Raw genomic sequence first — 57671 nt, forward strand, 5'->3', positions numbered from 1 at the left:
TGCATCAGCAGGGCGAGGCCGTAGACGACGTCGGCGGTGGCCTCATAGAAGGCGGCGAACGAGGCCTGATCACCGTGAGCTGTCGCGGTGAGCAGCTCACCCAGGGTCGGGTCCTCGGAGAGCGTCGGTGCGCCGGTGCCCACCGCGGTCTCCCACCCGGTTCCGGCCCCCGAGTGCTCGCCGGCGGAGGGACCGCCCGGAGCACGATCATCCTCGGCAGGGCGCGCGTCCGTCCCGAGGGGCGTGCGGGACGCCCCCGACGTGTCCTGGTCCTCGGGGCGAGGCTGGTCGCCGTCACGGCGCGGGGAAGCAGTCTCCATGTCTGCCGAGTCTAGCCACCTCGGGACCTGGCGCCGGGGACCGACGCACACATGCCGGAACGCGGCGGAGAAACCCGGCGCCGCCGTGGTCGGAACCGCTGGGCGCCGGTCAGGCGGCCCCGTCGAAGCCGCGCTGGCGCCAGGCCTCGTAGACGGCGATCGAGACCGAGTTGGCCAGGTTCAGGGAGCGCCGCGAGGGTAGCATCGGGATCCGGACCTGCGCGGTGATGCGTGGATCCTCCTTCACCACAGAGTCCAGCCCGGTGGACTCCCGCCCGAAGAGCAGCACGTCCCCGGGGAGGTAGTCGACGGCCGTGTGGGAGGTGTCGCCGTCACCGGTGAAGGCGAAGATCCGCTGCGGGGACAGCGCGGCCCAGGCGTGCTCCAGACTGGGATGGACGGTCATCACCGCCAGGTCGTGGTAGTCGAGTCCGGCGCGCCGCAGCTTGGCGTCGCTGAAGTCGAACCCCAGCGGCTCGGCCAGGTGCAGCTGCATCCCGGTCACCGCCGCCAGGCGGATCAGGTTTCCGGTGTTGCCGGGGATCTCCGGCTGGTCGACGAGCACTCGGATCGGATTCTCCACGGCGACCATCCTAAGCCCCCGCCGGCCCGCGACGCGGACATCGCAGGGCGGGGGCCGTTCCGCAGCTGCCTGGGATCCGGGGGCCGGGTGGAAGGCCCCGGGAAGCTCAGGTCCCCTCCTCGGGGGAGGCCAGCTGGTCCCGCAGGACCGCGAGCAGATGCCGATCCACCACATTGGCCTGGGCGGAGGAGGCCAGCTGCCCCACGATGCGACGGGTCGCTCGGCCGGCCGCCTGCGGGGCGGAACCGCCTGCTCGGGTGGTCTCCACCACCGGGGAGAGCAGGCCGCCGTCGGGGGAGTGGAGGATCACCTGGTGCTCGACGGTCAGCAGCGCCTCGTGGCCCCGTTCGTCCAGCAGCCGCTGCATCAGCGTCTCACGCAGTCGGCGCGCCTGGGCGGCCAGATCGGGCAGGACGAGCTCTCGTCCGGCGGCACGCAGCATCTGCCCGTCCCACGAGGCCGCCGGCGTCGGGACCTCCAGGGAGAACACCACGGTGAGCCTGTCCCCACAGACCAGGACATGCTCGGCCCGCTGACCGGGACTGCGCCGGCGTCGTCCGGTCCGCTCGGCACGTGGACCTCCGGCAGGAGGATCGAGCAGGACGTCGTTGAACAGCCGGGCGGCGGGGAGCTCGGAGAGCACATGGCGACGCAGCACCTCGATGGTGCGCTCGTGACGCCGCTGCACCCGCCCCCGGGAGAACAGCCCCTGGGCACGGAGCTCGCCGTGCACCCGCTGGCTGGTCAGCGAGAGGGAGAGCGGCCGGGGGTCGGAGAGGTCGGGGCGATATTCCGGAGGCAGATGCGCACTGCCCGAGGCGCTGCGCTGGGCGCCGCGTTCGGCGCTGCCGCGGGAGCGGGCGCCGGGGGCGGTCCAGGTCCCGGCCGGTCCGTAGCGCACGGTGTCGACGTCGTCGCCCGAGCCGTCGGTGGGGGTCCGCCCGTGCTGCCGGGCCCGGTCGTAGGCGGCCCGGGCGTCGGTGGAGCGCAGCACCTCCCAGGCGGCCTGGATGCGGTGGAACTCCTCGGCCGAACCGCCACGGTCGGGATGGGAGTCCCGTGCCAGCCGACGGTAGGCCGAGCGGATGGTCTTCAGATCCGCCTCCGGCGGCACGCCGAGGACGCCGTAGAGGTCGGCGCCGGATGCTCCGGAGGAAGAGGAGTGGTTGCTCATCGCCCCCTCACGATAGCGCCTCAGCCGGTGCTGCCGCCCGTCGCCGACCGGTGATCAGCCCAGCGCGGACAGCCTCGGCCACAAGTGGCCCAGCCCCCCCCCGGGCCGAGACCACCACGAAGAATCCGGAGACCTCGTAGGACCCGGAGACCTCATAGGATCAGGAGACCTCATAGAATCAGGAGACGATGACGACGCCCTCCCGGTACTTCGACCACGCCGCCACCTCGCCGGTCCGTGAGACCACGGTGCGCGTGCTCGCCGAGCAGATGCCCCAGCTGGCCAACCCCTCCTCGCTGCACAGCGCCGGACGCCGTGCCCGTCTGGAGGTGGACTCCGCCCGCGCCCGGCTCGCGGCCACGCTCGGGGCCGACCCCAGCGAGGTCATCGTCACCTCCGGCGGGACCGAGGCCGACAACCTCGCCCTGAAGGGCCTGTACTGGAGTCGCCGCGGGCAGGACCGACGGCGGCGTCGAGTGCTGCTGTCCGGCATCGAGCACCCTGCGGTGCTGGACACCGCCGAATGGCTCGAAGCCCATGAGGGCGCGGAGCTGGTGACGCTGCCGGTGGACGGAGCCGGGGTGCTGGACCTGGAGGCGGCCCGTGCGCTGCTGGACGAGCTGACAGTCCAGGAACCTGAGTCAGTGGCGCTGGCGACCCTGATGTGGGCCAACAGTGAGACCGGTGCGGTCCAGCCGGTGGCCGAGCTCGCCCGGGCCTGCGCCGACCACGGGATCCCGCTGCACACCGACGCGGTGCAGGCCTTCGGCGGCGAGCCCGTCGGGGCCGACCGGGTGGACTTCGCCGCTTCGCAGGCGGCGACTTTGGCGGTCAGCGCCCATAAGATCGGCGGTCCGGTGGGGATCGGGGCGCTGCTGGTGCGCCGCGATGTCACCCTGACCCCGGTGCTGCACGGCGGCGGACAGGAACGGGACATCCGCTCCGGCACCCTGGACGCCCCCGGCATCTGCGCCTTCGCCGCCGTCGCCGAGGAGGTCGTCGCGCACCGGGACCAGGAGGCCGCCCGGCTGGCCGCCCTGCGGGACCGGCTGCTCGAGGCGGTGGTCGACGTCGACGGGGTGACCCTGCGCGGGCCCGACCCGCGGACCACCCCTGAGCGGCGGCTGCCGAACAACCTGCACATCACAGTCGACGGTGCCGAAGGGGACTCTCTGCTGTTCATGCTGGACATGGCCGGCTTCGACACCTCCACCGGTTCCGCGTGCACCGCGGGGGTGCCTCGGCCCTCGCATGTGCTGCTCGCCATGGGGCTGGACGAGGACTCCGCCCGGGGAGCCCAGCGCTTCACCCTGGGTCACACCACCACGGAGGAGGACGTCGAGGCGCTCGCCGAGGTGCTGCCGGGCATCATCGCCCGGGCGCGGGCGGCGGGGATGGCCGCGGATCGTCGCTGAGGTCGCGGAGGTCGCTGAGCACATCCCGGGTGATCTCCGCGTGCCCGAGATGCTGGCTGATCTCCTCGAGCACGTGCAGCAGCACGCCGTGGCAGCTGCCCGTCCAGAAGTGCCCCCGCCCTGGGGGCACGGCCGCCGGGGACGCGTACGGAACGGTGGCGGCGACGTCGTCGAGGAACCCGCGGCGGGTCCGGGCTGCGCTCTCGAGCACCTCGGCCACCGGCATCCGGGCGGTGAACTCCGCCTCCCGGTCCCGGGGGACAGTCACGCCCAGATTCACGGTGGACGACCAGCGCCGCAGCATCCCGCAGACGTGGACCAGCAGCTGCACCGGCGAGTTCGTCCCGGTCCCGGCAGGCACGCGGCCGGTCAGATCGGAGTTGGCCGTGGCGTCGTCGAGCGAGCCGACCAGATCCACCAGGCCGTCGAACTTCTCCAGGATGAATGTCACCAGGACATCTGAGTGCTCCTGAGTGTGTGCTGACGCTCCGGCATGGTCGGGTGTCATCGGGGTGCTCGTCCTTCCGGGGGCGGGGCTCAGCTGTGCATCGTCAGCTGTGCATCGTCTCGGTCAGGGCCTCCGCGGCGTCGCGGACTCGGCTGATCAGCCGCATCGCGTCCGCCTCGCCCACCTGGGCCAGCTCGGCACGGGCGCGGCCGACCATCGGGGTCATCCGCATCGTGGCCAGCGCCGATGGCGACATCCCCAGGGCCTGCCACGGGTCGGTGATCCGCCGCAGCAGAGCGCTCACCGGAGGCAGGTCCTGGTGGGTCCGCGGGACGGAGGGCAGCAGCCCGGCCAGGAACCGTGTGCCCTGCTCGGCCAGCTCGGCGGTGCGTTCCCAGTCTCCCGCCGCCAGGTCCGGCAGCGGGAGCCCGAAACCGTCCACCGGGCTGTTCGACGACCCGAGGTGGTCCTCCACCTGGTCCCGCTGGGGCGCCTCTCCGAGGTCCAGGAGGACCTCGTCGGCGCCGCCGGCGCGCAGAGCATCGACCACGGCGTCCACCATCCTGCGCGTCTCGTCCCGGGGCAGAGCACGGATGGTCCGGTAGCCGCTGACCGTCGGCACCGACCCGGACCGCACCCGGGCATGGTCAGGTTCGTGCAGCACCACATGCAGCGCAGCGGGGCTGCAGGACCGGCGCACGTGCTCCAGGTGGTCCTGGATCCCGGCGGCCAGCGACTCGGCCAGGTCTCGCCGCGCCCCGTGGTCCACCAGCACCTTCTCACCACCGGGCAGGGCCAGCTGCGCGGCCAGGCTGACCGGACCCAGCACATGGAGCAGCAGCTCGGCCGGGTGGTCGTCCACGCCGGCCTCGGCCCGGGCGCCGCGCACATCGGCCAGGGTGTCGACGTCGGCGCGGAGCAGCTGCAGGGCCCGTCGGTGATCGGCGCCGGGCCGGTCCACCAGGCGCCACCCATAGGAGGTCAGCTCGGCCGGCAGCTCCGTCAGCAGCGAGATGGCCCGGCCATGCAGCGAGGCGTGATGTCCTCGGCAGGGCAGCTCAGCCAGGGCCGGCAGATGGCCGGTCAGCTCGGTCTCGAGGTGCTCGGCGGAGCGCAGGGCATCAGTGCCGGGCATGACGCCGCCGGCCGCGGCGAGCACCGCATCGGCAGGATCGTGGGAGCTCATCGGTCCTCGAGGGAGTCGGGGGCAGTGGGGGAGTCGGGGGCAGTGGGCGAGGCAGGGGAGGCAGGGGAGGCAGGGGAGGCAGGGGAGTCCCCGGAGATCTCGGATGCGGAGATCGCCTGGTGGTGGCGGATGACCTCGTCGATGATGAAGTTGAGGAACTTCTCGGCGAACTCCGGGTCGAGCTGGGCATCCTCGGCCAGGCGCTTGAGCCGCGCGATCTGGTTGCGTTCACGAGCCGGGTCGGCCGGGGGAAGCTGATGCCGAGCCTTCAGCACGCCCACGCGCTGGGTGGCCTTGAACCGTTCGGCGAGCAGATACACCAGGGTGGCGTCGACGTTGTCGATGCTGGCACGCATCGACAACAGCTCCTCCAGCACCTGCGGGTCCACATGCTGCGCGGCGTCGCCGGCGCGCTGATCGGGGCTCGAGCTCATGCCCTCCAGCTTACGTGGATCCGGTGGCCACGCCTGACCGCATCGGCCCGGTGACACTCCGTGGCGGGAGTCCGGATGCCGTGATTCTCGGCCGCTCGCTGGTGGGGAGGTCAGGAGCTGGTGGCCACAGGCTGGTAGTTCTTCGAGCGGGCGGTGTCGATCGTGGCCTGGCCCAGCACACGGGTTCCCTGATACATCACCGCGGTCTGCCCCGGGGCGACGCCGTGCAGGGGCTCCTCGAGCTCAACCACCAGCCGAGGTCCGCCGGCGTCGGCATCCTCGGCCGCGCCGCCGTCGGGCTGCTCCAGCTGCTCCACCTGCTCGACGCGCGCCCGAGCCGGCACCGGATCGGCGTGGGCCCGGATCTGCAGCTCCACGGGGAACCACTGCCCGGTGTGTGCCTCGGGCACCGGCCGGCCCGCCCAGGAGAGCCGGATGCCGGTGAGCCGGTCGATCTCCAGCAGCTCCTTCGGCCCGGCGACCACGGTGTTCTCCTTGGGGCGGATCTCCAGGACGAACCGCGGCTTGCCGTCGGGTGCCGGGCGGCCCAGCTTCAAGCCGCGGCGCTGCCCGACCGTATAGGCCTGGGATCCCTCATGCTCCCCGATCTGTTCACCGTCCGGGTCGAGGATGGGGCCGTCCTGCAGATCGATCTGCTCGGCCAACCACCCTCGGGTGTCGCCGTCGGGGATGAAACAGATGTCATGGGAGTCGGGCTTCTTCGCCACGGAGATCCCGCGTTCGGTGGCCTCGGCACGCACCAGCTCCTTCGACGGGGTCTCGCCCAGTGGGAACAGGCAGTGCGCCAGCTGCTGCTCGTTCAGCACCCCCAGCACATAGGACTGATCCTTCGTCCAGGTGGCCGCACGGTGCAGCTCCCGGCTTCCGTCGTCGTGCTCGACGAGCTTCGCGTAGTGACCGGTGGCCACCGCGTCGAAGCCCAGCGCGATCGCCTTGTCCAGCAGCGCCTCGAACTTGATCTTCTCGTTGCAGCGCATGCAGGGGTTGGGGGTGCGCCCGGCGGCGTATTCGGCGACGAAGTCATCGACCACGTCGGCCTTGAACCGCTCGGAGAAGTCCCACACGTAGAAGGGGATCCCGAGGGTCTCACAGGCGCGCCACGCATCCGAGGAGTCCTCGATCGTGCAGCACCCGCGGGACCCGGTGCGCAGAGTTCCCGGCATGCGGGACAGCGCCAGGTGCACGCCGACCACCTCGTGGCCGGCGTCCACGGCGCGGGCGGCCGCCACGGCCGAGTCCACGCCTCCGGACATCGCTGCAAGTACCTTCATGACGCCACCAAGGGTCTCACAGCCGCAGGGGAGATGCCCAAGTCCTGGCTGCCGTTGGGGCCAGGGGCACCGAGGGCGTACGGCCCCGTCGGCGACCTCACAGTCGCCCGGTGGCCTTGAGCCGGATGTAGGTGTCGGCCAGCAGCGGCGGCAGCTCGTGGGGCGTCGCATCCACTGCCTCCACCCCCATGGAGAGCAGCTGGGCCTTCTTCGCCTCCCGCTCGATGAGCTCCCGCTCGGCCGCAGCCGCCCGATACACCTCGGTGGCGGTCCCGCGCTCGCCGGTGCGCCGATCCAGGTCCGGGTCCCGCACCGTGGCCAACAGCACCAGGTGCTTCGCGGTCAGCGCGGGCAGCACCGGCAGCAGTCCTTCCTCCAGGGAGCCGGACTCCAACGAGGTCAGCACCACCACCAGGGAGCGTTGGGAGCTGATCGCCTCCACATGGGCGGGGAGTCGGGAGAAGTCGGACTCCACGAGCTCGGGGTCCATCGTGGCCATCGCGTTGACCATCTGGTGCAGGAAGTCTCCCGATGAGGAGGAGCGCGCCCGCGCGACAATGCCGCGGTCGAAACCGATGAAATCGACCCGGTCCCCGGCGCCGGCGGCCAGCACGCCCAGCAGCAGCGCGGCCTCCATGCCGGTGTCCAGCCGCGGTTCGTCGTCGATCCGGGCCGCCGAGGTGCGGGAAGAGTCCAGGCAGAGGATCACCCGCCGGTCGCGCTCGGGCCGCCAGGTGCGCACCACCAGATTGTGGCCGGCACCGGTGCGCCGCCGCGCGGTGGCGCGCCAGTCGATGGACCGGACATCGTCACCGCGGACATAGTCGCGCAGCGAGTCGAATTCGGTCCCCGCGCCGCGGATCTGCACCGCCGTCTGGCCGTCGAGCTCCCGCAGTCGCTGCAGCTTCGACGGCAGGTGCCTCCTGGACCGGAACGGCGGCAGGACCCGCTGCACATGCCGCGTGCGGTGGACCACCTGACGGCCGGCCAGACCCAGGGGACCCAGTGAACGGACCGCCACTGTGGAGCTGACCAGGTCTCCCCGGCGACGAGGACGCAGCGGCACCTGGATCCGCTGCCGTCCGCCCGGGGCGATGCTGAGCCGCTGGATCGGGCGGGAGGATCCGGCCGAGGGCTGCCAGCCGTCCTTGACGGAGCCCCGCAGTCGACGTCGCCCCTGATAGTGCAGCACGGAGACCGCCGACGTCGTCTGCCCCCACCGGACGGCGTCGCCGGGAACCCGCTCCACCTGGACCTGCCGGGGCGAGCCGGCGAGCAGCATGTCCGCAGCCACGAGCCCCACCAGCAGCGCCAGGCAGAACCACAGCGTGGCGGCCACAGGCAGGGCGACGACCGCGACGCTCAGCGCGAGCGCCACGTACAGCAGCCGACGGGTCAGCACCATGGGTGGATCCTCTGGTCAGGGGCGGGGGGATGGGGATGGTCGCCGGAGAGGGAGGGGAGAGGAGGGGACGCGGGAGCACCACCGGCGTGGCGGTCCTGCGGAGCGGGTCAGCGGGGCACCGGCACCGTGGCGAGGATGCCTTGCAGCACGTCGTCCACGCTGACTCCGTCCATGGACGCCTCCGGGCGCAGCGAGACCCGGTGACGCAGGCACGGCAGGGCCAGCGCCTTGACGTCGTCGGGAGTGACGAAGTCACGGCCGGAGAGCCAGGCCCAGGCCTTCGCGGAGTTCATCAGGGCGGTGGCACCGCGCGGGGAGACACCGAGCTGGAAGCTGGGCGCCTGCCGTGTCGCGCGCGCGATGTCGACGATATAGGCGATCACCTCCGGGGCCAGCGCCACCGACCAGACCGCCTGACGGGCCGCCTTGACGTCCGCCTCGGAGGCGACCGGACGCACTCCGGCGGCGGCCAGGTCCGAGGGGTTGAACCCGGCGGCGTGGCGGCGGATGACCTCGATCTCTTCGCCGCGCTGGGGCAGGTCCAGAGTGATCTTCAGCAGGAAGCGGTCCAGCTGCGCCTCGGGCAGCGGGTAGGTGCCCTCATATTCGACCGGATTCTGCGTGGCGGCCACCAGGAACGGGTCCGGCAGCGGGCGGCCGATGCCGTCCACGGAGACCTGCCGCTCCTCCATGGCCTCCAGCAGGGACGCCTGGGTCTTCGGAGGGGTGCGATTGATCTCGTCGGCCAGCATCAGATTGGTGAACACCGGACCCTCACGAAAGGCGAAGTCCCCCGTGGTGGAGTCATAGACCAGGGATCCGGTCACATCGCCGGGCATCAGGTCCGGGGTGAACTGCACCCGGGCGGTGTCCAACGACAACGACGCCGACATCGCCCGGACCAGCAGCGTCTTGGCCACACCCGGCACACCTTCGAGCAGCACATGGCCGCGCACCAACAGTCCGATGAGCACGCCGGTGACCGCCCCGTCCTGACCGACCACCGCCTTGGAGACCTCACGACGAACCTGGTGGAACCGATCGCGGAGCGTGTCCGGGGTGCCGGAGGAGGCGGCGCTCGCCGTTGAGGCGGCCGCCGGTCCCTCCGACGGCCGGGGCTGCGACTGCGGCACGAGGTGCTCCTCCTGATGTATGGGGGTCGTCTGCTGCCCCGGGACCGGCGGAGCCGGCTGATGCTGGGGGGTCCGGTCGGGCTGATGTGGTGTCACAGTGTGTCTTCCCTCGGCGTCGTGTCCTGTGCGGTCGTGTCCTGGCCCATCTCATCCTGGCCCATCTCATCCTGGGCCGTCTCATCCTGGGCCGTCTTGTCCTGGGCGGTCCCGGGGAGCCTGCGGGGGCCGTGCCCCAGCCGGATCCGGACCTCGTCCTCCAGCGCGGCCAGCTCCTGGGCGTACCTCACCATCTCAGAGTTCCCGCTGATCGCGGAGGCGCCGATGATGCGGGCGATCTCAGCCGGGGGCCGAGCCGTCTGCCGGGCGACAGCGGTGATCACAGCCTCCTCCGGGGCCCCTGTGCCCAGCCGCAGCAGCCGGGACAGGCGCAACAGATGCGCCGAGCGCAGAGTCCTGGCCGCCTCCTGGGAGGCGTCAGCCTGCTGGTAGAGCCGTCCGCGCCCTTCAGCGGACTCGGAGGCCGGCACCTCCACCGGCAGCGGCTCCACCACCACCGGACCGTGCCGACGGCCCGCGACCAGGATCAGCAGCAGCGTGCAGACCAGCAGCCACCAGGTCAGCTGCCCCACCCAGTCCGGCATGAAGTCCCAGGGGGAGGCCCACTCCTCGGAGGAGACGGCGTCCAGGCCTGACGGCGTGTGCCAGATGAGGTCCTGCTGCTGGCCGAGCAACCCGAGTGCGAAGGCCGCGTTGCCCTCCGTGGTGATGTGTCGATTGGTGAACGCGTCGGGAACCCCGAACACCAGGCCCCCGCCCGTGGAGGCCAGCGCGTGGGCGGGATCTGATCCTTCGGGGGCATGGACGAAGCAGCCGTCCGTGCCGGTGAAGAGCTCTCCCGGAGCCTGGAGGGACCCGGCCCGCTGGGCGGCGTCCACCGCACAGTCAGGCCCGGCCTCCAGCGCAACAGGCAGCTCCGTGGCGGGGGAGGTGGGGGTCCCGCCGGCGGACTCCAGCTCGTCGAAGGCGCTGAGCCGGGTCGCGACCGTCGGGGCGATCCAGATGACCTCCCGGTCCGAGCGGGCCAGCTCCTCCACCAGCTGCGGGCCGGCCTCCACGCTCTGCTCGAGGACGACGACGGCGGCGTCGGGGAGCTCCTCCAGCTGTTCGCGGGCGATCTCGGCGGTGGGGGCTGGGTGGATCCTCACCCCCTGGTCCTGCAGCACTTCTGCGACGGCGGCGTAGCCATCCAGGTCCGTGTTGTGCAGGCCGTAGCGTTCCTGGTCTTCGACGGTGAGCAGCTGGACCAGGACAGCGACGAGCAGGCCCAGGACGACCATCAGCAGCCAGAACTGCCAGCGGCGCACAGCGGAGCCCGCAGCAGCGGCGAGACTCTGCACCGTCGGTGCTCCGGTGGCTCCGCCGCTGGCCGGGCGGGCACTGTGCGCGGTGGCGCGGGGGGTGGACTGGGCGGTCATCGTGGTGCCACCACCTGGGGGGACAGGGCGGTCTCCCCGCCCTGCGGCTCGGCGGCGGTGAGCACGGAGTCGAGCTCGGCGAGGTCGTCGCAGTCCTGAGCGGTCATGGAGCGCCCGCCGTATCGAGACAGGTTGAACAGGTCTGCGGCGACGCCGATCCGACGCCCGTGGGCGGGGAAGACCCGGGTCAGCTCGGCGGCTGCCTCCGTGGCGGTGCGGCCGGTCATCTCGGTGAGGATGTCCCGTTCCTCGGCCGCCCGGACGACGGCCCGGAAGAGGTCTCGGTAGGCCTCGTCCACGCGACCGGCTCGCCGGTGGCCCTGGGCGCGGCTGCGCAGCTCCTCGCTGCTGAGGCCGGCATCTGTGGCCAGTGGGGCGTCGGCGCTCGCAGTGCGCTGCAGGCGCGGCCGGACGAGGACCACGGCCAGCACGATCGCGGCGAGAATCAGCACCAGGATGATCAAGGGCCCGTACGGGATGTCGATTCCACCGATGCTGCCGATCCGGTCGTCGAGCCAGCGGAGGACATCATCGATCGTCTCGCGCACCGGGCCGGTGAACTCCCGCTGATACCGGGGGTCGGCGAGCTCGCGTTCGAGGAGCTCGCGAGCGTCATCCCGGCTCGGCGAGAGCGGCGTCGTCATCAGCGTCGCAGTCCCCGACGGTGCGGTGAGCGAGGCTGACGGCGTCGACGGGTCGAGGAGCATGGGGCGAGGTCACCTCGGCTGACCGAAGTCGGGTCCCTGGTCCTCAGGTGCCTGTGCGTCCGGCCTGTTCTGCGGGTTCTGACCGGAGGGGTTCTGGCCGGAGGGGTTCTGACCATAGGGGTTCTGACCATAGGGGCTCTGTCCGTAGGGGCTCTGGCCCGGCTGCTGGCCATAGGGGCTCTGTCCGTAGGGGGTCTGGCCCGGCTGCTGGCCATAGGGGCTCTGTCCGTAGGGGGTCTGGCCCGGCTGCTGGCCATAGGGGTTCTGCCCGTAGGGGCTCTGGCCCGGCTGCTGACCGTAGGGGTTCTGACCCGCCTGCTGTCCGTAGGGGGTCTGGCCGTAGGACATCGGGCCGGGGGCCGCCTGCTGGGACCCCCACGGCGGAGCGCTTCCTCCGGGCCCTCCCCACATCGGCACCGTGGGCTCACCCAGGTGCTCCACGGAAGCGGGAATGACCCCGCCGTCGTCGGAAGCCCCGTCGGCAGCGGTCAGCAGGGAGACATCCACGCTCTCCTGGTGGATGCGGCAGTTCAGATACATCACGGCCACCAGGGCGCCCACCAGACCGAGGAACACGGCGGTGACGGCGGAGTCGAAGAACGTGGCCACGGTGAACAGCACCAGAGTGACGGCAGTGCCGTCCTCCGGGGAGGCCATCGCCATCTCTCCACCGATCATGGAGACGATGCCCACCGGCAGGGAGGCGATCGTGAGCATCACGAAGGTCATCAGGTAGATCAGCGCCACGGTGCCGATGTTGATCCACCAGCGTCCTCGGTTCAGCCGCCAGGACCGGGCGAAGGCGCTGAGTGGGCCGCGGTGCTCCACCAGCACGACCAGCGGGGCGTACATCAGCCCGGCGGTGAGCCAGGCGCCGAGCAGCAGCAGACCGGGCAGCACCAGCAGGAGTCCCAGGCCGAAGGTGACCACGGCGATGACCACGCTGAGCCCGATCACGACCACCGCCAGGACCACGACGAAGACGTGCATCAGGAGCAGATGCAGCACCAGCCACCCCAGACGCCCGGAGCGCAGCCGCAGGGTCTGGGCGAATCCGGTGCGGTAGCCGTAGGCGGCGCGCAGCGTGGGGATCACGATGAGGGCGTATGCCACGGCCATGAGGAAGTACTGGACGGCCGTGAGGAAGGTCAGACCCGCCCAGAAGCCCATGTTCGAGAGCATCCCGAAGATGATCTCCTCATCCTCGAAGGCCATCGGGTCGTACATCAGCCGCAGCAGGTTCCCGGACGGCGCCAGAGCGAAGGCCAGCATCGACAGAACGAAGCTGATCATCCCGGCGACGAAGGGCACCCCGAGCACGGCCTTCGGGGCGTGACGGATCATCGAGAACCCTCCGCCGAGGACCTCGCCGAGAGTCATACGTCGGATCGGGAAGACCCGCCCCGGGTGGGCTCCCGTCGGCTCGCCGGTGTTCCAGTCCGCGGACATGCTTCCCCTCTCGATGAACTGCTCTGGACGACTGCTGCGGACACTGCGCAGGCTTTCACCCTATAGCGCGCCTCCGCCGTCGGACACCCCTGTGACATGCTGAGCGGCAGGCCTGCCGGGCCGTGTCATATATCCTGGCGGGACGGAACCGGCGTGTGCAGGACGAGAAGAACAGGAGAGCTGATGAAAGCCAGGATTCTGGTCGTCGACGACGATGAGGCGCTGGCCGAGATGATCGGCATCGTACTGCGCAACGACGGCTTCGAACCCACCTTCTGCGCGACCGGAGAGCGGGCCCTCGACGAGTTCCGCAGCACCAAACCCGACGTCGTCCTCCTGGACCTCATGCTGCCGGGCAAGGACGGCATCGAGGTCTGCCGGGAGATCCGTGACGAGGCTGACACCCCGATCATCATGCTCACCGCGAAGTCCGACACCGCCGACGTCGTGCGCGGCTTGGAGGCCGGGGCGGACGACTACGTGCCGAAGCCCTTCAAACCCGCCGAACTGGTGGCCCGAGTCCGCGCACGGCTGCGTCCGGCTGAGGGGCAGGCGAGGCCGGAGACCGACCAGCTGACCATCGGAGACCTGACCATCGACGTCGCCGGACACGAGGTCCGCCGCGGTGAGACCCGGATCTCTCTGACGCCGCTGGAGTTCGACCTGCTCACCGCACTGGCGAAGAAGCCGTGGCAGGTGTGGAACCGGGAGATGCTTCTGGAGGAGGTCTGGGGCTACCGGCACCAGGCCGACACCCGACTCGTCAACGTCCACGTCCAGCGGCTGCGGTCGAAGATCGAGAAGGACCCGGAGCATCCGGAGATCGTCCAGACCGTGCGCGGGGTGGGATACAAGGCCGGCGGCGGACAGGGGTAGACCATCAGCGAGGACGAGAGTCGCGCCTCTGCCTCCCGCGCGGTGGCCACGACCACCGGAGCTGTGCCGGTGACCCGGTCCGGACCCTCTGAGGGGTCGACGACGGCGGAGGACACACAGGTCGGAGAGGAATCCCCAGGCGCCGGCCCGCTGCGTCATGTCGGCCGCCGGATCGCCCGCATCCCCCGGCTGTGGGGTCGCTCCCTGCTGTTCCGGGCGGTGGCCTTCACCGGCCTGCTCACCATGCTGGGCACGGGCCTCGTCGCGGCCTTCCTCGCCCAGCAGGTCACCAGCGGACTGTTCCAGGAGCGGTTCGAACAGATCGAGCTGGAGGCCTCCAATGGGATGCAGCACATCCACAACCAGTTCTCCGCGGCCTCCACCGCCGATCGCAGCGAAGCCGACAGCCTGGTCTCCGACTCACTCGCCGAGCAGGAGGACACCGGCTCGCAGATCCGGCGCTATGTCTACCTGCTGCCGCTGAGCGACGACGCCGACACCCAGTCGCTGGCCGGGCGAATCCCCGCGGACCTGGACGACTCGGTCCGCGACGACATCGTCTCCGAGGAGCTGCGTGAGGCCGTGGCGAGCGGCACCGGCCAGTACTGGCAGTCGGTGTCCTTCACCCAGGAGGGGGCCGAGGTGCCCGGGGTGGTGTTCGGGACCCAGGTGACGCTGCCGCCCGGGGACATCATGGGTCTCTATTTCCTCTACGATCTCTCCTCCGTGCAGGAGACGCTGTCCTTCCTGACTCGGATCATGCTGCTGGCGGGGCTGGCCCTGCTGGTGCTCAACATGGCTGTGGCCGCCTGGGTGACCCGATCAGTGGTCTCGCCGATCTCGCAGGCCGCAGAGGTCTCGGAGCGGATCGCTGCCGGCCAGCTCGATCAGCGCCTGGCTGTGCGCGGTGAGGACGAGATCGCCCGCCTGGGCATCTCGTTCAACCGGATGGCCTCGAACCTGCAGGAGCAGATCACCCAGCTGGCGAACCTGTCGAAGATGCAGCAACGCTTCGTCTCCGACGTCTCCCACGAGCTGCGCACCCCGCTGACCACCGTCCGGATGGCCGCCGAAGTCCTGCATGAGTCCCGCGAGGACTTCGACCCGGTCAACCAGCGATCCGCCGAGCTCCTCTACCACCAGGTGGAGCGGTTCGAGGCGATGCTCTCCGACCTGCTGGAGATGTCCCGCTTCGACGCCGGGGCCGCCGAGCTGGCGCTGACCGCCGTCGACCTGCGCAGCCTCGCGGAGGACGCGCTGACCACCGCGCTGCCCCTGGCCGACCGTTCGGAGACCTCGCTGGCGATCGTGGTGCAGGGAGAGGACTTCGTCGTGCAGGCTGACCCGCGACGGATCGACAGGATCCTGCGCAACCTCATCAACAACGCCATCGAACACTCTGAATCCCGTCCGGTTGACCTGATCATCGCCTCCTCACCGACCGCCGTCGGCATCGCGGTGCGCGACCATGGGCTGGGGATGAGCCCTTCCGAGGTCGCACACGTCTTCGACCGGTTCTGGCGGGCCGACCCTGCGCGGGCGCGCACCACCGGCGGATCCGGACTGGGCCTCTCCATCGCCACTGAGGACACTCGGCTGCACCGAGGTGCCCTCGACGCCTGGGGGCAGAAGGGCCAGGGATCCTGCTTCCGTCTGGTGCTGCCCCGGCGACAGGACGAGCCCTACCGGGCCTCCCCGCTGGCGCTGCCGCCGGTCTACCGCTCCTCGGACCGACGCCGAGTGGCCACCCCGGTCAACGGTGCGCCCGCCACCGGAGACGTCGACCACGACCGGATCACCGAACAGTCGCTGCACCAGCCCAAGGAGTCTGACTGATGAAGGCCCGTCGTCCGGCCTCCCTGGTCGCCGTGCTGAGCGCGGCCGTCCTCTTCGTCGCCGCCTGCACCCCGACGTTGCCCACCGACGGACCGGTCGGAACCTCCGAGCCTGACGTCGGAGGAGACCCCGCCTACAACATCCAGGCGCCCGCGCCGGTGGAAGGCATGGATCCGGAGGAGATCGTGCTGGGATTCATCAACGCCGGAGTGGAGCCCACCAACCAGTACGAGGTCGCCCGCGAATACATGACTGAGGAGGCCGGCGCCGAGTGGATCTCGGGGGCGCGGACCCTGGTCTACACCGGGGACCCCAATGTGCTCTCCATGGGGGAGGACACCTACTCCGTCCAGATGGAGGTGGAGTCTGCCGTCGACGAGTCCGGGATCATGACCCAGTTCCCGGAGGGCCAGACGCAGACCGAGGAATTCCGCCTGGAGCAGGTCGACGATGAATGGCGGATCGCCGACGCCCCGGAGGGCACCATGCTGACCTCCGGCTCCTTCGCCACCGTGTACGAGGCCCACACGCTCTACTTCTACGACCCGCAGCTGCGCTACACGGTTCCCGACGTGCGCTGGTTCCGCAGCAATCGTGCCGGGATCCCGGCCGAGATCGTCAGCGCCCTGCTCGACGGCCCCGCGTCCTATCTGGAGCCGGGGGTCACATCCGCCTTCTCCGCCGGCACCGAGCTGCAGCGGCCGTCGGTGCCGGTGGAGGAGGGCACCGCCGTCGTCGATCTCGACCCGGAGCACCTGCGCGGAGCCGCGGACCAGGAGCGGCTGCTGATGCAGCATCAGTTGGAACTGGTGCTGCTCGAGCTGCCCAGCATCCACGAGGTGGAGATCACCGCGGGCCAGGCCGACTACGAGATGCCTGCGCAGTCGACGGAGACCCTCGAGATCACACAGGCGCCCCAGGTGGGCAACACCCAGGTGGGCATTCTGGACGGTGCGCTGGTCCGGGTGCAGGACCTGCAGGTCCTGTCCATCGGCAGCCTGCCGGACATCTCGGACCTTGACCCGCAGAAGCCGGCGGTGCCGGCGGAGGCCGAGGAGATCTTCGCCTTCCTCGACGGAGAGGGGGAGGCGCTCTACCACCTGCGTCCGCACCGGAGCCCCGATCTGGTGCTCACCGGGGAGGACCTCACCCGCCCCTCGATGGACAACTTCGGCTGGACGTGGACCGCCAGCATTGACGACAGGGGCGCCCATGTCCACATCGCGGCCTACGACGAGGCCCTGGCCCAGTCCTCCCTGGAGGTCAGCGCCGACTGGCTGACCGACCTGGAGGTGAAGTCGCTGCGCATCGCTCAGGACGGCGCCCGCGCGGCGATCGTCGCCGACGACGGCGGCGAGTCCCGCCTGTACCTCGCCGGAGTCGTGCGCGACTCCTCCGGCACTCCTCGTGGGCTCGGTGAGCCCGTCACCCTGCAGACGAACACCCCCGAGCCCGATGACGTCCGCTGGCTGGAGGAGGACGCGCTGGTGACGTGGTCGAACTCCGACGACTCCGCTGAGGAGGTCGAGCGGGTCAATCTCAACGGTTCCAACCAGTCGTTGGGCAGTCCGCTGCTGGGCCTGCAGAACGTCTCCGCGGGGGAGGGGGAACGTCGAGTGTTCGCCGAGCGTGTGGACGCCCCCTACAACTCCCGCAGCGGCGACAACTGGGACATCAACGAACAGGTTGAGGTGCGGGACTACGCCTTCCCCGGGTGAGGTCCGGGTGCCGCTCCTCCACAGGGAGGCGACCTGGGTGGCGACGCGCCCGATCCTCCACAGAGTGCGGAACTCCCCTGCCCCGGACGTCGGGAGTCGGTGAGGCTGGGACCATGTGGCCCCCGCTGCTGTCCTCGCTGCTGTCCTCCCTGCTGTCCTCGCTGCGACGACCTGTGTCCCTCCGGGGAGCCCTGTGGGGGATGTCCTGCGGATTCCTCCAGGAGGTCGCGGGGGTGCTGTCCCCGGTGTGGTGTGCCGGCTGCGGATGCGAGGACGTGGTCCTCTGCGGCGACTGCGATGATCTGCTCAGGGATCTCACACGCCGTCCCTTCCGAGCCGAGGAGCAGGCGCTGGCGCTGCCGCTGGTGCCGTCCTCCGGCACGGATGCCGGGGCCGGACTCTCGGCATTGCCGACAGTGGCCGCGGCGCGCTACGAGGGCCTCGTGGCGCAGGCGGTCCTGGCGTTCAAAGATCACGAGGTCACCGGGCTGTCCCGCGTGCTGGCCCCGGGTCTGCACGCCGCGGTCGCGCAGACCCGGACGTGGTCGGCTCGGCGGGGTGCGCCGCTGCTGGTCGTCCCGCCCAGCACGCCGGCGGCTCTGCTGAGGCGCAGCCACCGTCCGGTGGAGCTCCTGCTGCGCGCCGGTGGTCTGCGACCCGTCCGAGGACTGGTCGCGCCCACTGTGGCATCGGCGCTGCGTTCGTTGCTGCCGGGCCGGCGGCAGAAGGCCCGGGGGGTGGTCGCCCGGCGTCGGGCGCTGCGGGACACGCTGCGCATCACCGGAGCGGGCCGGCGAGTCCTGCCGGGGTCCGAGGTGGTGCTGGTCGACGATGTGCTCACCACCGGGGCGACGCTGCACGAGCTGCACCGTGTGCTGGTCGAGGCGGGAGCCGTCGTGTGCGGGGCGGCGGTGCTGGCCGCCGCGCCGCGAGGAGCCTCCGCCGGGCAGGTTCGGCACCCAGGTCGGAGGAGGTCTGCGGATGGGTGAGGAGGTCTGCCGACAGGCTCTGTGATCAGTTCCGGCCTCACCCGTGACGAATGGGGCGATTCGTCCTAGGGTGGAGTATGGGTATCTTCACGATGGGTCCCATCGCAGCGGCGACGGGACGAGAATCCTGTTCGGCCGTTGTGCTGTCATCGGAAACGAGGAGGACACCATGACCCTTCAGGTCAGCTACACCGGACGGAACATCCAGATCCCCTCCGCATTCAAGGAACATGTCCAGGACAAGATCGACAAGATCGAGCAGCTCGCGGACAAGGGGCACCGCCTGGAAGTCAAAGTCGCCTCCGAGAACTCCCACCGTCGCGCAGACACTGCGCTGACCGTCGAGCTGACCGTGATCGGTCGCGGCAAAGTGGTGCGTTCGGAGGCCCAGGCTGAGGACAAGTTCGCCGCGTTCGAGATCGCGCTCAACAAGCTGACCGAGCGTCTCCGCCGCGCCCGGGATCGGAAGAAGTCCCGCGCACACAACGCCTCCCGGAACGGAGCCCCCGACGTCGCCACCGCGATGGCCGGGCTGGATCCTGTCCCCACGGACCGGCCTCTCTATGAGCAGGTGCTGGATGCCGAGTCTGCCGACGATCACCCGCCGGCCGAGGACGAATGGGACAGCGCGACGGTCAAGATCCGTCGCAAGGTCTTCCCCGCCCAGCCGATGAGCGTGGACGCCGCCGTCGACGCCATGGAGCTGGTGGGCCACGACTTCTATCTCTACGTCGACGCCGAGACCGGACAGCCCTCGGCGGTGTACCGGCGTCGTGGATGGACCTATGGAGTCATCTCTCTCGATCCCGACCACCAGATCGACGAGCCCACCACGGAGGAGCGCAGCTACCGTCCGGAGAATGGCACCACGCCGAGCAAGGTCGGGGTGGCCTGATCAGGCGCGGACCGGCGGCATCGTCGACGACCTGCCGCGTCTGACCTCCTGAGCGAGGCGCAGGGGCCCGGACACCTCGTCCGGGCCCCGTCCATGTCGCGACGGTGGGCCGGCGGGGCGCCCAGACGGGGGCGTCCCGCCGGCCCGCCCGGGCGGAGCGTCGGACGGAGCTTTAGGCACCGTCCAGCTTCACCGCGTAGACTGACAAGCGGCTCCGTGCCGGTGTCCCGGGACACATCCGGGCGCCGGACGCGCAGCCGAGCACCGATACACACCTGATGGAGAACCGGCCGTGCCTACTCTGCTCGAACGAATCCTCAAGACCGGGGACAAGAAGATCCTCAAGACGCTTCGCGCCTACGCCGATGCCGTCAACCTCTTGGAGGACGAGTTCAAGGAGCTCTCCGACGCGGAACTGCGCGCCGAGACCGAGCGCTACAAGGAGCGTCACCGCGACGGCGAGTCGCTGAACTCGCTGCTGCCCGAGGCCTTCGCCGCGGTGCGCGAAGCCGCCGACCGCACCCTGGGTCAGCGGCACTATGACGTCCAGGTCATGGGCGGTGCCGCACTGCATCTGGGCAACATCGCCGAGATGGGAACCGGTGAGGGCAAGACGCTGGTGGCCACCGCCCCGGCCTACCTCAATGCGCTCACCGGCAAGGGCGTCCATGTCGTCACGGTCAACGATTACCTGGCGAAGTACCAGTCTGACCTCATGGGACGTGTCTATCGATTCCTCGGGATGACGACGGGGACCATCACCAACGACCTCAAGCCGGCCCAGCGCCGCGAGGCCTACGCCGCGGACATCACCTACGGCACGAACAACGAGTTCGGGTTCGACTTCCTGCGGGACAACATGGCTCAGTCGCTGGACGACCTGGTCCAGCGTGAGCACCACTACGCGATCATCGATGAGATCGACTCCATCCTCATCGACGAGGCGCGCACCCCGCTGATCATCTCCGGCGCCGCCTCCGGGGACATCTCGCGTTGGTACACCGACTTCGCGACCCTGGTGACGAAGCTCCACAAGGATGAGGACTACGAGGTCGACGAGAAGAAGCGCACGGTCGGGGTCCTGGAGCCGGGGATCGACAAGGTCGAGGACTATCTGGGCATCGAGAACCTCTACGAGACCCAGAACACCACGCTCATCCAGTACCTCAACAACGCCATCCGGGCCAAGGAGCTCTACAAGCGCGACACCGACTATGTGGTCGTCAAGAACGAGGTCCACATCGTCGATGAGCACACCGGTCGCATGCTCAAGGGGCGGCGCTACAACGAGGGCCTGCACCAGGCCATCGAGGCCAAGGAAGGGGTGCGGATCAAGGCGGAGAACCAGACTCGCGCCACGGTCACCCTGCAGAACTACTTCCGCGGCTACGAGAAGATCTCGGGCATGACGGGAACGGCCGAGACTGAGGCCGCCGAGTTCATGTCCACCTATGGACTCGGGGTGGTCCCGATCCCGCCGAACCGGCCGCGTCAGCGCATCGACCACAACGACATGGTCTACAAGAACGAGGTCGTGAAGTTCGACGCGGTGCTGAAGGACATCGTCGAGCGGCACAAGAAGGGCCAACCGGTGCTCGTCGGCACCGAGTCGGTGGAGAAGTCCGAGTACCTCTCCAAGCTCCTGGCCAAGGAGGGCATCCGTCACGAGGTCCTCAACGCGAAGAACCATGAGCATGAGGCGGCCATCGTCGCCCAGGCCGGTCGCAAGGGCGCGGTCACGGTGGCCACCAACATGGCTGGTCGAGGCACGGACATCATGCTCGGCGGCAACGCCGAGTTCAACGCCGTCCATGAGATGGAGAAGCTGGGCCTGGACCCGGCCGAGGATGCCGAGGAGTACGAGGCGACGTGGGACGAGGTATTCGCCAAGGCCAAGGCTGCCGCCGAGAAGGAGGGCGACGAGGTCCGGGAGGTCGGCGGCCTCTACGTGCTCGGCACCGAGCGTCACCAGTCCCGCCGCATCGACAACCAGCTCCGCGGACGTTCCGGTCGTCAGGGCGACCCCGGTGAGTCCCGGTTCTACATCTCGCTCACCGATGACCTGATGCGTCTGTTCAACCAGGCCGCGGCCCAGAGGATCATGAACTCGAAGGCCATGGATGAGCAGATCCCGGTCGAGCACAAATTCGTCTCCGGAGCCATCGCCAATGCTCAGCAGCAGCGTGAGGGCCAGAACACCGAGATCCGCAAGAACGTCTTGAAGTACGACGATGTGATGAATCGTCAGCGCGAGGCGATCTACTCGGACCGTCGGCGGATCTTGGAAGGGGACGACGTCCATGAGAAGGTCCAGCACTTCATCGAGGACGCTATCGGTCTGATGATCGACGAGAAGACGACGTCGAGCTCCTCCGAGGACTGGGACCTCGAAGGGCTGTGGGAAGAGCTGGAGTCGCTGTATCCGATCTCTCTGGCGGTGGAGGACGTCGTCGAAGAGGCCGGTGGCATCGACCAGCTGACGGTCAAGATGCTCAAGCGAGAGGTCATCTCCGATGCCAAGATCGCGTACGAGGCCAAGGAGGAGGAGCTCGGGGAAGAGGCCGTCCGCCAGCTCGAGCGCCGTGTGCTGCTCTCGGTGATCGATGAGAAGTGGCAGGAGCACCTCTACGAGATGGACTATCTGAAGTCCGGGATCGGCCTGCGCTCCATGGCGCAGCGTGACCCGCTCGTGGAGTATCAGCGCGAGGGCTACCTGCTGTTCCAGACCATGGCTGACGCCATCCGCGAAGATTCCGTGCGGTACCTGTTCAACGCGGAGGTCACCTCAGCGGCACCTCAGGCGCGGGCGACCAGCCTGCCTGGTGTGACGGAGGGGCGGGTGGCCGCCGCCGGCAAAGAGGTCAGCGTTCCTGGGCTGAAGCAGGAGCAGGGCGGGGTGAAGCTGAACTTCACCGCTCCGACCGAGACCGGGGGGAAGCAGACAGAGCCCCGCAGCAGCTGAGCTGCGTGCCTCAGCCCAGTTCGAGGGCGACGGCCCGCCACCTGCCCCGGTGGGCCTCCACCCGCATGGCGCAGGCTCGAGTCCGTGTCTCATCGGTGAAGATGACGGAGACTTCCCAGACCCCGGACTCGACCGGCTGCGTCCGGATCTGCCGGAGGCTGAGCCTGGTGGGAGGGGCGGTTCCGGCGGAGGCCGCGTGACCACGTCCTGAGGGACGGCGGGCGTGGGCCATCAGGGTGCTGCGCTCTCGGACCTTCTCATAGACGGCCGGGACCATCCACCGGTGCAGCTGCTGAACCGGCCGAACGCCTGCCAACGACTCCATCGTGGCCTGGCAGATCAGTCGGGACACTGCATGGACCTGCCTTCTCTCCTCGCGCTGCGTCGCGAGTTCGGTGGGGCGCCGTCGATCTCCGTCGGCGGCTGCGGAGGCGGAGATGTCGTCGGCCCTGCGACGCTCCAGCAGCCGCTGGACTTCCTCCTCCCGCTGCAGGCGGAAAGTGTTCGGCCGTCGTGGCGGAGAGGGCGGCCGCGATGTCTCGGGATCTGCCCGCACCGTGGCGTCGAGCCTCAGCAACGGCTCCAGGGCGGCGAGGCCGTCGGGGCTCCCCGTCGGTGCGGGATGCCCTCCGCCCGCTGACCGGGGGGTCTGCGGAGTTCTCTCCCGGTGCTCTGACACGGTGGCGGTCATGATCTCAGTCCTCTCCTGACGGTGCTGTGACGGGTGGGGATGACAGTGGGCAATGCGTCGAGGTCGGCCCCAGCGCGGGGGCGAGCCTGCACTCGAGGGTGTCGACGACCGGGAGTCCGGGTGGGCTGGTGCGGCATGCTCATGGATTCTTCCCCTCATCGGGTGCTGTCAGCACTGTTCCGGGCAGCAGGTGGCCCGGATCATCGCCGATGACCTGCTGATTGGCCTCGTACCACTGCGGCCAGAGCTCGGCGATCTCCCAGTCGGTGGCGTGGGGACCGAGCTGCTCGGCGGCGATGTCCCACAGAGTGTCGCCGGCGCGGACAGTGATATCCGCCTCGATGCGGTCTCGGGTCTCCGAACCCTGGTGCCGCTCCACATCGGAGTCCGGCGTCTCAGGGGTGAACAGGGGGCTCATCGGCTCCTTCTCGAGTGGCTGCGGTTCCTTCTTTTCGGTCGTGTCATATCCCGAGACCTCCGGTGACCAGGTCTGCGCCGTGTGGTCGGTGACCTCCTCGGTCGCGACGGCACGGAACAGCGCGTCATCCGGGCCGGTGGCTGAGGAGCGTTCCTCGGTCAGGGCTGTGACCGAGATGCCCGGGGAGGTCTCCGTCGGGGTCGAGTTCGCCGGCGTGTGCTGGTGAAGGCCCGTGGCGGCCGCCGCGCCGCCCACGGCCAGCTGGGCGGTCAGCGCCAGCACCACGGTGCGTCGCATGAACTCGGGGGAGAGCCGCTCCAGCAGGTCGCGTGTTGGTCCGGTCTCGAGCCGGCCCAGGCGCAGCAGCACCACCAGGATCAGCGAGGCGAGTGTCGCCAGCAGAGAGGCCAGGCTCAGCAGGATTCCCAATCCGGCGGCTCCGAGGCCCATCAGACGTTCTGCCTCGCGGAGTCCGGCGTCGAGCCTCGGCAGGTGCTGGTGGACCACCGAAGGAGCCTCGGCGGAGATCAGCGAGCCGACGGGGACTCCCAGGATGGCGGCACCGCTGACGAGCAGCACGGGTCCCACGGCGACGCTCAGCAGGGTCAGGGCGATGTCCTGCCTCCGATCGGTCGCGGGAGGGATGTGCAGACCGGCGTCGCGACGAATGGTGCGTGTCCTGAGGGCGCGTGGCTGACGTGCTGAGCTTCGGGTGGGCTGGTGCTTCGAAGCGCGGCCGAGCCTGCCGGTGCCCGTCCGCAGCCGTTCGCCTCGTCGTGCGGCCGTGGTGATGCTCATGGCCCCTCCTGCTCGTTGATGGGTGATGTTCGCTGTGACGCAGACCGCTGTGCTTGACAGGGTCAATCGTGGCGATAGTCGGCATGTTCGTCAAATGATGCGATTTGATGTGGTTTGCTGGATCTCGATGCTACATGGCCCGGTGGCGATTGGGTAGGGTGGTGTCGCCGTCACAGCCCGGGCGGCAGTGCCCCGGGGGGAGGAGGGCTTCAGGAGGGGAGGCGGTTCACCATGCGATGGGATGCGCTGTTCGAGGACATGGAGACGCGCTGGGCCGCTGAGGTCTCGGCGGAGCTGGATCGGGACATCGCCGAGGCCACGCGGTTCGAGCAGGCCGCGGTGGGCCTGGCGGACCGGCTCCGTGCCCATGTCGGCAGCTCGGTCACGGTGCTCCTGCCCGGGGAGCGTCAGGTGGAGCTCTCTGTCGGAGCCGTCGGCGGGGACTGGGTCGGTGGCACTGAGGGGCATCACGGCGTCCTGGTGCCGTTGAGCGCCATCCAGGCGATCGAGGGGCTTCAGCGGAGGGCTTCCCCGGAGCGCAGCCCAGCCCGGCGGCGCTCCGGCCTGTCCGCGGTGCTCCGCAGGATCGCGCGGGACCGAGCCGTGGTGGAGGTGCGCGGGGTGGCCGGAGACATCATGGTGCACGGCCTGCTGCTGAGTGTGGGGCGGGACCACTGTGAGGTGGCGCGGACGATCATGGGGGAGGTCCCGCGGCTGCGCGGGGCGCAGGGGGTGCGCACTGTGCCGTTCGCGGCTGTGACGGAGATCAGGGCTGAGGGGCCGTCGCCCGGGTGAGCGTGCTGCCGGGCCGGTCCGGATCTCCGGCTGCCGGGCTCAGGAGGTGGGCCGCGTCGCCGGTCGCGAGGTCTGCTCGCGTTGGAGGCGGGCCTGACGCTGGGCTTCGTACTGGCGCTCGATGTACTCGTCGAGCTTCGCCTCTTCGACCCGCCATTGGCCGCGTCCGCCGACCTGGATGGCCTCGAGATCTCCGCCGCGCACGAGGCTGCGTGCCTGGTCCATCGAGATGTTCAGGACCTCAGCGACGTCCGGGAGGGTCAGAAAGCGCCGCATTGATTCCTTTCGATCGTTCTCGGTGGTGGTCCGACGCCATCGGAGTGATCAGGTGGTCGATCACGGGAGATGGTCCCGGATTCCTGTGCTGCACTGTGGACGAGTCCCGGACAGTGTCCGGTGGTTCGATTCTCTCACAGCAGATGCCGGAGAGAGCTGTTCGTCCACAGGAGCTGGTCTTGTCCACAAGTTGCGTCGCACAACTGCACGGTCGCCGAGCGTCGACTACTCTGAGGCCGTGGCGGAGCGGGCCTGAGGGGGCGACGCTCCGGGTGTCTCAAGGACGTACCGGTGATCGAGGGGGCGGATATGGCATCTGAGGCGTTCGAGCGGGAGGCGGCCGCACGAGCTCCGGAAGAGGCCGCGGAGCGACTCCGACGGCCCAGCTGGCGAGACCCGCGTCTCCTCGTCGGGGTGCTGATCGTGGTGGTGTCGGTGGCCGGAGTGGTCGGTCTGGTCGCCGATCAGGACCGCACGGTTCCCGTCTACGCCGCTGATCGCACCGTCTTCGTCGGTGAGCCTCTGGACATCGAGGACCTGCGCGTGGTGGACGTGCGACTGGACGAGGTGGCTGATCGCTATCTCAGCGCAGAGACTGAGCCGCCGTCCGACCTGCAGTACGTCACAGTCGTGGACGAAGGGGAGCTGGTCCCGGTGCGCGCCGTGGCGTCCTCGGACCCGTTGGAGCGCCGGGCCGTCACCCTGGAGGTCGACGACGCGCTGGCCCGGGCGGTCGAACCCGGGCGCACAGTGGATCTCTGGGCGGCTCACGGCGGCGGCATCGGTGGCGAGGCAGAGTCCCGGGTGGAGCAGATCGTCGAGGCTGCTGAGGTCGCAGCCGTCACCGAGTCGAGCTCCACGTTCGGGGCCCAGTCCGCGGTGACAGTGGAGCTGCTGGTGGACGTCGAGGACCTTCCCGAGGTGCTGGCGGTCCGCAGCTCGGCGGCGACTCTCTCCCTGGTGCCGGCCGAAGGCGGCGCCGCGGCGCCGAACGCTGCTGCGGAGGACGACGGCGTCGCCGATGAGGACGCCGATGAGGACGCCGACGAGGAGCCCGAGCAGGACGGGGCGGAGTCGTGATGCGTTGTTCGGTCATCACCGCAGGACGTCTGCACCACGACCACATTGCCGCCGTGGAGCGGATCCATGGCGCTGTCACCATCGATCGCCGCTGTGCCGACATCGCTGAGCTCGTCGCCGCCGCCCGGGCAGGCTGGGCTGACGCCGCGCTCGTCATCGGCGAGACCGAGGTGCTGACCGCGACATTGCTGCACGAGATCAGCGAACGGGGACTGGTCGTCGTCGCGGTCTCCGACGTCCCAGAGGAGCGGACTCGGCTGCGCCGACTGGGGATCGCGGCCCTTCCCGACAACGTCGCGACGGAGATCCTCATCGATGCCCTGCGCGGAATGCCGGCGCCGGACGTGGAGACGACGCCGAGCCACCCGGAGGGAGTGGCGGACTCCGACTGCGCCAGCTCGGCCTCCCACGGACCGGATGCGGCGCCCAGCGCTGCCAGCCGGGGGACAGGACAGGATCAGGGGCGAGGACAGGACCAGCGCCGAGGACAGGACCAGCCCGTGCCGCCCGGCGCCGACCCGCTGGACGCAGAGCTGGCCGATCTGATCCGATCGGCCGAGCACCCGCCCGCCGAGGACTCCGCCACCGTGCCTGACCGCGGTCCGGACGTCGGACCAGTCGCGGAGCGGGACCAGGACAGAGGACACCTGGTCGGAGATGCCGTCGTCGAGGAGGTTCACGGTGATCAGTGGACCGAGGGCTTTCCACATGCGGAAGGGACCGAGCTCGAGGACTCCGAGGCGGTGCGCTCCGAGGAGGAGATCGCGGGGAGCTCCCAGGACACTCGGCTCACCGGGATCACGACGGTGTGGGGGGCGCCCGGAAGTCCCGGCCGCACCACACTGGCGGTGAACCTCGCCGCCGAGCTGGCCTTGGCCGGGGGCCGGGTGATGCTCATCGACGCGGACACTATCGCCTCATCGGTGGCCACCCATCTGGGTCTGCTCGAGGAGTCGGCGGGGCTCGCGCAGGCCTGTCGACAGGCAGATCTGGGGCGGTTGGACTCCATGCGACTGTGGCGTGCCGCCACCAGGGTGGACATCTGCGGCAGTCGGCTCCACCTGCTCACAGGGCTGCCCCGCCCCGACCGCTGGCCGGAACTGCGGCAGGGAGCCCTGCGCCGCGTCATCGAGCTCAGTGCCGAGGACTTCGACCATGTCGTGATCGACGTCGCCGCCGCCACTGAGCAGGATGAGGAACTGACCTTCGACACCCTCGCGCCGCAGCGGAACGCCGCCACCGTCGTGGCGGTGGAGGAGGCGCAGACGTTGTTCGCCCTCGGAGCTCCGGATCCGGTCGCCTTTCCCCGGCTGGTGAAGTCGTTGGAGGACCTGCGGCTCAACGTCCCCCAGGCACCGGCGCCCCGAGTGCTGATCAACCAGACACGTCGCGACGTCGTGGGCCGAGCCCCTGAGGAGCAGCTGCGCGAGGCCTGGGCGCGATTCGGCCCCGCCGAACCGCTGGAGACCTTCCTGCCCTGGGATCGCGCAGCCTGCGATGAGGCCCTGCTCACGGGACGAGTCCTGGCAGAAGCGGCACCGCAGTCGCCGTTGCGGCGGAGTGTGGCCGAACTCGCCGGTGCGGAGCTGCCCACGCGCCGACGACGGCGTCTGAGACGATAGGCTGGCACAGCGAGGTCGGACACCGTGGTCCGGCCCTTGGACGGGGCATCGAAGACCCAGAAAGAGTGAGTGCACATGGCCGGTGAGAAGTCCCTCTGGACCCGTGATGACGCTGACCTGGAGACTCTGGAGAGCGCATATTACGCGCACATCGCTCCAGAGGACCTATGGTCCGTCAGCTCGGAGCATCAGCGAGAGCGGGTGACTCGGCATCTTGAGCTGGCCCGCCGCCGCACGGACTCCTCGCCACAGGCTGACGTCGTCACCGTCGCGGGGCGGAGCATCGCCCTGGTGGTCACCGATGACATGCCCCATCTGGTGGACTCCGTCACCGCGGAGATCTCCCGACAGGGCCATGCCATGTCTTTGGTGGTCCACCCGATCTTCCTGGTGAGTCGCAGCCTCGATGGGCGGGAGATGCTCGGGGTGCGCTCCGTCCCCTCTCCGCAGCGAGGGCTGTCGTCCGGGGACACCCAGACCCTTCCGGACCTCTCGGTCCTGGCTGATGCCGACCAGCACACCGATGTGGAGTCCTGGATCGCCGTGGAGCTGGACCGCGAGCTCGCCGCCGAGCAAGCCGCCTCTCTGGTGGAGGGGCTCTACGACGTGGTCGACGACGTCAAGGTCAGTCACCGGGACCAGAACCGGATGATCGGGAAGGCCCGCGGAGCCGCCGGGCTGCTGCGTGAGGCCGAGGGGCTTCAAGAGTCTCAGGAGTCTGCGGACCTGCTCGACTGGATGGCCGACGGCAACTTCCTGTTTCTGGGCTACCGGGAGTATGAGCTCGATGAGCACTCTGACGGCTCGCTCCACCTGGAACCGGTGGGAGAGACCGGGCTCGGCATCCTGGCCCAGGTGCGCAGCAAGAGCAGCCTGCACCGGACCACCGAACTCTCCGAAGCCGGACGCGAACGGGCTCGGGACCGCCGCGCACTGGTCATCACTAAGGCGAACTCCCGCTCCACAGTGCGCCGCCGCACCTACATGGACTATGTCGCGGTGAAGACCTTCGGCCCGGACGGCACCGTCCGGGGGGAACGTCGCTTCGTCGGACTGTTCAGCCAGCGGGCCTACACCCAGTCGATCCAGAACATCCCGCTGCTGCGGTCGCGGGCTCAGGAGCTGCTGCATCGCTCCGGATTCAGCCCGGACTCCCACTCCGGATCGGACCTGATGCAGATCCTCGAGACCTATCCGCGCAATGAGCTGCTGCAGATGGACATCGAGGAGATCGAGGAGACGGCCTGGCAGATCCTGCAGCTGCAGGAGCGTCGGCGGGTGAAGCTCTTCCTCCGCAAGGACCACTATGGGCGGTTCATGACGGCGTTGCTCTTCCTTCCCAGGGACCGTTACAACACGGCAGTCCGCCGGCGCGTGGAGCAGGAGCTGCTGCGCCACATCGATGCAGAATCCATCGACTTCACCGTCTGGCTCACCGAATCGGTGCTGGCCAGGGTCTTTTTCCGGATGCGGCTCGCCGATGATGCCGCGGAGCTGCAGGTGACCGTCGATGAGCTGCAGCAGCGGCTGGCCGGGGCTGTGCGCTCCTGGTCCGAGGGCATCTCCCAGGAGGCGGCCGAGCGATACTCCGGCCGGCGGGCCGAGGACCTCGCCCGGCGCTGGGGCGAAGCGTTCCCGGAGGACTACCGGGTGCTCTACGAGGTCTCCGACGCGCTGGCCGACATCGCGCAGTTCGAGACGCTGGAGCGCCACCCGCATGACGGCCCGCGCATGCAGTTCTACCCGCCGCGCGGCGACGACCCTGCGCACATGCGCCTGAAGCTCTACCTGACCGAGCCGAAGACGCTGACGGACACGCTTCCCACGATCGATGATTTCGGGCTGTCCATCCTCGATGAGCGTTCCTACACGCTGACCTGCGAGGACGGCACGAACTTCCACCTCTACGACCTCGGTCTGTGCTACCCGGCCGGTGTCGACCCGCACACCACGATCGATCTGCTCAAGGAGGCCTACAGCCACGTGCTGGTGGGCACTGCAGAGTCGGACATCTTCTCCCGGCTGGTGTTGCACCTGGGGCTCTCGATCCGCAAGGTGACAGTGCTGCGGGCCTACGCGAAGTACATGCGGCAGCTGGGCTCCTCGCACTCCTACGCGTTCCTCGCCGAGGCTCTGCTGCAGAACCCAGAGGTGGCTGTGGCCCTGGTGGCCTACTTCGAGGCGCGGTTCGACCCTCACCTGGAGGGGCCGCGCGACGAACTGATGGCAGAGACTCGGGAGCAGGTGCTCCAGGCCCTGGAGTCGGTGCGTACCTTGGACGCCGACCGGGTGCTCTCCACCTTCCTCAACCTCATCGACTCCACACAGCGCACCAACGCCTACCAGGGCCGGAACTGGCTGGCGCTGAAGCTGACCCCCGGGAGCATCGACTCCGCCCCCCAGCCCCGTCCGGCCCACGAGATCTGGGTGTACTCCCCGCAGGTGGAAGGTGTGCACCTGCGGTTCGACAAGGTTGCCCGCGGCGGGCTGCGCTGGTCAGACCGCCAGGAGGACTTCCGCACCGAGGTCCTGGGCCTGGTGAAGGCACAGATGGTCAAGAACGCGGTCATCGTGCCCTCGGGAGCGAAGGGCGGGTTCTACGCCAAGCAGCTGCCTGACCCGGCGGAGGACCGTGGCGCATGGTTCGAAGCGGGTCGTGAGGCCTACAAGGTCTTCATCCGGGCGCTGCTCGACATCACCGACAATCAGGTGGAGCAGGACGGACAGATGCGGATCGTCCCGCCCGAGGACGTCGTCCGGCACGACGGAGACGACGCCTACCTGGTCGTCGCCGCTGACAAGGGGACAGCCACCTTCTCCGACACCGCCAACGAGGTCTCTGCCGAATACCGGCACTGGCTCGGCGACGCCTTCGCCTCCGGCGGGTCGGTGGGGTACGACCACAAAGCCATGGGAATCACCGCTCGTGGCGCCTGGGAATCGGTCAAGGCCCACTTCGCCGAGCTGGGCCATGACACCCAGACCGAAGACTTCACCGTCGTCGGCATCGGAGACATGTCCGGGGACGTCTTCGGCAACGGGATGCTGCTCTCCGAGCACATCCGGCTGGTCGCGGCGTTCAACCATCTGCATATCTTCATCGACCCTGACCCAGACGCTGCGGTCTCCTTCCAGGAGCGGAAGAGGCTGTTCACGGCGAAGCGCTCCGGGTGGGACGCCTACGATCAGGACCTGATCTCCGAGGGAGGCGGGGTGTTCTCCCGGACGGCGAAGACCATCGCGATCACCGAGCCGATGCGCCGCCGCTTCGGCCTCCCTGAGGACGTGGAGGTGATGACCCCGCCCGAACTGCTCCATGCCTTGCTGAAGGCGCCTGTGGACCTTCTCTACAACGGGGGCATCGGCACCTACGTGAAGGCGGCCCACGAGACCCACGATGAGGTCGGTGACCGTGCCAACAACGGCATCCGGGTCGACGGTCATGAGCTGAGCGTCCGGGTGGTCGGCGAGGGCGGCAACCTGGGGCTGACCCAGGCAGGGCGCATTGAAGCGGCCCAGCACGGGGTGCGGCTCAACACTGACGCCATCGACAACTCGGCCGGCGTGGACTGCTCCGACCACGAGGTCAACATCAAGATCCTGGTGGACCAGCTGATCGCCTCGGGGCACCTGCAGGCGGAGGAGCGCACCGAGCTGCTGCGTGAGATGACCGACGACGTCGCGGAGCTGGTCCTGCAGACCAACAGGGACCAGAACATCCTGCTGATGACGGACCGTCATCGGATGGGTGACTGGTCGCCGAGCTTCCAGCGCCTGATGGGTTGGCTGGAGGACTCGGCCGGGCTGGATCGGGAGCTGGAGGTGCTGCCCTCCGACGGGCAGCTTGAGGAACGGCGGGATGCCTCCCAGCCGCTGACCTCACCCGAGCTGGCGGTGCTGGTCGCCTATGCGAAGATCCAGCTCAAGGGTGCATTGGTCGCCTCGGACCTTCCCGACGACGAGTGGTTCACCTCCCTGCTCGAGGGCTATTTCCCGGAGCAGATCACTTCGCGGTTCGCCTCGGAGCTGCCGCGGCATCCCCTGCACCGGGAGATCATCGCCAACGTGTTGGCCAACGACGTGATCAACATGGGTGGCGCCACCTTCGTCTTCCGTGCCATGGAGGAGACCTTCGCCTCCGAGGCCCAGGTGGTCCGTGCCTTCGCCACGGTGCGGGAGCTCTTCCGTCTCGACGAGTTCGATGCGGCGATGCGCGGTCTGCCGGTCAGCTTCCCCCGTGAGGAATGGGCACTGACCTACTTGGACATGCGTCGCCTGCTGGACCGTGCGGTGCGCTGGTGCATCAACCATGCGCCGCGGGGGACCAGCGTGCAGGAGGACGTGGAGCTGTTCGCGGAGCACATCCGTCCGATCTACGGCCACCTCTCCGAGCACCTGCGCGGAGAGGACCGGGTCCGGGTCCTGGAGAGGAAGGCTGAGGTGCTGGCCGCCGGCATGCCGGAGGATCTGGCGGGCTGGGTCGCCGAGCTCTTCGAGACGTTCTCACTTCTCGATGTCGCGGACCTGGCACGCGAACATGGGGTGGACTCCACGGAGGCCGCCGGCATCTACTACACCGTCTACGAGGAATTCAGTGCGGACTCTCTGCTGGAGCGGATCACCGGGTTGCCGCGGAAGGACAAGTGGCAGGCTCTGGCACGCGGGGCTCAGCGCGATGAGCTGTACCACGCGATCCGTGATGTGACCTCTTCCGTGCTGCAGACCACCGAGCCGGGACCCGCTGAGGAGCGGATGGCCGCGTGGCGCCGGGAGAACGAGACCAGGATCAGTCGGGCCGAGCGGCTGGTGGCCGAAGTGGACCAGCTCAAGACGGACAACATCGCGTCCTTGACGGTGCTGCTGCGGCATCTGCGCGGTCTGATCGGGGGTTGATCGATGGCCGTGTTCGAGGATCCGCTGATCGATCATCCCCACCTGCAGGCAGGAGACGCCGACTGGCTGCACTCCCTGGTGGCGGACTGGCAGATGCTCTCGGACTTGGCCTTCTCAGACCTGGTGCTGTGGTTCCCGCATACCGTGGAGGGTTTCATCTCTCCGGAGGGCCGTTCCTATATCGCGCTGGCCCAGGCGCGGCCCTCGACCACCCAGACAGTGGTGCATCGTGATGTCGTCGGCGACAGGATCCGGGCGGACCTGAAGCCGATGGTGGAGCGGGCCTGGCGTTACCAGGTCGAGACGAACTCCTCGGATGAGGGACGTCCGGCACCGGCGCGGATGCGGGTCACCGCCATCCCGCTGATTCGTGGCGGGCGCACCTTGGCGGTGATGACCCTGCATTTCGCGGTGACCGCGCTGCGGACCCCGTCGCGACTCGAGCTGACCTACCGGCGGTGTGCCGATGATCTGTTGGCCATGGTGGGCGAGGGCCGATGGCCCGAGACCCATGTCGAGTTCAGCGCCTATGGCGGAGCGCCCCGGGTGGGGGACGGTCTGCTGCGTCTCGACGTCGAAGGGAAGATCACGTTCGCGAGCCCCAATGCGGTCTCCGCGCTCTCCCGGCTGGGAGTCGCTGATTCCCTCGAGGGCCGTTCACTGGCAGGAATCGGTGCTGAACTGGAGCGCGCGACCGGAGGCGCGGTCGATGAGACCAGGCCGCTTCTGCTGACCGGACGGCGGGCGATGCGCGCCGAGCTGGAGGCCCACGGTGCCGCGGTGACGCTGCGTTCGATCCCGCTCTACAAGGAGGGGGAACGGTTCGCCGCCCTGGTGCTGTGCCGGGACGTGACGGAGCTGCGCCGCCGTGACCGGCAGCTGATGAGCAAGGACGCGACCATCAAGGAGATCCACCATCGGGTGAAGAACAATCTCCAGACCGTCTCGGCCCTGCTGCGCATGCAGTCACGCCGGATGGACTCCGATGAGGGCCGTGAGGGGCTGCGCCGGGCAATGCGCCGGGTGGAGACCATCGCGATGGTCCATGATTCGCTGTCCAAGGGTCTGGAGGAGAGCGTCGACGTCGACGAGCTGATGCGTCGCCAGCTGAGGCTGGCCGCCGAGATGGCCCAGTCGGAGCGGCGGGTGGAGACCCGGCTGGACGGCAGCTTCGGTCAGCTGCCGCCGGATATGGTCACGCCGCTGGCGCTGGTCATCACTGAAGTGGTGGCGAATGCGGTGGAGCACGGATTCGGCCCGGATCCGGCTGGCCGGACGCTGTCGGTGCAGATGTCGGTGAGCCGCGCTGCGGATGCGGCGGGGCGGGAACGGCTGGAGCTGGAGATCGTCGACGACGGCGTCGGCCTGCCGGAGGAGGGCTGGCAGCCGGGCCTGGGGCTTCAGATCGTCAAGACCCTCGTGCGGGGGGAGCTCTCCGGAGTGATCGACTGGGACCACGGTGCGGGCCCCGACGGTGAGCCCGTCGGCACCCGTGCCGTGCTGCGGGCCCCGATCCTGGGGCCTCAGCAGTAGGTGAGCTCGGCACCGGACTCAGCCCGACGGGACCAGGGCCGTCCGGCGGCGTCGGCAGGAACCCTGACTGTTCAGGAGGCGCGGCGGGCTCGGGCTGCACGGCGCTTGAGGGCGCGCCGCTCATCCTCGCTCATGCCGCCCCAGACGCCGGCGTCCTGGCCGGTTTCGAGGGCCCACTGCAGGCAGGTGTCCATGACGGGGCACCGGCGGCAGACGCTCTTGGCCTCTTCGATCTGCAGAAGTGCGGGGCCGGTGTTGCCGACGGGGAAGAAGAGCTCGGGGTCCTTGTCCAGGCACGCTGCCCGACTGCGCCAATCCATGGGGATCACTACTCCTTGCGTTCGCGGGGGAACGCTGTTGCTCGGGTGGTTGCTGCGGCTATTTCCTCGACCAGAGACCGGGGAGCTCTCAGGGAGTCATGGCCGCCTCCGGGAGGCAGACGTTCAGTAGTCGGTGCGGGAGGAAGACCCTGATCGCGCTGATGCGCAGGCAGGGCCGAAGAACTGCCTGACCCGAAGAAGTACGCGTTCAAGGCTGACACGTTAACTGGGTGCAAACAAGACTTCGCAGCGGGGAAATACTGCCGAAACGCTGTGGGGTTGCTCACACCGAAATGCGGGATTCCGGGGGTCCGGGTGGTGTCGGGCGTCGCTTGTGGCGTGCTGACCTGCGGTGTCATGGCAGAGTCCGAGGTCCGCTGGAGGCCTCTCGGCATGGTCCGTCTGTGAGCGACCCGCCTCGGTGCGGACCCCGTCGGTCCTCGCGCGGGTCGGCACCGGCGGCCGGGGTGGTTCAATGGTCAGCATGCCTGAGAAGGACACGCCCCGTGATTCGCCCCAGCCGGACTTCAACGCCCCGCAGTCTCCCCGCCGCTTCACCCAGGCTCGCCCGCGCCCGTGGTCGGTGTGGGTGATCTTCCTGGTGCTGCTCATGCAGGGACTGGCCGTGGGCTTCGGCTCGGTGGCGCAGTTCATCGCTTCGGAGCCGGAGCAGCTGGACACCATCGGCTATATCGCGATGCTGGTCCTCTACCTGCTCCTGGCGGGCGTGCTGATCCTGCTGGGCTTCCGCCTGTTCATGGGGGCGGCCGGGGCCCGGACGCCGGCGATGGTGCTCCAGCTGCTGATCGTGGTGCTCTCGTTCAGCTTCTTCGCCGGCGGCCTCTGGCAGGTAGGCGCCCTCTTCGTGGTCCCCGCGGCGCTGGCTATGGTGCTGGCGTTCACTGCGCCGACCCAGCAATGGCTCGACGAATCATCCTGAGCTGTCATCCTCAGCTGTCATTCTGAGCTGCCCGGAGTTTCTGGGCTGCCCGGAGTTTCCGAGTCGGCCGGAGGGGTGAACGGTCAGTTGACCGGGCCGGTCCATTTCTCGCCGGGGCCCTTGCCCGGCGCGTCGGGCATCAGGGACTCATCCCGGAAGGCCAGCTGCAGGGAGCGCAGGCCGTCGCGCAGGGGCGCGGCATGGGTCGAGCCCACTTCGGGTGCGGACGCCGTGATCAGGCCTGCCAGGGCAGTGATGAGCTTGCGGGCTTCGTCGAGGTCCTTCAGTGCCTCGGCCTCAGGGTCGTCGGCCAGCCCCGTCTTGACTGCGGCGGCGCTCATCAGGTGCACGGCCACCGTGTTGATGAGCTCCACGGCGGGGACCTCGGCAATGTCGCGGGCCTGCTGATCCACGGCCTGCTTGATCTCTTCGCCCTGCCCGTTCCCGAGGGAGGAGTCGGCGTCGGGGTGGTTGTTCTGCTCACTCTGCATGCTGGTAAGCTTGTCATATGTCTCGGTGCACGCGCGACGCGTGCCTTGGGCCTCGAAGCGGGCGTCATCTCGCACCCCGCACGCCGGGGCCCGCCACCGATGACACCCACTCGCCATCGTCATCAAACAGGAGCTAGACAGATCAGCGAACCACGCATCAATGAACGGATCCGAGTTCCGGAAGTCCGCCTCGTCGGCCCACAGGGGGAACAGGTGGGCATCGTCAGGATCGAGGATGCCCAGAGGCTTGCCTCGGAGGCAGGACTGGACCTGGTCGAGGTCGCGCCGGGCGCGAAGCCTCCCGTCTGCAAGCTGATGGACTTCGGCAAGTGGAAGTACGAGGCTGCGGTCAAGGCCCGTGAGTCCCGGAAGAACCAGACCTCCACGATCCTCAAGGAGGTCAGGTTCCGCCTGAAGATCGATGACCACGACTATGAGACCAAGGTCAGCCGCGCTCGGCGCTTCCTGACCGCGGGCGACAAGGTCAAGGCCATGATTCAGTTCCGTGGCCGTGAGCAGCAGCGTCCCGAGATGGGGGTCCGCCTGCTCCAGCGGTTCGCCGAAGACGTCGAGGACCTGGGCTCCGTGGAGTCCGCCCCCCGTCAGGACGGCCGCCACATGGTGATGGTCGTCGGCCCGCTGAAGACGAAGGCCGAGGTCAAGAAGAAAGAGGCCGCAGAGGCTGCCGCCGAGGCGGCTGACGCCGAGCCGAAGGGCACTCCGTCTCGTCGCGCTCGGAAGAACCAGGAGCGGGTCTCCACGGAGAAGGAGGACGCCAAGCCGCTCTCCAACTCCATGGCGGACTACCTGCCGGACGAGCTCAAGAACCTCTAGATCACTGTGGTCCGCCGCAGATGATCGGTCGGATGAGGCCCTCCGTCGCTGATGCGGCAGGAGGGCCTCTCTGTGTCCGACATGCCGTTCCACGCCACATGGCGTAGAATGGCTCTTCGGGTTCACGACAGGATGCCTCCGTGTGAGAACGCGTGGCATCTTGTCGTTCCTATGACAAGGGGGCCGAGGCTCGCCAGTCCTCGTCCATGGCGCGCTCCGCCGGGACGTCGCACCGCGATGCTGCCAGGCCCCACCTCTGCGCCGCCGCCGGCCGGATCCCATGGAGTGACATCTATGGCTCCGTGTCACCAGCACTGAAGGCGTTGTAGGTCCGCACGATGTAAGGAGAACGGCACAATGCCGAAGATGAAGACCCACTCCGGGGCCAAGAAGAGATTCAAGCTCACCGGCTCCGGCAAGATCAAGCGCCAGCAGGCCAACCGTCGCCACTACCTGGAGCACAAGTCTTCCCGCCTGACGCGTCGTCTGGCCGGTGACCGCATCGTCACCAAGGCCGACGAGAAGCGCATCAAGCGGATGCTGGGCATCTGAGCGTCCTGATTCCAGGACCTCGCCCCGATGATCGAGCGCCTGGGCCGGCGAACACGCCATGGTCTCAGCGCAGGAACACCAGAAGACTCATTGCACTAGGAGATTTCACGTGGCACGTGTGAAGAGGGCGGTCAACGCCCAGAAGAAGCGCCGCAAGGTCCTCGACCGGGCCTCGGGCTACCGCGGTCAGCGCTCTCGTCTGTACCGCAAGGCCAAGGAGCAGCTGCTCCACAGCTACACCTACAACTACCAGCACCGCAAGAAGCGCAAGGGTGACTTCCGTCGTCTCTGGATCCAGCGGATCAACGCGGCCTCCCGCGCTCACGGTCTGACCTACAACCGCTTCATCCAGGGCCTGAAGGCCGCCGAGGTGGAGGTCGATCGGCGCATGCTGGCCGAGCTGGCCGTCTCCGACGCCAAGGCCTTCGAGGCCCTGGTGGAGGTGGCGCGCAAGGCCCTGCCGCAGGACGTCAACGCCAAGAAGGCCGCCTGAGCCTGATCGGCTGACCCTGACGATGACGGCGCCCGCTCCCTGGTCTGCAGGGGGCGGGCGCCGTCGTCGCACCAGGAGGACCGGCGACGCCGCATGGCGGTCGCAGACCCGTGAAGGAGGAGGGGACCATGACTGATCCCGAGGTGTTGAGCAATCCAGGCGCTGACCGCGTGAAGAAGGTCGCGGCACTGGCCACTCGCGCGGGCCGCCGACGCCAGCGGCTCTTTCTCGCCGAGGGGCCCCAGTCTGTGCGTGAGGCGCTGGCGCTGTGGCTGAGCCGCTGGGACCGGGGCGGTCAACCAGCTGAACCGCAGCCAGGATCGTCGCGCTCTGGGCTGCCGACGCTCGATGCCCTCTACTTCGACGCCGACGCCGTGGCCGCCCACCCTGACCTGCAGGCGCTACTGGACGAGGCTCGGGGGGTGCTGTTCGATCCGCAGTCGACCCTGCCCCGGCACGCTCGGTTCTTCCTCCGGGAGGCCACCTCCGAGGTGCTTGCCGCCATGGGGGACGCCGAGACCTCCCAGGGGGTGCTCGCCGTCTGCCGGATTCCGGAGGCGTCCGGGGCAGCGGCCGCAGGCGACCCGGTGGCGGCACTGCTGGGTCGGGGTGCTCGATCCGGCGACGAGACGCTTCAGACCGCCCTGGTCGCCGGTCTGGTGGGTCTGCAGGATCCGGGAAACGTGGGGACCATCGTCCGCACGGCCGATGCGGCCGGAGCCGACCTGGTGGCGCTCACCCCGGGAAGCGCCGATCCGTGGGCACCGAAGGTGGTGCGTTCCGCCGCCGGATCGCACTTCCATCTGCCCCTGGTCGCCGGGGTGGACCCGCAGCGGCTGGCCGAGGCCGCCCGCGCTGCGGGGCTCCAGATCCTCGCGGCCGACGGCGGCGGCGAGTCCAGTCTTCCGGAGCTCGCGCATCCGGAGGCTGCCACGCTCTGGCTGTTCGGCAATGAGGCCCACGGACTCTCCACCGAGCATCAGGCGCTGGCCGATCAGCGGGTCTCCATCCCGCTGTACGGACAGGCCGAGTCGCTCAACGTGGCCACAGCGGCGACCGTGTGCCTCTACGCCTCCGCCATGGCGAGGCACCAGGGCGGCCGAGGAGCTCTCAGCCTGCAGGAGGGGCGGTGAGCTACGCTCCGGCGGGCCGGGAGGCGGAGAACACCGGCTTCTGCTGCGGCCACTGTGGCCGCGGCGTCAGCCCGCAGTCCGGAGGAAGCTACCGGAACCACTGCCCGTACTGTCTGCATTCCCGGCATGTGGACCGGCTGCCCGGCGATCGTGCAGCCGACTGCGGGGCCGTGATGGCTCCGGTGGGGGTGGACCACTCGGGCAAGAAGGGCTTCATCCTGATCCATCGTTGCACGGCCTGTGGCCAGGTCGATCGGAACCGACTCGCTCCGGATGATGACATGGACGCCGTCATCGCCCTCCAACGCCCTCGGTGATCCTCCTCGCGGGCATCGCCCCGTCGACACAGTGATGGCCCCACCGTTGCCACGATGGGGCCATCGCCCTACCGAGAGCCCGATGCCGGGCCCTTGGATTGTGTGATGTCAGCCGGCGGGAGTGAAGTCCCGGCTGCCGAGGAAGTCCGGACGCGGCGACGGCGCCGCGAAGGGCTCCACGGGGGTGTTCTCCACCGAGTTGTAGACGATGAACACATTGGACCGCGAGTAGGGGGTCACATTGCCGTTGGAGGCGTGCATGCAGTTCGAGTCGAACATGATCGCCCCTCCGGCCGGACCCTCGAGCACGTCGATGCCGAACCGGTCGGCGAACTGCGTCAGGGTCTCCGGGTCGGGGACGCCGGCACCCTGCATGACCAGGGACTGCTTGAAGTTGTCCTCCGGGGTGCCGCCCACGGCACTGATGTAGTGCTTGTGGGAGCCGGGCATGATCATCAGCGGACCGTTGAAGGAGTAGTTGTCGGTCAGCGAGATCGAGATGCTCACCGCACGCGGCGTCGGCACCCCATCCTCGGCGTGCCAGGTCTCGAAGTCCGAGTGCCAGGTGAAGTCCTTGCCGACGAAGCCGGGCTTGTAGTTGATCCGACTCTGGTGGATGTAGACGTCCGATCCGAGGATCTGCCGTGCTCGGCCCACCAGACGCGGGTCGTTGGCGATCTTCTTGAAGACCTCATTGGTGCGGTGGATGTCGAAGATCGACCGCACCTCCTGGGACTTCGCCTCGACGACGGTGCGCTCGTCGGCCTTCACCGCCGGGTCGTGGGCCAGACGGTGCAGCTCGTCGCGGAAGAGCTGCAGCTCGTCGTCGCTGATGAGCCTGTCGATGGTCAGGTAGCCCCTCTCATCGAATCCGCGCAGCGTCTCGGCATCCAGAGGCCCCTGCTCGGCGGTGCCCTGGACCACTGGGTCCTGGCGCGGGATCACGCGGGGTTCCTCGTCCTGGCGGGTGGGGTACAGGTCCGTCACGTCAGGGACGGTGGTCGTCATGCGAAGACCTCCTTCATCGTGGGACGTTCCGTACAGGCCGCACCTCGACACGGGGTGCGGCGGGTGGGGCGCCAGCCGATGCGGACGGTCCCGGCGCCGCCACCTATGGACCATAACAGCTCCGTTGAGGACTGCAACCGGAGGTGCGTTAGAGTCGCTTTATGGTTGCAGAAACAAACTATGCCTTCGTCCATGCCCATATCGTCCCCATCGCAGGTGCGCCCTTCGATGGAACCCTGGTGGTCACCGAGGGGCGGATCGCCGCGTTGGGCCCTCAGGTGGAGATCCCTGCGGACCATGAGGTCATCGATGCCGCCGGCCGCTGGGTCCTGCCCGGCCTCGTCGACGCCCATGTCCACCTCGGAGTTCACGAGGAAGGGGAGGGCTGGGCCGGTGCCGATGTCAACGAGACCACGGACCCGGTGACCGCCGCGGCGCGCGCCTTGGACGCCATCAACCCTGCCGACGTCGGTTTCGACGACGCCCTGGCCGGCGGGATCACCAGCGTCAACGTCAACCCTGGCTCGGCCAACCCCATCGGCGGGCTCGCCGTGGCGATCAAGACCCACGGGCGGATCGTCGACGAGATGGTGCTGCGCTCACCCTCGGGGCTGAAGGCCGCGCTCGGGGAGAACCCGAAGCGGGTCTATGGAGAGCAGAAGAAGACGCCGAACACGCGGCTGGGCGTGGCGCTGACCATGCGCAAGGCCTTCGCCGAGGCACGAGGATGGGCCAAGAAGCCAGAGGACGACCGTCCGGCGGATCTCATCTCGGAGGCGCTGGTTCAGGTGTTGGACCGCAAGATCCCGTGGCGGCAGCACTGTCATCGGGCCGATGACATCGCCACCGCCCTCCGGCTGGCCGAGGAGTTCGGCTACGAGCTGGTCCTGGACCATGGCACCGAGTCCTATAAGCTCGCCGACGTCATCGCCGAACGCGGCGTCCCGGTGCTCTACGGTCCGATGATCGTCTCGCGCAGCAAGGTCGAGGTCCGGGACCGTACTCCGGCCGCTCCGGGGATCCTCGCCGCCGCCGGAGTGAAGGTCTCGTTGATCACCGACCACCCGGTGGTGCCGATCGACTTCCTCATGCACCAGGCGGCGCTCGCCGTGCGGGAGGGCATGGAGCCTCAGGAGGCGCTGCGGGCGGTCACCCTCAACCCCGCCGAGGTGTTGGGCGTCTCCGAGCGGATCGGTTCCCTGGAGGTCGGGAAGGACGCCGACGTCGTCCTGTGGTCCGGCGACCCGCTGGACACGCGGAACCGGGCCCTGCGCACCTGGGTCGACGGGCGGGAGGTCTACAGCTATGACGAGGACTCCCGCACCTCGTCGGTGCTCGAACGCTGGTGAGTCGGTGGTGAGCCCCGCACGTCCCGGGGCTCACCGCGCCTCGCCGCACAGTGGGTTGTCTCACCGGGTGGAGCCTGTCCCATCGGGGTGGTTCACTGGAGGCATGACACATCGGCATGCGGATCACCCGTCTCGAGCAGGCGGCTGTACCACCGGACGGATGCTGCGGATCACCGGCCGGGTCCAGGGTGTGTTCTTCCGGGCGTCCACCCGTGACGCGGCGGAGGACCTGAGTCTCACCGGGTGGGTGCGCAACGCCGACGACGGCGCTGTGGAGGTCCTCATCGGCGGTCAGGGGCCGGCGGTGGACGCGCTGATCCGCTGGTGCCACCACGGGCCGCAGAAGGCTCGGGTCGACGATGTCGAGGAGCGGGAGGCCGCCGAGGCCGAGTTGGCCAGCCTGCCGGCCTCGGGCTTCGAGGTCCGGCGCTGAGCAGACACCGGCGCTGAGCAGGCACCGGCGCTGAGCAGGCAGGGGCGGCGTCGTGGCCTCAGCGGTCCGGCGTCGCCTCCTACGGCGGGGTCAGCCCGAGCTCCGGCGGCAGCGCGCGACTCTCACCGAGGACGTGCTCGGCGAGGAACCCGAGGACCACTTGGTACCAGATCCTCGCGTGGTGCGGGCTGAGGATCCAGTGGTTCTCCTGGGGGAAGTACAGGAACCGGTGCACGGTGTTCCCCTCCTCATCTGTGGGGAGACCGGACTTCTCCAGCAGCTCGTACCAGAGTCGCAGACCCTCACCGATCGGCACACGGTAGTCCTTGTCCCCGTGGATCACCAGCATCGGGGTGACGATCTCCTCCACGAATCGGTGCGGGGAGTATTCCTGCTCCATGGCGGGGTCGATCTGTCGGCGCCAGAAGAAGGAGGCGTCCGTGGTGGGCCCGAACTGGTCCAGTGCCCACAGGGACGCGTGGGTGACGATCGCGGAGAACCGGTCGGTGTGTCCGGCCACCCAGTTGGCCATGTAGCCGCCGAAGGACCCTCCCATCGCCGCAGTGCGAGACTGGTCGATGTCGTGGCGAGCCTCGGCCGCATCGGTGATCGACATCAGGTCGGTATAGGGCGCCTCGCCCCAGGAGTTCCAGCCCCGCTGGATGAACTCCTGACCGTATCCGGTGGACAGGGCGGGGTCGGGAAGCAGCACCGCATAGCCCTGGGCGGTCATCAGCCAGGGGTTCCACCGCCAGGACCAGGTGTTCCAGGAGCTCAGCGGGCCGCCGTGGATCCACAGCAGCAGCGGGGCGGGGGTCTCCGCACCGGCCTGCTCGGGGAGGGCCAGCCAGGCGCGCAGGCGCACTCCGTCGTCGGCCGTGGTCTCGACCTCGGTGAGTCTGCCGGGGATCCGTGGACGTGGAGCCGGGTTCCTCAGCCGGGTGACCGCGCCGTCGTCCAGCGCCACCCGCACCACCTCGGCGGGGAATTCATAGCTGCTGCGCACACCGTAGACGGCGCCGCCGTCGGGAGCGACGACGGCGGTGGTGTAGGTGGCGTCGTCCCGGGTGAGTTGGGTGACCGCACCGTCGGCGGCATCCACGTGGAACAGCGGACCCCTGCCGTCGGCGTCGGCGCCGGCGATGAATCCTGATCCGTCAGGCAGCCAGTCGAAGGCTGTCAGCCACAGGTCGGCCTCTGCCGTGGGGGAGAGCGCACCGGTGGCGAGATCCAGCAGGTGCAGCCGTGGCTCCAGAGCGCGCGAGGGCAGGGGCCTCCGGGTGACGGTCACCACCGCCTGGCGGCCGTCCGGGCTGATGGGGCCGGGGGTGTGATCGTGATCGGGGTCGTCGGCGATGATCCGCCGGTCGCCGGTGCGCAGGTCCACCACTGCCAGGGCGGTGCGGCGGTCGGCGCGCGCCTCGGGGATGTGGACTGAGATCAGCGCGCGGGTGCCGTCAGGGCTGAGGGCGACCTCGCCGGCGAACCGGCTGCCCAGCCCTGCGGTGACAGGCCGGAGCCGTGTCAGCCTCGCGTCCTCGTCCGTGCCGGGGGCCTGCTGCGGCAGCGCCTCGGGCTCCACGGCGAACAGTGCAGTGTGGGCCGGGCCGAGATCGTGGTCCCAGTCTCGGACGGGGTAGGAGTCGTGGAGGATCGCCTCGACTCCACCGTCTCGGCGCGTGGTGTGCAGCATGGCGTGCTGCTCCTCGTCCGAGGCGCCGGGAAGCAACGGTGCGGTCACCAGTGCGACGTCGGCGGATCGGGCGCAGAAGGCCTGGTCCACTCCGCCGGGGCGGCGGGCGACAAGGGCGGCCTCCCCGCCGGGGGCAGGCAGCCGCCAGAGGGCAGTGTCGCTGCCGGAAGGGCTGGCGCCCTCGGTGCTGCCGGAGGAGCCGGGGGAGCCGGCGGTCTGACCGGGTCGGGCCGAGAGGAACACGAGGTCCCCGGTGGCGGAGAACACCGGGCCGGACTCACCGGCGCCGCTGCGGGTGAGGCGGCGTGCGGGGCGCTCGCCGGAGGGGTCGATCTCCCAGAGAGATGTCACGGAGGAGGTGCCCTTCTCATCCAGGGTGCTGACCGTGCTGACCAGCCGGGTGCCGTCGGGGCTCATGACCAGCCCGTCCAACCGGGGGAGAGCTATGAAGCGGTCGAGGTCGTGGAAGTCGTCTGCCGTGTCGTCGGTCATGGGGACTTTGTACCACTGGAAGGTGGCCATACTGTTGCACGGCGCAACTGAGGGCGTGTTGTGTGGGGACCAGGGCCGAGACCTCACTCTAGGGGGTCGGACCCGGTTCAGCGAGCACCCCGGGCCGATGGTCAGGAGCTGGACGCATGGGTCACAGGACTGATCGCCGCCGCGCCTCCCACGACAGGGGGAGGGGCCCGGTGCTGTCATCGTGGAGACCCCTTGCGACGTCGCCCCGTCGTCTCAGGGGCCGTGTCGGAGGCTTCGGCTACGGTGCAGGAATGGCAGAGCGACCAATGGCAGAGCGACCGATGGCAGAGCGACCGATGGCAGAGCGGTCACAGGACACCGGGGTGGAGTCGGCATTGCGCGCGGACGGGCTGGTCATCGGCCCGGACGGACTCGCGCGCACCGCCTGGGCAATGGACTCCGAGATGATGCGGCACTACTACGACACCGAGTGGGGGATGCCGGTCTGGGACGAGCGGGGTCTGTTCGAGCGGTTGAGTCTGGAGGGCTTCCAAGCCGGCCTCTCGTGGGCGACGATCCTCGCCAAGCGGGAGAACTTCCGCCGCGCCTTCGCCGAGTTCGACCCGGATGCCGTCGCGGCTTTCGGCGAGGACGATGTCGAACGGCTTCTGCAGGATGCCGGCATCGTCCGTCACCGTGGCAAGATCACCGCCACGATCGGCAACGCTCGGGCCACCGTCGCGCTGCGTGCCGACGGGGGCCTGCCGGCGCTGATCTGGTCTCACCGTCCGGAGGAGACTCCCGCACCACGCAGCCTCGCGGAGGTCCCGACCCGTTCGCCGGAGTCAGAGGCGCTGGCTGCGCGGCTGCGGGCCGCGGGATTCCGGTTCGTGGGACCCACGACGATGTTCGCGCTCATGGAGGCGGTCGGCATCGTGGACACGCACCTGGTGGGATCGCATCGCCGCGGAGCCTCCGGCATCTGGGGATGAGGGCCATCTGCGGCCGTTCCTGCTGCGGGCTGGCACGGTGCGGATCGTCAGTGGTGCTGCTGACGCTCCTGGGCCGCGATGTCGGCCGTCTCGAGCTGGAAGGTCGAATGCTCCAGGCGCACGTCGAAATGCTCCGCGACACAGGTGCGCAGGGCATGCAGGATCTGCGGTGCGTGGCCGTCGCGGAAGCAGGCGTCGTCGACCACCACGTGCCCGGAGATCACCGGCAGTCCCGATGCGACGGTGGACGCGTGCAGATCGTGGACCTCGCGCACATGGGGCAGGGCCAGCATGTGCTCACGCACCCGGTCGAGGTCGACCCCGTGCGGGGTGAACTCCATCAGGATGCGTGCGGCCTCGCGCAGCAGCAGCGCGGCCCGCGGCAGGATCAGCGCCGTGATCGCCAGAGCCGCCACGGCATCGGCCTGCTGCCAGCCCGTCACCGCGATCACCACCGCTGCGGCGATGACCCCCAGGGAGCCCAAGGCGTCGGCCAGGACCTCCAAGAACGCGGCACGGAGGTTGAGGTTGCTGCGGCGACCGCTGCGGAGCACCACCAGCGAGGCCACGTTGCCCGCGAGCCCGACGGCTCCGAACATCAGAAGCTCCCAGGGCGGCACTGTGGGAGGGGAGCTGATCCTGGTCACTCCCTCGACCGCCGCGTAGACACCGATGCTGAGCAGGAGCAGCGCCTGGACCGCGGCAGCGAGGACCTCGATCCTCCGGAAGCCCCAGGTCCGGGTGGATGTGGGCGCACGCCCCATCAGTGACGCCGCGATCAGCGCGATCAGCAACCCGATGGAATCGGCCAGCGAATGCACCGCATCGGTGAGCAGGGCCAGCGAACCGGTCAGCCAGGAGCCGACGAACTGGGCGAGGACGACGACGCCGGTGATCCCGCAGGCCACTGCCAGACGTCCCCGATGGGTCGACGCCTCGTGGTGGGAGGATGCGTGCGGGGAGCTCGTCGAGTGAGATCCTGCTCGGTGGGAGCCCAAGGGTCGCCCTTCTGTGGTGCGGGTCGCCGGGCTTCGAGTCTACGGACGATCCGGTGCGGCGAACCAGCGCTGTGACGGCGGAAGCCACAGGAGCAGCACCATGAAGGCCATGATTCCGAGATCCCACCGCAGGCCCATGCTGAGCACGGACGGGTAGGCCCAGCTGCGCAGCACCGCTTCGACGGCGGAGACGGCGAGCAGGGCGGTCAGCAGGAAGCGGACCCACTCGAGTCGTTCCGGCACCTTCAGCACCAGGGCGACCTGCAGGACGGTCAGGGCGATGCTCAGCATGATCGCCAGCAGCCCGATCAGCCCGGGCACCGCTCCGGCCATCCGGGAGATGGTGTGCAGGCCGGTGAGGTGGATCAGGAAGCCGGGCAGCAGGAAGATCAGGGTCACTCCGGTGATCGCCAGCAGCCCGAAATAGCCGATCCGTGCGGTGAGCGGCATGTGATCCACCTGGAGCAGCGCCGTTGCGGCGCGCTGGGGCACCAGGTCGCCGAGGCCGCGGGGCCACGTCGCCGGGAGCTGAGAGGAGGGGCGCGGAGGTCTCGACCGGGGGACGGAGGAGAGGTGCTGTGTGCTCATGACAGTCCCATGATAGCCGCGGATCCCTGCCATGACGGGGATCCGAGGGGTGTCGCGGTCTCCGTGCCTCGAGGCGGCGTCGGCATGGCTGCGGCTCGGCGTGCTCATGACGTCGGTAGGCCGTCTGCCGTCGTATCCTGGCCGCATGACGACTGACCGCTTCTGCTCCCGCGTCCTGTCTCTGACCGCTCTCAGCCTCGGTGCTGGTCTGCTCCTCACCGGCTGCGGGGATGCTGAGCATGATCCTGCGGAGGACGACTCCGCACAGGAGCAGGGCGCCGCAGGCGACGACGGCGCCCAGGACGGGGCGGACGGTGCAGATGGCGCGGACGGTGGCGCCGGACAGGGCTCCGGGGCTGCGGGGGAGCCCTTCGCTCAGGCACGGATCGGCGACGCGGCCGACAACGACCACGGGCTGGTGACCTTCTCCGAGATGGGGGAGGGCGTCCAGGTGCAGGCGGAGCTGAAGGACCTGGACGCAGGATTCTTCGGGTTCCATATCCACGGGACCGGACTCTGCGAGCCGCAGTCCGCCGGTGACGACGGCGAGGTGGGGGACTTCCTCTCGGCCGGAGGCCACCTGGCGGGCGAGGCGGAGGAGGACCACGGGGTCGTGGAGGGGGAGGAGGCCCCCGAGGACGACGGCCTGGAGGGGCAGGACGCCCCCGGTGATCAGCCGCACATCGAGGTCGACTCCGGGCCGCACCACCCGAACCATGCGGGAGATCTGCCGAACCTGCTCGTCACCGAGAACGGCACCGCGACCCTGACCGTGGTGACCGATCGGCTCACTGACGAGCTGCTCACCGGGGGCGAGGGCGCGGCCGTGATCATCCACTCCCAGCCGGACAACCACGGCAACATCCCGGAGCGCTATGCGCCGGCAGGCCCGGATGAGGACACGCTGGCCACCGGTGACGCGGGGACGCGGATCGCATGCGGCGTCATCGAGGCGCCGTGAGACATGCCACATCTCGTGCCGTGATCCCGTCTCCCGGCCTCTGACGACGCGGAGGTGAATTGCCGGGGCTGTGATGGGGTCGATATAGTCGCCTTCGGTGTGCCGGGAAGACTGGTCGGCGATTGAGTAGCGTCTATGTGCGGAGCACGTGGCCTGGGGCGGACGGGGTGCAGAGCCGTTCCTCCGCCGTGCCGAGTCCGCCCGTAGGGGCTCCCTCACGACGATGACGCCTGGACCGCTGGCGACATGTTCCCCACACCCACAGGAGGCCCGCACCATGCACCTGCCCCTCTGCACGCCTCCCTCCCGCGCCCCCGGCACCCTCCACAGGGTCTGGGCTGACAGCGCGGCAGGGCAGCTCCGAGCGGTGGGCCGCTGATGACGGTCATGGTGCTGCTGTTCCTCTCACTGATCCTGGTCCCTGTCTCGGCGGCGGTGCACCGCGTCCTCGGCCGGGACACCGGCTGGTTCGCCGCCGTCGCGCTGCTCGGGCTCGGCGCCGCCACGCTGCCCTGGATCCGGCCCATCGTCGAAGGTGAGGTGTTCGAAGAGCATCTTCCCTGGATCCCCACCGTCGACGTCGGTCTGTCTCTGCGGCTGGACGGCCTGGGCCTGGTCTTCCTGCTGCTGGTGCTGTTCATCGGTGCGCTGGTGATGGCGTACAGCGCCCGCTATTTCTCGCCGCAGAAGCGGACGAACGACTACTACATCTGGATGCTGCTCTTCGTCTTCGCGATGAGCGGCATGGTCATGGCTGATGACCTCATCCTGCTGTTCGTCTTCTGGGAGTTCACCACTCTCTGCTCGTTCTTCCTGATCAACCGCTCCGGGGACAAGGCCCCGGCTCCGGCCCAGCGCACTCTGCTGATCACGATGGCCGGCGGCCTCGGGCTGCTCACCGCGGTGCTGATGATCATCGTCGCCACCGGCACCACACGAATCTCGGAGGCGCTGCAGCACAGCGTCTGGCAGCAGGACGGCCTGTTCACCTCCGTGGTGGCGGTGCTGGTGGTGCTCGCCGCGTTCACCAAGTCCGCGCAGTTCCCGTTCCACCTGTGGCTGCCCGACGCGATGGTGGCCCCGGCTCCGGTCTCCGCCTACCTGCACGCCGCGGCCATGGTGAAGGCCGGCATCTACCTGCTGCTGCGCTTCTCTCCGGTCTTCCAGGGGGTGGCGGTCTGGCAGACGCTGCTGATCGGCTGCGGTCTCGTCACGGCGCTGATCGGGGCGCTGTTCGCCCTGCAGCGCCATGACATCAAAGAGATCATGGCCTATTCCACGGTCAGCCAGCTGGGTTTCCTGGTGACGGTCATCGGAGTGGGCACGCCGACGGCGCTGGCCGCGGCGACCATCCACGTGATCGCCCATGCGCTGTTCAAGTCCTCACTGTTCATGATGGTGGGCATCATCGAGCATGAGGCGCATTCCCGCGACATCCGTCGGCTCAACGGCCTGCACCGCACGATGCGCGTCTCCGGGGTGATCACCCTGATCGCCTGCGTCTCCATGGCTGGGATTCCGCCGCTGATGGGCTTCGTCTCCAAGGAGCACCTGCTCGCCGGGCTTCTCTCGGCAGACTTCGGAGCGGGCCTGATCTGGCTGATCACCGGGCTGGCCGTGCTCGCCGCGGTGGGGACCTTCGCCTACTGCGGCCGCATCGTGCTGGGGTCCTTCACCTCCTACACCGGAGCCGGTCGTCGTGATGAGCCCCAGGAGCCGATGGCGCCTGACGCGGCCCATGAGGCTCCGCTGTCCTTCTACCTGCCGGCGCTGCTGCCGGCGGCGGCCGGCCTGGTCTTCGGCTTCTCGCCCCAGGTCTTCGACGGGTTGGTCGGTGCGGCCGCGTCGGCGGCCTCCGGTGAGGTCTATGACGCGCACTTCGCCCTGTGGCACGGATTCACGGTGGACCTCGCGCTCTCGGCGGTGATCATGGTGGTCGGCCTGCTGGCCGTGCTGTCCCGCACGCGTCTGGACTCGCTCGTTCCGCGCACGATCCTCCCGTTCACCGGGGTGCAGGTCGTGGAGCGGATGCGCACCGAATCGATCTCCTTCGGGCGGCGTGTGGGCGACCTGACCCGCACGGACGTGCACGCGGTGCACCTGACCGCGCCCGGTGTCCTTCTGGTGGGCATCTTCATCGCCGGACTGATGGCCGCGCCGTTCGTCGGGGAGCTGACCCCGGGTCACTCTCAGCCCACCGACTGGGTGCTGATCGGCCTGCTGGTGTTCTTCCTCCTCGGCACGGTCATCACGCAGAGCCGGACGGCTGCGGTGGTGCTCGCCGGCGGCGCCGGGTTCGTGGTGGCCGCCTGGTACTTCCTGCTCGGTGCCATCGACGTCGGCATGACGCAGCTGCTGGTGGAGATCCTCACCGTGGTGGTGCTGGTCCTGGTGCTGCGCAAACTGCCCAAGCGCTTCCACGAGGTCTCCCGGACCCGGACGGCGGTCTCCGCCGTGGTGGCGATCGGCTTCGGGCTCATGGCGTTCATCGCAGCCTTCGCGCTGACCGGCCGACGCGGACAGTCCCCGGTGGCCGAGTGGTACCTGGAGAACACCTACGAGGCCACGCACGCCACCAACACGGTCAACTCGATCCTGGTCGACTTCCGCGCGCTGGACACCTTCGGGGAGCTCACCGTACTCGGCGTGGCCGGATTCGCCATCCTGGCGCTGCTGAACTCCGCGTTCTCCACCTCGGACAACGCGCCGGCGGCCTCCCGGCTGTGGGTCGGCACGCCGATCTACAACGCCGAGGACAACACGACCGCGATGCGCCTGGTGTTCAACTGGATGGCTCCGTTCATCATCCTGCTGTCGCTGGTGCTGCTGGTCCGGGGCCACTACGAATCCGGCGGCGGCTTCATCGCCGCCTTGGTGGCCGGAGGCTTCTTCGCCCTGCGGTACCTGGTGGCGCCGTCGGACTCGGCGGTGAAGCTGCGCTTCGACTACGCGATGGTCATCGTCGGCGGCATCATGGTCGGTGCGGCCATCGGCGTCGTCGGCTACCTGGAGGGCTCGTACCTGCGGCCCATCATGTGGGACATCCCGCTGCCGTGGGGCGGGGAGTACGCGTTCACCACCGCGCTGATCTTCGACGTGGGGATCTACCTGGCCGTGATCGGGGCCGTGCTGGTCGCATTGGACCGTCTCGGCCAGGCTCAGCGGTACCCGGCCGAGCTGCTGCGCGCCCACCGCAAGGCCTTCGGCACCCCGGAGGGGCAGCACGAGGGCTCCGCCCACCGGTATGTGGATCCCGGTGATGTGCCCTTCGAAGTGGATCCCACGGCCGGAGAGGACGAGACGAGCATCCAGGAGGTGAGGGACCGATGAGCATCGCCATCGCCATCGGGGTCCTGACGGCGGCCGCCGTCTACCTCTTCATGCAGCGCGGCATGGTCCGCATCGTGCTGGGCTTCGTGCTCGCCTCCCACGCGGCGAACCTGATGCTGTTCTCCGCCGGCAACGTGGCCTACCGCGGGGTGCCCTACATCGGGTCCGGAGAGGTCGGGGAGCAGGCCGACCCCCTGCCGCAGGCCTTCGTGCTGACCGCGATCGTCATCGCCTTCTCGATCACCATGTTCATGGTGACCCTGGCGATCACCACGACCACCGACGATGACACCGAGAACGAGGAGGAGTCGCCGATCATGGTGCTCACCGGCGGCACCGGCGACATCAACGACGCCGGCATGATGCGCCACGACGTCGAGTGCACCGGCGCCGCGGGCGCCGGCACCGGCGGGGCGCATGCCAGCCCGCTGAGCCCGGTCCATGACTTCGAGGGCCTCGAACTCCATCCGGAGCCCACCGAGGAGCAGGGCAACGGCACCCTCGACGGCGGCGCCGGTCGCGGCGCCGGGACGGAGGCTCGCGATGACTGAGATCCTGGGGCCTCTGCTGCCGCTTCTGGTCGGAGCTCCGCTGTTCCTCGGTGCGCTGGGCGCGCTGTTCCGCCGGAACACCTCCGTCCGGCACATCATCAGTCTGGGTACGCTGTCCGCCCTCTTCGCCTTCTCGATCCTGCTGGTCGTGGACACGCACGACGGCACCGTGATCGCCCATCAGGTCGGCCTCTGGGACTACGGGGTCTCCATCCCGTTCGTGGTGGACGCGCTGTCGGCCCTGGTGCTGATGATCATCAGCATCCTGGGCATCGCCTCGGTGCTCTTCGCCATGGCCACCCATGAGGCGCGGGCCCGCTTCTACCACCCGTTCGTGCTGGTGCTCATGGCCGGTGTGGCCGGTGCGCTGATGACCGGGGACCTGTTCAACCTCTTCGTGTTCATCGAGGTCATGCTGCTGCCTTCCTACGGTCTGCTGGCCATGATGGGGGCGAAGCTGGGTGCCCACGGCGCGCGGATCTATGTCTCGGTGAACCTGTTGGCCTCCACGCTGCTGCTGATCGGCATCGGGCTGGTCTACGCCACCGCAGGCACGGTGAACCTGGCGGAGCTGCACGGGGCCGCCTCAGAGGACCCCGCGGTGGCGGTCGCCGGAGGCGTGGTGCTGACCGCGATCTCCATCAAGGCCGCCGTCGTGCCGGTGCACGGGTGGCTCACCCGCACGTATGCGCTGACCTCGCCGGCGGTGACGGCGCTGTTCTCCGGCATCCACACCAAGGTTGCGATCTACGCGATCTATCGCATCTACTCCCTGCTCTTCGACGGGGACGAGCGCTTCCTGTGGGTGGCGCTGCTGATCACCAGCCTGACGATGCTGATCGGTGTCCTGGGAGCGATCGGAGAGAAGACCACCCGCTCGATCCTGGTGTTCCACATGATCAGCCAGATCGGCTACATCCTCATCGGGGTCGGCCTCTTCACCGCTCTGGGGCTGACGGCGGCGATCTTCTACCTGCTGCACCACATGATCGTGAAGGCCTCGCTGTTCCTCTCCACCGGCGCCATCGAGGAGACCTATGGCACCGGAGAGATCGACAAGCTCGGCGGGATGCTCAAGCGTGAGCCGCTGATCGCGATCACCTTCATGGTGGCCGCGCTCTCGCTGGCCGGGCTGCCGCCGTTCTCCGGGTTCGTGGCGAAGTTCTCCATCATCCAGGCCACTTTGGAGCAGTCGCACTACTGGGTCGCCGCCGTCGCAGTGGTGGTCTCGGTGTTCACGCTGCTGTCCATGCTGAAGATCTGGACCGGGGTGTTCATGGGCTCGGAGCCGGAGAACCTGGAGAAACGGGCCATCACCCACCAGCAGCGCACCCACGGAAGGCGCTACCTGAGGGTGGAGGCCCAGGCGGAGACGCCGACGCTGTCCATCGGTCCGGCGACGACGACCACCACACAGGTGCTCGCCGGGGAGCGGGCGGTGAGGATCCCGCCGAAGCTCATCGTCCCGGGGGCGCTGCTGGCCGTGGTGACGCTGTTCTTCGGGCTCGGCGCGGAGCTGCTGATGAGCCTCTCGGCCACCGCGGCGGAGAACCTGTTGAATCCGATCGAGTATGTGAGGGCGGTGAGCGGCGCATGAGTTTGGAGACCCTGTCCCGACGGCCCCGGCCGCTGCGCATCCTGAGCTTCCTGCTCTGGTACCTCAAGGAGTTCGTGCTGGCCAACCTCCACGTCACTGCGGAGGTGCTCCGGCCACGGAGCCGGAGGACGATGGCGCCGGGGATCCTGGCGGTCCCGGCGGCCTCCCGCACCGACGCCGAGTGGACGCTGATCTCCACGCTGATCACGCTCACCCCGGGGACGCTGACCATCACGCTGTCGAAGGAGCACGGCATCCTCTACGTGCACGGCATGTTCGTGGAGAGCAGGGAGGCCTTCGTGGCGGAGATCCAGGAGATGGAGGACCGCCTGCTGCATGCGATGCGGCGCGAAGTCGGCGATCTGACCCGTGCCGTGCAGGCTCCGGTGGTGGCCCCGGTCGACGTCGACGAGGATGAGGCAGGTGATCCGCTGTGATCACCGAGATCACCTTGGAGGTGGCCCTGGTCCTGCTGGGCCTCGGGATGCTGATCGCCGGAGTGCGTGGCTTCCTGGGTCCGCGCACCTCGGACCGCGCGGTCGCCTCGGACCTCATCTTCTTCGCCATGATCGGCTTCATCGCGCTGATCGGTCTGCGGATCGACATCGAGGCGCTCTTCGACATCATCCTCATCGCCACCCTGCTGGGATTCATGGCGGCGATCTCCATGGCACGACTCGGATCGGGAGGGCAGCGCTGATGGACCTGCAGATCATCGAGCTGAGCGCCCACGTGGCGGGCATGGTGCTGATCTTCCTGGGGATCTTCATCCTTCTGGTCTCCGCGGTGAGTCTCTTCCGGCTGCCAGACCTCTACATGCGTGCCTCGGGTGTCGGGACCTCAGCCGGACTGGGGGTGGCGACGATCGTCATCGGGACCCTGCTGGTGGACTTCTCCTGGCTGAACCTGGTGAAGGCGCTGATCGCTGTGGTCGCCCAGCTGCTGACCTCGGCGGTGGGGTCGATGGCGATCGCACGCTCCGGCTATCTGAACAACTCGCTGCCCGCGGCCGTCACCCATATCGACGACCTGCGGCTGACCCGCCGGGACGCTCACGCCGACTGAGCGGGCCCGGTGGGTGCGTTCCGGAGCGGTTCTGCTGCGGACGAATCGCGAATCCCCGTCCGGAGCCGCTGACCTGGAGGGTCGTGGCGACTAAGGTGACCTCATGAGCACCGAGCCGCAGTCCGAGACCCGTGCCGTCGACGGCGGCCTGCGCCCTCACCAGGCGCGGTCACCTCAGGCGGAGGACCGAGACGTCGTCGACGAGCAGGCGACCTATGAGGACGCCGAGCGTCCCGGAACCGTGGCCGCGGCGGCGGACCAGCCGCTGGCGTGGAAGAGCGGCCAGCGCCTGGACGTCGCCGCGGCCGAAGGGATCCCGCAGAAGCCGCGCGCACCGTGGCGGCTGACCGGGGCGACCTGGCGATACAGCCTGAAGCGCACGGTCGCGGAGTTCGGCCGTGACCAATGCACCGACCTCGCGGCCGGGCTCACCTACTACGCGGTGCTGTCCCTGTTCCCGGCGCTGATCGCCTTCGTCTCGCTGCTGTCCCTGGTCGGGGAGGCTCAGCGCACCCAGAAGTTCATCCTGGAGACGCTCTCCGAGCTCGCCGAGGACGATTTCATGGAGACGGTGGAGACTATGGTCGAGGTGGTCACCTCGGCGCCGGGGGCCGGGCTGGGGCTCGCGGTCGGCATCCTGGTGGCGATGTGGACGGCGTCGAACTACGTCAATGCCTTCTCCCGGGCGCTGAACCGCATCTATGAGGTCCCTGAGGGCCGTTCAATGCTGCAGCTGCGTCCGGTCCTCTACAGCGTCACCGTCGGCCTGATCGTGCTGGTCGCCCTCTCTGCGGTGATGCTGGTGGTCTCCGGGCCGCTGGCGGAGGCGATCGGCGGCACGGTCGGCCTGGGGGAGACGGCGGTCGTGGTCTGGGACTATGTGACCTACCCCGCGCTGCTGCTGGTCGCGGCGGCCTGCATCGGCCTGCTCTACTACGCCACGCCGAACATCCGGCAGCCGGGTCCGCTCTGGATCTCACCCGGTGCGCTGGTGGCGATCCTGGTGATGGTGCTGGCCACGATGGGAGTGGGCTTCTACATCGGGAACTTCGCGAACTATGAGGCGACCTATGGGGCGCTGGCCGGTGTGATCATCTTCCTGTTCTGGATCTACATCATGAACGTGGTCCTGCTGCTCGGAGTGGAGCTCGATGCTGAGCTGGAGCGCGGCCGCCAGCTGCAGGCGGGGATCGAGGCCGAGCGGACCATCATGCTCTCCCCACGTCAGCTGCAGGCTGCGGAGAAGGCGGCTCGCAAGCGGGAGCGGCTCGTGGCCCAGGGCCAGGCGCTGCGGAGGAGCGGCGGGCGGACGGCGAACCCGGAGGACCTCTGGCGCCGGTGACCGGATCGTGATCCGGGCGTGGAGGATCGAGGCTCCCCCGAAACATACGTGAAAGGTTTCCTTGATAGACTCCATGCATCGGGTGACGTACGCAACACCAGCAGGCGCTGATGCGTGCTGACGCGGCGTTCGTGACCCCAGCCCAGAGCGGCCTCTTCGGGAGGAACCGCTGGATCGCAGTCGCGGCAGGGCCTGTGCGCCCTCCGCTCGCACCCACGAGGAGAACATCCCCCATGCGAACACATACGACCTTCAGCCGCGGGGCGGTGGCCGTCTCTGCGGCCGCGGCCCTGACGCTGACCGCCTGCGGCGGCGACGGCGACGGCGGCGACGTCCAGGCCGCCGGCGACGGCGGCACCGTCTCCGTCTACAACTGCGAGCCGCAGTTCATGGTCCCGGGCAACTCGACCGAGGTCTGCGGATCCTGGGTCTTGGAGAACCTGTTCACCGGACTCACCCAGGTCGACTACGACACCATGGAGCCCGGCCCCGGTGTGGCAGAGAGCTGGGAGACCGAGGACAACGTCACCTGGACGTTCCACCTCGGGGAGGACTGGAGCTTCCACAACGGCGAGCCGATCACGGCGCAGACCTTCGTGGACACCTTCAACTGGGTGGTCGACCCGGACAACGCGCAGCAGAACGCGAACTTCCATGACAAGTTCGTCGGCTACGACGACGTCGTCGAAGGTGACGCTGAGGAGATGGAGGGCGTCCGCGCAGTGGACGACCACACCCTCGAGCTCGAACTCACCGAGCCGTTCTCCCCGCTGCCGTTCATGCTCTCCTACACCGGCTTCTACCCGATGCCGGAGGAGGCCTACGAGGACATCGACGCTTTCGAGCAGGCCCCGATCGGCAATGGCCGCTACCAGATGGACGGTGAGTGGATCCACGACGAGGAGATCGCCGTGGAGCGCTTCGAGGAGTGGGCCGGGGAGGACCCGGGCGTTCCGCAGCGCATCGAGTGGAAGATCTACGCCGACATCGACACCGCCTACATGGACGTCCAGGCTGGCAACCTGGACATCATGGACGCGGTGCCGCCGCACCTGCGCCCCAACATGGACGCTGACTTCGGCGAGAACCAGCACACCTTCGACACCTCCTCGTTCACCTACATGGGCTTCCCGCTCTACCAGGAGGACTTCCAGGACCCCGACGTCCGCCACGCGCTCTCCATGGCCATCGACCGCCAGGAGATCATCGACACCATCCACAACGGCGCGTTCACTCCGGCGTCGAACATCATTCCGCCGATGCTGCCTGAGGCCCGCGAGGACGCCTGCGAGTACTGCGAGTTCGACCCTGAGGCCGCGGCTGATCTCTACGAGGAGGCCGGCGGTCCGGAGGACCTGACCGTCTACTTCAACTCCGGAGCGGGGCATGAAGAGTGGGTCCAGGCGATCACCAACCAGTGGCAGCAGCACCTGGGCGTGGAGAACGTGACGTTCGAGTCGCTGGACTTCGCCCAGTACCTGGACCTGCATGACAACCAGGACGTGACCGGCCCGTACCGTCTGGGCTGGGTGCTGTCCTACCCGTCCCCGCAGTACGCGATGGAGCCGATCTACACCACCGGTCAGTCCTCGAACTACGCGGACTACTCCAACGAGGAGTTCGACGACCTCATCAGCCAGGCGAACTCCGCCGTGGACGAGGACGAGGCCTCCGAGCTCTACCAGCAGGCCGAGGACATCCTGCTGGAGGACATGCCTGTCATCCCGCTGTGGTTCCAGAACTTCGGCGTGGTCCACTCCGAGCGCATCGACGGCGACAGTGTCCTGATGGACCCGCGCACCTTCCTGCGCGTCGAGCA

Annotated in this window: 51 protein-coding genes (2 of these 51 running past the window's edge); 30 read left to right on the forward strand and 21 right to left on the reverse strand. The window is 68.9% G+C overall.

From position 1 onward, the window contains the following. From ACYVKI_RS02190 to ACYVKI_RS02200, 3 genes are all read right to left on the reverse strand, one after another. A protein-coding gene (locus ACYVKI_RS02190; protein ID WP_460688705.1) for an anti-sigma factor domain-containing protein crosses the window boundary here: on the reverse strand, positions 1-320 show its 5' portion. Its footprint begins 1378 nt before the window's first position; only the first 320 of its 1698 coding nucleotides appear in the window; the start codon lies at positions 318-320; its stop codon lies beyond the left edge, outside the window. A 109-nt stretch (positions 321-429) separates the two neighbouring features. After that, positions 430-903, reverse strand: coding sequence for a tRNA (cytidine(34)-2'-O)-methyltransferase (locus ACYVKI_RS02195; RefSeq protein ID WP_460688706.1), 474 nt, complete (start codon positions 901-903; stop codon positions 430-432). Between the two features lie 106 nt (positions 904-1009). Then, on the reverse strand, positions 1010-2077 hold the full coding sequence (locus ACYVKI_RS02200) for a J domain-containing protein (protein ID WP_460688707.1): 1068 nt from the start codon (positions 2075-2077) through the stop codon (positions 1010-1012). Positions 2078-2265: 188 nt separating this feature from the next. Here ACYVKI_RS02200 and ACYVKI_RS02205 point away from each other — a divergent pair, with 188 nt between their 5' ends. Beyond that, the gene (locus ACYVKI_RS02205; RefSeq protein ID WP_460688708.1) at positions 2266-3492 is read left to right on the forward strand and encodes a cysteine desulfurase family protein; all 1227 of its coding nucleotides are present in this window, start codon (positions 2266-2268) and stop codon (positions 3490-3492) included. Here the strand turns inward: ACYVKI_RS02205 and ACYVKI_RS02210 are convergent. The 9 genes from ACYVKI_RS02210 to ACYVKI_RS02250 form a co-directional block, all read right to left on the reverse strand. Continuing rightward, positions 3446-4000 carry a mycothiol transferase gene (locus tag ACYVKI_RS02210; RefSeq protein ID WP_460688709.1) on the reverse strand — a complete coding sequence of 185 codons (555 nt, stop codon included), beginning with the start codon at positions 3998-4000 and terminating at the stop codon, positions 3446-3448. The two genes, ACYVKI_RS02205 and ACYVKI_RS02210, sit on opposite strands and share 47 nt — an antisense overlap. 43 nt (positions 4001-4043) lie before the next feature. Beyond that, positions 4044-5126, reverse strand: coding sequence for a uroporphyrinogen decarboxylase/cobalamine-independent methonine synthase family protein (locus ACYVKI_RS02215; protein WP_460688710.1), 1083 nt, complete (start codon positions 5124-5126; stop codon positions 4044-4046). Continuing rightward, entirely contained in the window at positions 5123-5560 is a 438-nt protein-coding gene (locus tag ACYVKI_RS02220) for a chorismate mutase (RefSeq protein WP_460688711.1), read from the reverse strand. Before ACYVKI_RS02220 ends, ACYVKI_RS02215 begins: the two co-directional genes overlap by 4 nt. 110 nt (positions 5561-5670) lie before the next feature. Beyond that, positions 5671-6852 carry a tRNA 2-thiouridine(34) synthase MnmA gene (mnmA, locus tag ACYVKI_RS02225; protein WP_460688712.1) on the reverse strand — a complete coding sequence of 394 codons (1182 nt, stop codon included), beginning with the start codon at positions 6850-6852 and terminating at the stop codon, positions 5671-5673. 97 nt (positions 6853-6949) lie between these two features. After that, positions 6950-8257: a DUF58 domain-containing protein gene (locus ACYVKI_RS02230; RefSeq protein ID WP_460688713.1), complete on the reverse strand. Its 1308-nt coding sequence runs from the start codon at positions 8255-8257 to the stop codon at positions 6950-6952. Between the two features lie 107 nt (positions 8258-8364). Then, positions 8365-9390: an AAA family ATPase gene (locus ACYVKI_RS02235; RefSeq protein ID WP_460688714.1), complete on the reverse strand. Its 1026-nt coding sequence runs from the start codon at positions 9388-9390 to the stop codon at positions 8365-8367. Positions 9391-9482: 92 nt separating this feature from the next. Beyond that, a complete protein-coding gene (locus ACYVKI_RS02240) occupies positions 9483-10865 on the reverse strand; it encodes a DUF4350 domain-containing protein (RefSeq protein ID WP_460688715.1) in 1383 nt (460 codons plus the stop codon). Further along, a complete protein-coding gene (locus ACYVKI_RS02245) occupies positions 10862-11572 on the reverse strand; it encodes a DUF4129 domain-containing protein (RefSeq protein ID WP_460688716.1) in 711 nt (236 codons plus the stop codon). Before ACYVKI_RS02245 ends, ACYVKI_RS02240 begins: the two co-directional genes overlap by 4 nt. A 9-nt stretch (positions 11573-11581) precedes the next feature. Then, positions 11582-13021 carry a hypothetical protein gene (locus ACYVKI_RS02250; protein ID WP_460688717.1) on the reverse strand — a complete coding sequence of 480 codons (1440 nt, stop codon included), beginning with the start codon at positions 13019-13021 and terminating at the stop codon, positions 11582-11584. Between the two features lie 183 nt (positions 13022-13204). Between ACYVKI_RS02250 and mtrA the strand changes: the two genes are divergently transcribed. From mtrA to secA, 6 genes are all read left to right on the forward strand, one after another. Further along, entirely contained in the window at positions 13205-13897 is a 693-nt protein-coding gene (gene mtrA / locus ACYVKI_RS02255) for an MtrAB system response regulator MtrA (RefSeq protein ID WP_460688718.1), read from the forward strand. Between the two features lie 42 nt (positions 13898-13939). Beyond that, positions 13940-15733, forward strand: coding sequence for an MtrAB system histidine kinase MtrB (mtrB, locus tag ACYVKI_RS02260; protein WP_460688719.1), 1794 nt, complete (start codon positions 13940-13942; stop codon positions 15731-15733). Beyond that, positions 15733-17451 carry an LpqB family beta-propeller domain-containing protein gene (locus tag ACYVKI_RS02265; RefSeq protein ID WP_460688720.1) on the forward strand — a complete coding sequence of 573 codons (1719 nt, stop codon included), beginning with the start codon at positions 15733-15735 and terminating at the stop codon, positions 17449-17451. The genes mtrB and ACYVKI_RS02265 overlap by 1 nt, the downstream gene beginning before the upstream one ends. A gap of 113 nt (positions 17452-17564) precedes the next feature. Further along, the gene (locus ACYVKI_RS02270) at positions 17565-18440 is read left to right on the forward strand and encodes a ComF family protein (protein ID WP_460688721.1); all 876 of its coding nucleotides are present in this window, start codon (positions 17565-17567) and stop codon (positions 18438-18440) included. Between the two features lie 169 nt (positions 18441-18609). Beyond that, positions 18610-19335, forward strand: a complete 726-nt coding sequence (hpf, locus tag ACYVKI_RS02275) for a ribosome hibernation-promoting factor, HPF/YfiA family (RefSeq protein WP_460688722.1) — start codon at positions 18610-18612, stop codon at positions 19333-19335. 292 nt (positions 19336-19627) lie between these two features. Beyond that, complete coding sequence (secA, locus tag ACYVKI_RS02280; protein ID WP_460688723.1) at positions 19628-22297, forward strand: preprotein translocase subunit SecA; 2670 nt, start codon at positions 19628-19630, stop codon at positions 22295-22297. Positions 22298-22307: 10 nt separating this feature from the next. Here the strand turns inward: secA and ACYVKI_RS02285 are convergent, their stop codons facing one another. After that, a complete protein-coding gene (locus ACYVKI_RS02285; protein ID WP_460688724.1) occupies positions 22308-22988 on the reverse strand; it encodes an Rv3235 family protein in 681 nt (226 codons plus the stop codon). Between the two features lie 139 nt (positions 22989-23127). Next, positions 23128-24204, reverse strand: coding sequence for a LysM peptidoglycan-binding domain-containing protein (locus tag ACYVKI_RS02290; RefSeq protein WP_460688725.1), 1077 nt, complete (start codon positions 24202-24204; stop codon positions 23128-23130). Between the two features lie 231 nt (positions 24205-24435). On the opposite strand from ACYVKI_RS02290, the gene ACYVKI_RS02295 reads away from it, so the two are divergent. After that, positions 24436-24999: a hypothetical protein gene (locus ACYVKI_RS02295; RefSeq protein ID WP_460688726.1), complete on the forward strand. Its 564-nt coding sequence runs from the start codon at positions 24436-24438 to the stop codon at positions 24997-24999. A 39-nt stretch (positions 25000-25038) separates the two neighbouring features. Here ACYVKI_RS02295 and ACYVKI_RS02300 read toward each other — a convergent pair whose 3' ends face one another. Then, positions 25039-25275 carry a helix-turn-helix domain-containing protein gene (locus tag ACYVKI_RS02300; protein ID WP_460688727.1) on the reverse strand — a complete coding sequence of 79 codons (237 nt, stop codon included), beginning with the start codon at positions 25273-25275 and terminating at the stop codon, positions 25039-25041. Positions 25276-25584: 309 nt separating this feature from the next. Between ACYVKI_RS02300 and ACYVKI_RS02305 the strand changes: the two genes are divergently transcribed. The 4 genes from ACYVKI_RS02305 (at position 25585) to ACYVKI_RS02320 (ending at position 34403) form a co-directional block, all read left to right on the forward strand. Next, the gene (locus ACYVKI_RS02305; protein ID WP_460688728.1) at positions 25585-26355 is read left to right on the forward strand and encodes a CpaB family protein; all 771 of its coding nucleotides are present in this window, start codon (positions 25585-25587) and stop codon (positions 26353-26355) included. Beyond that, positions 26355-27977: an AAA family ATPase gene (locus ACYVKI_RS02310; RefSeq protein WP_460688729.1), complete on the forward strand. Its 1623-nt coding sequence runs from the start codon at positions 26355-26357 to the stop codon at positions 27975-27977. Before ACYVKI_RS02305 ends, ACYVKI_RS02310 begins: the two co-directional genes overlap by 1 nt. 75 nt (positions 27978-28052) lie before the next feature. Further along, complete coding sequence (locus ACYVKI_RS02315; protein ID WP_460688730.1) at positions 28053-32870, forward strand: NAD-glutamate dehydrogenase; 4818 nt, start codon at positions 28053-28055, stop codon at positions 32868-32870. 3 nt (positions 32871-32873) lie between these two features. Beyond that, entirely contained in the window at positions 32874-34403 is a 1530-nt protein-coding gene (locus ACYVKI_RS02320) for a sensor histidine kinase (protein WP_460688731.1), read from the forward strand. Between the two features lie 71 nt (positions 34404-34474). Here the strand turns inward: ACYVKI_RS02320 and ACYVKI_RS02325 are convergent, their stop codons facing one another. Continuing rightward, entirely contained in the window at positions 34475-34723 is a 249-nt protein-coding gene (locus ACYVKI_RS02325; protein WP_070159252.1) for a WhiB family transcriptional regulator, read from the reverse strand. Between the two features lie 484 nt (positions 34724-35207). Between ACYVKI_RS02325 and ACYVKI_RS02330 the strand changes: the two genes are divergently transcribed. Then, positions 35208-35663: a hypothetical protein gene (locus tag ACYVKI_RS02330; RefSeq protein WP_460688732.1), complete on the forward strand. Its 456-nt coding sequence runs from the start codon at positions 35208-35210 to the stop codon at positions 35661-35663. Between the two features lie 83 nt (positions 35664-35746). Here the strand turns inward: ACYVKI_RS02330 and ACYVKI_RS02335 are convergent, their stop codons facing one another. Beyond that, a complete protein-coding gene (locus ACYVKI_RS02335) occupies positions 35747-36154 on the reverse strand; it encodes a DUF1844 domain-containing protein (protein WP_460688733.1) in 408 nt (135 codons plus the stop codon). Positions 36155-36253: 99 nt separating this feature from the next. Between ACYVKI_RS02335 and infC the strand changes: the two genes are divergently transcribed. The 5 genes from infC to ACYVKI_RS02360 all read left to right on the forward strand — a co-directional run bounded on the left by infC (position 36254) and on the right by ACYVKI_RS02360 (position 39483). Next, positions 36254-36988, forward strand: coding sequence for a translation initiation factor IF-3 (infC, locus tag ACYVKI_RS02340; RefSeq protein ID WP_460688734.1), 735 nt, complete (start codon positions 36254-36256; stop codon positions 36986-36988). A 357-nt stretch (positions 36989-37345) separates the two neighbouring features. Continuing rightward, complete coding sequence (rpmI, locus tag ACYVKI_RS02345; protein ID WP_070159257.1) at positions 37346-37540, forward strand: 50S ribosomal protein L35; 195 nt, start codon at positions 37346-37348, stop codon at positions 37538-37540. 109 nt (positions 37541-37649) lie between these two features. Beyond that, positions 37650-38033, forward strand: coding sequence for a 50S ribosomal protein L20 (rplT, locus tag ACYVKI_RS02350; RefSeq protein ID WP_460688735.1), 384 nt, complete (start codon positions 37650-37652; stop codon positions 38031-38033). Positions 38034-38161: 128 nt separating this feature from the next. After that, a complete protein-coding gene (locus tag ACYVKI_RS02355) occupies positions 38162-39166 on the forward strand; it encodes a TrmH family RNA methyltransferase (protein ID WP_460688736.1) in 1005 nt (334 codons plus the stop codon). Continuing rightward, entirely contained in the window at positions 39163-39483 is a 321-nt protein-coding gene (locus tag ACYVKI_RS02360) for an RNHCP domain-containing protein (protein ID WP_460688737.1), read from the forward strand. The genes ACYVKI_RS02355 and ACYVKI_RS02360 overlap by 4 nt, the downstream gene beginning before the upstream one ends. 108 nt (positions 39484-39591) lie before the next feature. On the opposite strand, the gene thpD is transcribed toward ACYVKI_RS02360, so the two are convergent. Further along, entirely contained in the window at positions 39592-40491 is a 900-nt protein-coding gene (gene thpD / locus ACYVKI_RS02365; protein WP_460688738.1) for an ectoine hydroxylase, read from the reverse strand. 161 nt (positions 40492-40652) lie between these two features. On the opposite strand from thpD, the gene ACYVKI_RS02370 reads away from it, so the two are divergent. Further along, positions 40653-41840 (forward strand): amidohydrolase, encoded by a 1188-nt coding sequence (locus tag ACYVKI_RS02370; protein ID WP_460688739.1) that lies wholly within the window; start codon positions 40653-40655, stop codon positions 41838-41840. 103 nt (positions 41841-41943) lie between these two features. After that, positions 41944-42273, forward strand: a complete 330-nt coding sequence (locus ACYVKI_RS02375; protein WP_460688740.1) for an acylphosphatase — start codon at positions 41944-41946, stop codon at positions 42271-42273. Between the two features lie 79 nt (positions 42274-42352). On the opposite strand, the gene ACYVKI_RS02380 is transcribed toward ACYVKI_RS02375, so the two are convergent. Next, on the reverse strand, positions 42353-44458 hold the full coding sequence (locus tag ACYVKI_RS02380; RefSeq protein WP_460688741.1) for a S9 family peptidase: 2106 nt from the start codon (positions 44456-44458) through the stop codon (positions 42353-42355). Between the two features lie 326 nt (positions 44459-44784). Between ACYVKI_RS02380 and ACYVKI_RS02385 the strand changes: the two genes are divergently transcribed. Continuing rightward, positions 44785-45420, forward strand: coding sequence for a DNA-3-methyladenine glycosylase I (locus ACYVKI_RS02385; RefSeq protein ID WP_460688742.1), 636 nt, complete (start codon positions 44785-44787; stop codon positions 45418-45420). 47 nt (positions 45421-45467) lie between these two features. On the opposite strand, the gene ACYVKI_RS02390 is transcribed toward ACYVKI_RS02385, so the two are convergent. After that, positions 45468-46334 (reverse strand): cation diffusion facilitator family transporter, encoded by an 867-nt coding sequence (locus ACYVKI_RS02390; RefSeq protein WP_460689383.1) that lies wholly within the window; start codon positions 46332-46334, stop codon positions 45468-45470. Positions 46335-46457: 123 nt separating this feature from the next. Next, positions 46458-47006, reverse strand: coding sequence for a hypothetical protein (locus ACYVKI_RS02395; protein ID WP_460688743.1), 549 nt, complete (start codon positions 47004-47006; stop codon positions 46458-46460). 145 nt (positions 47007-47151) lie between these two features. Between ACYVKI_RS02395 and ACYVKI_RS02400 the strand changes: the two genes are divergently transcribed. From ACYVKI_RS02400 to ACYVKI_RS02440, 9 genes are all read left to right on the forward strand, one after another. Next, positions 47152-47967 carry a superoxide dismutase family protein gene (locus tag ACYVKI_RS02400; RefSeq protein WP_460688744.1) on the forward strand — a complete coding sequence of 272 codons (816 nt, stop codon included), beginning with the start codon at positions 47152-47154 and terminating at the stop codon, positions 47965-47967. A 378-nt stretch (positions 47968-48345) separates the two neighbouring features. Further along, the gene (locus ACYVKI_RS02405; protein ID WP_460688745.1) at positions 48346-51297 is read left to right on the forward strand and encodes a DUF4040 family protein; all 2952 of its coding nucleotides are present in this window, start codon (positions 48346-48348) and stop codon (positions 51295-51297) included. Further along, a complete protein-coding gene (locus ACYVKI_RS02410) occupies positions 51294-51848 on the forward strand; it encodes a sodium:proton antiporter (protein WP_460688746.1) in 555 nt (184 codons plus the stop codon). The genes ACYVKI_RS02405 and ACYVKI_RS02410 overlap by 4 nt, the downstream gene beginning before the upstream one ends. Further along, entirely contained in the window at positions 51841-53445 is a 1605-nt protein-coding gene (locus tag ACYVKI_RS02415; RefSeq protein ID WP_460688747.1) for a monovalent cation/H+ antiporter subunit D family protein, read from the forward strand. Before ACYVKI_RS02410 ends, ACYVKI_RS02415 begins: the two co-directional genes overlap by 8 nt. Continuing rightward, on the forward strand, positions 53442-53882 hold the full coding sequence (locus ACYVKI_RS02420) for a Na+/H+ antiporter subunit E (protein ID WP_460688748.1): 441 nt from the start codon (positions 53442-53444) through the stop codon (positions 53880-53882). The genes ACYVKI_RS02415 and ACYVKI_RS02420 overlap by 4 nt, the downstream gene beginning before the upstream one ends. Beyond that, positions 53879-54145, forward strand: coding sequence for a monovalent cation/H+ antiporter complex subunit F (locus ACYVKI_RS02425; RefSeq protein ID WP_460688749.1), 267 nt, complete (start codon positions 53879-53881; stop codon positions 54143-54145). Before ACYVKI_RS02420 ends, ACYVKI_RS02425 begins: the two co-directional genes overlap by 4 nt. Then, the gene (locus ACYVKI_RS02430) at positions 54145-54510 is read left to right on the forward strand and encodes a cation:proton antiporter (RefSeq protein WP_460688750.1); all 366 of its coding nucleotides are present in this window, start codon (positions 54145-54147) and stop codon (positions 54508-54510) included. Before ACYVKI_RS02425 ends, ACYVKI_RS02430 begins: the two co-directional genes overlap by 1 nt. 103 nt (positions 54511-54613) lie before the next feature. Continuing rightward, positions 54614-55852, forward strand: coding sequence for a YihY/virulence factor BrkB family protein (locus ACYVKI_RS02435; RefSeq protein WP_460688751.1), 1239 nt, complete (start codon positions 54614-54616; stop codon positions 55850-55852). Between the two features lie 233 nt (positions 55853-56085). Further along, positions 56086-57671: the 5' portion of a peptide ABC transporter substrate-binding protein gene (locus ACYVKI_RS02440; RefSeq protein ID WP_460688752.1), read on the forward strand. 22 nt of this gene lie beyond the right edge of the window; the window shows 1586 of its 1608 coding nt (coding positions 1-1586); it begins with the start codon at positions 56086-56088; its stop codon lies off the right edge, out of view.

The organism is Nesterenkonia suensis (genome assembly GCF_054782935.1).

Bases quoted from the DNA above. Each gene is read 5' to 3' on its own strand.
- ACYVKI_RS02200 (WP_460688707.1), bottom strand. From the start codon at position 2,077: ATGAGCAACCACTCCTCTTCCTCCGGAGCATCCGGCGCCGACCTCTAC.
- ACYVKI_RS02375 (WP_460688740.1), top strand. From the start codon at position 41,944: ATGACACATCGGCATGCGGATCACCCGTCTCGAGCAGGCGGCTGTACC.
- ACYVKI_RS02330 (WP_460688732.1), top strand. From the start codon at position 35,208: ATGCCTGAGAAGGACACGCCCCGTGATTCGCCCCAGCCGGACTTCAAC.
- ACYVKI_RS02385 (WP_460688742.1), top strand. From the start codon at position 44,785: ATGGCAGAGCGGTCACAGGACACCGGGGTGGAGTCGGCATTGCGCGCG.
- ACYVKI_RS02420 (WP_460688748.1), top strand. From the start codon at position 53,442: ATGAGTTTGGAGACCCTGTCCCGACGGCCCCGGCCGCTGCGCATCCTG.
- ACYVKI_RS02335 (WP_460688733.1), bottom strand. From the start codon at position 36,154: ATGCAGAGTGAGCAGAACAACCACCCCGACGCCGACTCCTCCCTCGGG.
- ACYVKI_RS02400 (WP_460688744.1), top strand. From the start codon at position 47,152: ATGACGACTGACCGCTTCTGCTCCCGCGTCCTGTCTCTGACCGCTCTC.
- ACYVKI_RS02435 (WP_460688751.1), top strand. From the start codon at position 54,614: ATGAGCACCGAGCCGCAGTCCGAGACCCGTGCCGTCGACGGCGGCCTG.
- ACYVKI_RS02415 (WP_460688747.1), top strand. From the start codon at position 51,841: ATGACTGAGATCCTGGGGCCTCTGCTGCCGCTTCTGGTCGGAGCTCCG.
- ACYVKI_RS02305 (WP_460688728.1), top strand. From the start codon at position 25,585: ATGGCATCTGAGGCGTTCGAGCGGGAGGCGGCCGCACGAGCTCCGGAA.
- ACYVKI_RS02210 (WP_460688709.1), bottom strand. From the start codon at position 4,000: ATGACACCCGACCATGCCGGAGCGTCAGCACACACTCAGGAGCACTCA.
- ACYVKI_RS02395 (WP_460688743.1), bottom strand. From the start codon at position 47,006: ATGAGCACACAGCACCTCTCCTCCGTCCCCCGGTCGAGACCTCCGCGC.
- thpD (WP_460688738.1), bottom strand. From the start codon at position 40,491: ATGACGACCACCGTCCCTGACGTGACGGACCTGTACCCCACCCGCCAG.
- ACYVKI_RS02300 (WP_460688727.1), bottom strand. From the start codon at position 25,275: ATGCGGCGCTTTCTGACCCTCCCGGACGTCGCTGAGGTCCTGAACATC.
- ACYVKI_RS02325 (WP_070159252.1), bottom strand. From the start codon at position 34,723: ATGGATTGGCGCAGTCGGGCAGCGTGCCTGGACAAGGACCCCGAGCTC.
- ACYVKI_RS02220 (WP_460688711.1), bottom strand. From the start codon at position 5,560: ATGAGCTCGAGCCCCGATCAGCGCGCCGGCGACGCCGCGCAGCATGTG.
- ACYVKI_RS02230 (WP_460688713.1), bottom strand. From the start codon at position 8,257: ATGGTGCTGACCCGTCGGCTGCTGTACGTGGCGCTCGCGCTGAGCGTC.
- ACYVKI_RS02270 (WP_460688721.1), top strand. From the start codon at position 17,565: ATGTGGCCCCCGCTGCTGTCCTCGCTGCTGTCCTCCCTGCTGTCCTCG.
- mtrA (WP_460688718.1), top strand. From the start codon at position 13,205: ATGAAAGCCAGGATTCTGGTCGTCGACGACGATGAGGCGCTGGCCGAG.
- ACYVKI_RS02285 (WP_460688724.1), bottom strand. From the start codon at position 22,988: ATGACCGCCACCGTGTCAGAGCACCGGGAGAGAACTCCGCAGACCCCC.
- rpmI (WP_070159257.1), top strand. From the start codon at position 37,346: ATGCCGAAGATGAAGACCCACTCCGGGGCCAAGAAGAGATTCAAGCTC.
- ACYVKI_RS02250 (WP_460688717.1), bottom strand. From the start codon at position 13,021: ATGTCCGCGGACTGGAACACCGGCGAGCCGACGGGAGCCCACCCGGGG.
- ACYVKI_RS02410 (WP_460688746.1), top strand. From the start codon at position 51,294: ATGAGCATCGCCATCGCCATCGGGGTCCTGACGGCGGCCGCCGTCTAC.
- ACYVKI_RS02265 (WP_460688720.1), top strand. From the start codon at position 15,733: ATGAAGGCCCGTCGTCCGGCCTCCCTGGTCGCCGTGCTGAGCGCGGCC.
- ACYVKI_RS02405 (WP_460688745.1), top strand. From the start codon at position 48,346: ATGACGGTCATGGTGCTGCTGTTCCTCTCACTGATCCTGGTCCCTGTC.
- hpf (WP_460688722.1), top strand. From the start codon at position 18,610: ATGACCCTTCAGGTCAGCTACACCGGACGGAACATCCAGATCCCCTCC.
- ACYVKI_RS02380 (WP_460688741.1), bottom strand. From the start codon at position 44,458: ATGACCGACGACACGGCAGACGACTTCCACGACCTCGACCGCTTCATA.
- ACYVKI_RS02290 (WP_460688725.1), bottom strand. From the start codon at position 24,204: ATGAGCATCACCACGGCCGCACGACGAGGCGAACGGCTGCGGACGGGC.
- infC (WP_460688734.1), top strand. From the start codon at position 36,254: ATGACACCCACTCGCCATCGTCATCAAACAGGAGCTAGACAGATCAGC.
- ACYVKI_RS02295 (WP_460688726.1), top strand. From the start codon at position 24,436: ATGCGATGGGATGCGCTGTTCGAGGACATGGAGACGCGCTGGGCCGCT.
- ACYVKI_RS02310 (WP_460688729.1), top strand. From the start codon at position 26,355: ATGCGTTGTTCGGTCATCACCGCAGGACGTCTGCACCACGACCACATT.
- ACYVKI_RS02240 (WP_460688715.1), bottom strand. From the start codon at position 10,865: ATGACCGCCCAGTCCACCCCCCGCGCCACCGCGCACAGTGCCCGCCCG.
- ACYVKI_RS02355 (WP_460688736.1), top strand. From the start codon at position 38,162: ATGACTGATCCCGAGGTGTTGAGCAATCCAGGCGCTGACCGCGTGAAG.
- ACYVKI_RS02245 (WP_460688716.1), bottom strand. From the start codon at position 11,572: ATGCTCCTCGACCCGTCGACGCCGTCAGCCTCGCTCACCGCACCGTCG.
- ACYVKI_RS02320 (WP_460688731.1), top strand. From the start codon at position 32,874: ATGGCCGTGTTCGAGGATCCGCTGATCGATCATCCCCACCTGCAGGCA.
- mnmA (WP_460688712.1), bottom strand. From the start codon at position 6,852: ATGAAGGTACTTGCAGCGATGTCCGGAGGCGTGGACTCGGCCGTGGCG.
- ACYVKI_RS02430 (WP_460688750.1), top strand. From the start codon at position 54,145: ATGGACCTGCAGATCATCGAGCTGAGCGCCCACGTGGCGGGCATGGTG.
- ACYVKI_RS02205 (WP_460688708.1), top strand. From the start codon at position 2,266: ATGACGACGCCCTCCCGGTACTTCGACCACGCCGCCACCTCGCCGGTC.
- ACYVKI_RS02370 (WP_460688739.1), top strand. From the start codon at position 40,653: ATGGTTGCAGAAACAAACTATGCCTTCGTCCATGCCCATATCGTCCCC.
- ACYVKI_RS02215 (WP_460688710.1), bottom strand. From the start codon at position 5,126: ATGAGCTCCCACGATCCTGCCGATGCGGTGCTCGCCGCGGCCGGCGGC.
- ACYVKI_RS02315 (WP_460688730.1), top strand. From the start codon at position 28,053: ATGGCCGGTGAGAAGTCCCTCTGGACCCGTGATGACGCTGACCTGGAG.